Source organism: Luteolibacter rhizosphaerae (genome assembly GCF_025950095.1).
Lineage (GTDB): Bacteria > Verrucomicrobiota > Verrucomicrobiia > Verrucomicrobiales > Akkermansiaceae > Haloferula > Haloferula rhizosphaerae.
Map to the genome: position 1 here is coordinate 172178 of NZ_JAPDDR010000008.1, position 57671 is coordinate 229848.

Below are 57671 nucleotides of genomic sequence, written 5' to 3' on the forward strand. Positions count from 1 at the left end.
CGGGTCCGGAAGACGAGGCGGGAGATCGCCGCGTAGACCAGGAGGATACCGCCGAAGTAGGCGAGGAGCAGAGGGAACTTGTCCCAAGCGATCGCGCCGAGCTTGTAGCGCAGGCGCTCGGTCGGATCCGCAAAGTGGTAATGCGGGGAGGCCGCCCAGATCCACTTCAGCACCGGATTGTCTTCCAAGTTGCCGAGCAGCTTGAGGTAGCCCACGCCGTAAAGGCCGTAGATGGCGAGACCGCCGGAAGTGAGGAAGCCGGTGAGACTGCCGAAGCGGGATGCCACGGCGCTCGCAAGAGCCACCAGCGGTGCCATCACGATCAGGAACAGCATCGCGTATTGGAAATTGGTGGCGATCCACATGCTCCGCTCGTCCGGGGCTGCCGGGCTGGCCGCCAGCATGCAGACCGCAGCGGAGAGCAGGGGTAGCGGGGCAAGGAAGGTGAAGACCGAGAGCCACATCTCGAAGAGCTGGCGGCTGGCCGAAATGCCTGTCGTCAGGAAGTACTCGCCGAGTCCGGAGCGTGCGTTGGATTCGCCCTGTTTCGCCGCCGTGAAGAAACCCCAGAAAATCGCCGAGAGCAGCGCCATGGCCCAGGTCGCTTGGGCGATCGCCGGCTTCTTCAGCACTTCGTTCTCCGTGCCGCTCGAAATCTGCGTGAGCAGGAAGGGCATCACACCGACGGCGAAGACACAGATGATCCAGGAATTCCTCCGGAACAGCGTGGTGGTGGTGAGACGGTAGAGTCGCATGGCTTCAGTTGAGCTGTTGCTTCAGGTGACTCCAGGTCTGCTCCGATCCCGTCGTGTGACGGATCCCTTCGCCTTGGATCACGATCGCGCTGGGCATTCCCATCGAATCGTAGTCCGGGTGGCAGCTCACCAGGCGCAAGACTCCGTCGGAGCTGGTGCGCCAGATGTTCTCGAAAATTTCGCGTGCATACGCGTCCAGCCCGCTGAAGGGCTCGTCCAGCAGCAGGATGTTCCCGCGCTTCGGATCGATCGAATATTCCGCCACGATCAGGTGCGTCTTGCGGCGGTTGCCGGTAGAGAGTTTCCCGTAGGGCTTGCGCACGTCCAATTCCATCGAGGTCGCCAGCTCGATCGCGGCCTTCCGCTTGTCCGCCGGTAGCATCGCGTTGAAAATCCCCGTGACCGTGATCTCCGGGTCGAAGCGCAGGTCTTCGGCCAGGAACTGAATCTTGCCCGTCGCTTCAAAAGCTCCGCCCATCGGCTTAAGGGTTTTCGAAACTGTCCGGAGCAGGGTGGTCTTGCCGCGACCATTGCGGGCGATCAGAAAATGCGTTCCGCCGCCCAGCACGATCTCTTCTGCCGCCGAGGCCAGAGGCTTCCCGTAGCCGATCGTCAGACCGGCCTGAAGCTTTAGCTGTGGAGGCTCAAAATTCATGCTCTTTGCAATCCAATGCTGCGATTTTCTACCCGGCGCAGGGCAGATATTCAAGTTTAATTAAATATCTGGCGTGCCGATGGGTCTAGGCTTTAGGAATTTTTTGTGAATGAAGCAATAAATTTTTGAACATTTTCCAAAGTTCTTGGTCATCAAGCCTTGGGGGTGGCCCTTTCCGACCGAAAATGACCCGATCTAGCAGACTTTTTGCTGCATGACACGGAATCGCGGTATTCCTGATGAGGTTATTGAAGAGTTGGCACGCTGAAATTTCAGCAGGAAGGGTGCCTCAGCGTGGGTTGCACGATTCAACTTTTTTCCGCGTGACGGTGGGGGGTGCGCTGTTACAACCCGCGCACCGAGCGAACGCATGGGATCAACAAAGCTGACTTACCAGCAGGCCGGGGTGGACACGCGCAGAGCGGCCGCCTTGGTGGGTGACATCAAGAGCCACGTGGCCCGCACGCAGCAGAACCGTAAGCTCCTCGGAGCATTCGGTCTCTTCGCTGCCTGCTACGATCTGAGTTCCTACAAGGAACCGGTGATCGTCACCGGCTGCGATGGCGTAGGCACCAAGCTGGAGCTGCTCCTTGAGCACGATCTGCTTGAGACCGCTGGCAAGGACCTCGTCGCGATGAGCGTGAACGACATCCTCACTACCGGTGGCGATCCGCTGCTCTTCCTCGATTACATCGGCATTGCCGCCCTTAATGAGGAGAAAATCACCCGCCTGATCGCAGGCATGGCCGATTATCTGGCCTCCTGCGATTGCATCCTCGCCGGCGGGGAAACCGCCGAAATGCCCGGAATCGTCCCTGCGGACGTGATCGAGCTCTCCGGTTTCTGCATCGGTTGCGCTGAAAAGCCGGACCTCGTCGATCCCTCCGCCCTCAAGGTCGGGGACGTTTTGGTCGGCTACAAGTCGGACAGCATCCACGCGAATGGCTGGAGCCTCGTCCGCCGCGTCCTGCGTGAGCATCCCGGCTGCGTGAGCGAGGAAGAACTTCTCGGTTTCTTGGAGCCGACCCGCCTCTATCACGACGTCGTCCGCGACATTCGCGCCGCCGGCGTGAAGCCCAAGGCCTACTCCCACATCACCGGTGGTGGCCTGCCGGAGAATCTCGAACGTCTCTTCCGCGGCTTCGGTGCGGATCTGGAAATCCCCGCATGGGAGCTTCCCGGCATCTCGAAGCTCCTCGAACACGTCGATTCGGAGGACCGCTTCCATACTTTCAACATGGGCATTGGCTGGGTTGCGATCGTCGCCGCGGAAGATGCGGAGAAGATCCTTTCCGCCGGCCCCGGCGGCACGATTCTGGGTACCTTGGTTGACACCGAGGGCGTTCGGGTGAAAGTCCGCGGCGAGTGAGCCCTAGCACCACCCGATGAGCGACTTCCTGAAGCACGAATGCGGAATCGCTGCGGTGCGGCTCCGCAAACCGCTGGCGTATTACTACGACCGTTACGGCACCGCGCTGTGGGGCTTCCAGAAGCTCTTCCTCCTGATGGAGAAGCAGCACAACCGCGGCCAAGACGGCGTCGGCATCGGCTGCGCCAAGCTGAACATGCCGCTCGGCCAGCCCTACATTTTCCGCCGCCGCGATAGCGAGCGGGATGGTCTGGCCAACATCTTCCGCAAGGAGATGAAGTCCTACCACAAGATGGCGCGGAAGGGCATCCTGGATACCTCCAAGCCGGACAGCGTGAAGGCGCACTACGATTTCGGCGGAGAGGTCCTCGTCGGTCACCTTCGCTACGGCACCTCCGGCGAGTTCGACGAAGGCTCCTGCCATCCCTACCTGCGCCGCAGTAACTGGCCCACCCGCACGCTCATGGTCATGGGCAATTTCAACATGACCAATGCCGCGGAGCTGAACCAAGTGCTCGTCGAGCGCGGCCAGCACCCGGTCTTCGGCACGGATACGCAGACGGTGCTCGAGGAAATCGGCTTCCATCTCGATGAGGCCCACACCGACCTCTACCGCAAGCTGCGGGACGAAGGCGTGGATGGCCGCGACATGCCGGACCGCATCTCCTCGCAGCTCGATCTCGCCCGTATCGTCGGCGAATCCGCCCAGCCATGGGACGGCGGCTACTCGATCTGTGGCGTCGTCGGAAACGGCGACATGTTCGTGATGCGCGATCCGCGCGGCATCCGTCCCTGCCACATGCTGGTCACGGATGAAGTGATTGCTTTCGCCTCCGAGCGCGTGCCGCTCATGACGGTGTTCGAAGCGGATGCCTCCCAGGTGAAAGCCGTCGATCCCGGCAGCATCATCACCATCAAGTCGGACGGCACTTTCACCGATCAGCCCTTCTCTCCGCCGCAGAAATACACGCCCTGCTCCTTCGAGAAGATCTACTTCTCCCGCGGCAACGACCCGCTGATCTACCGCGAGCGCAAGGCCATGGGGGCTTCGCTCGTCCCGCAGATCATGGAGGCCATTGGCGGTTCCTTCGACAAGGCCGTCTTCTCCTTCATCCCGAACACCGCGGAAACCGCCTACTACGGCCTCATGGACGGCCTGCGTCTCTTCCGTCGTCAGGAGGTGCGCTCCGCCATCCTCGAAGCGCAGTCCAAGGGCGAGCTCACGCCGGAAGCGCTCGACGACTTGATCCTCCGCAATTGGCCGCGTGGCGAAAAGATCGCCCACAAGGACATCAAGATGCGGACCTTCATCGCACAGGAGAAGGGTCGCGATCAACTCGTCTCCCACGTCTACGACATCACCTACGGCGTCGTCCGTCCGGAGGACGCGCTCGTGGCCTTGGATGACTCGATTGTCCGCGGCACCACCCTCAAGAAGTCGATCCTCAAGATCCTAGCACGCACCTCGCCGCGGAAGATTGTCGTCTGCTCCACCGCCCCGCAGATCCGCTATCCGGACTGCTACGGCATCGACATGTCGGAGCTCGGCAAGTTCATCGCCTTCCAAGCCGCCGTGGCTCTCCATCGCCGCGCCGGTCGCCAAGCTCTGCTCGACCAGATCTACGAGGAATGTCGCGATGAACTGCGGAAGCCGCACGGCCAGATGGTCAACCGGGTGAAGCGTGTCTACGAAGCCTTCACGCCGGAAGAAATCTCCGCAGAGATCAGCCGCATGGTTTCGCCGGAGGATATCGATTGGGATGGCGAGGTGCAGGTCATCTTCCAAACCATCGAGGACCTCCACGCCTCGATCAAGGGCCCCTGCGGCGACTGGTATTTCACCGGCGACTATCCCACCGCGGGAGGCTATTCGATGGTCAATGCCGCCTATGTCCGTTGGTACGACGGAGTTGGCGGCCGCAGCTACGGCCTGCAACTCTGATCCCTTCGACGCGGCGCAACCGCCCTTTGGCATCTTTGTTCCTGCTCTTTCGGAGTCGTCGGGGAGCCGTGCCCGCAACAACGGCTCTCAAAGCGCGCCGCGATTCCTCTTGAGGAAGAAATTTTCGTGGATATTTCGCATTTCTAAATCACTGAAAACTAAGGGATCAGGCTCTCCCAATCATCGCCTTTCAAAAAATTTCCATAAAATTTGGAAATCCACCTGAGTCGATTGCGATTGGTCCAGTAATGACGAGCTTCCTCTCCAACGCAAACCTGACCGGCACGGACGTTCCGGGGGGTGCGCTCCGGGCTGAAAGGTTGCACGCTGGGTTGAATCTCGTCTTGGCACCGCTTGGGAGCGAAAGCTCCCCGGTGCCGACCATTTTCCAAATGCTGGCCCTGATGGGGGGAACGGTTGCCACACGCGAAGGTCGTGAAGCGAAAGAAGGCCGGGGGGCCTCCTTCGTGGATAGCCCGAGCAGGCACTGTCTGTCATGGACCAGTCGAACGGGATCGGCCCACCAACGGCCGGGGGGCCTGTCAGGTGGACCGATCCCGATGATTTCCTGGTTGTCGGCTAATTAGTATTCAGGTGCTGCCAGGGTCCGGGGGGACCCTGGCGCGCTGAGGCCACACTGGAGAAAGTTCTCACACGCACACACACCTGCTCATGATGGGCCGGGACCGTTTAATCCGGGGGGATTAGCAGCGGTCCCGGCCCGCTTGCGTCTGCACCACCGCTTTTTCCAAAGTCTCGACATCGGAACCTCGGCAGGAGATTGGTTTCACGCGATTCTCCTCCCCCTTCGCACGATGGATCTCCTCCTCCGCATCAAATGGCGTCCCGGCATCGGGGATGATAGCGCCTTGGGGTGGTTCACGGTCCTTGCCTACGCCGTCGCCGCCTGCCTCGCCCTTCTGGTGTGGAAGAAGGCCGCCATCGGCAGGAAGATCTGGTTCTGGGTGGGCCTGCTCATGGCGCTCCTTTGCCTGAACAAGCAGCTCGATCTCCAGTCCCTCTTCACCGATCTCGGTCGGGAGGTCGCGAATGCCGGCGGCTGGTACGGCCAACGCCGCGGGGTGCAGAAGTGGTTCGTGATCGGCGTGATCCTCGGAGCTGCTGTCTTCGGGGCTTGGTTCGCCTGGCGCTTCCGGAATTTCCTCGTGCATCACAAGCTGCTCTCCCTCGGCCTGCTCTTCCTGCTCACCTTCATCGTCGTCCGAGCCATCTCCTTCCATCACGTCGATGTTTTCCTGAAGACGGAGTTCGCCGGGATCCGCATAAACGGCATCTTGGAGCTCGGCGGCATCTTCCTGATCGCCGCGGCCGCCATCCGTGAGCGGCTTTCGCAGATGAAATCCGCGCCGTCCTTGCGGCGATGAGGACACAGGTTTCCGCCTCCGCATGAAAGGCCATGCCGCGTCTCATCCGTTGAGCGCGATGCCACCTTTCCCATGACCCGCCTTCTCCTGCTGCTCGCCACCCTCAGCGCCTCCGCCCAAGAAAAGGACTGGGGCACCTACCTCGGCGACAAGGCTTCGAGCCACTACTCGCAGCTCCAGCAGATCACGCCTGCGAACGTGGCCACCCTCGAACCGGCCTGGACCTATCATTCCGGCGGGGCCGATCCCCAGAATCGCTCCCAGATCCAGTGCAACCCGCTGGTCAAGGATGGCATCCTCTACGGCACCTCGCCGGACTTCCGGCTCTTCGCCATTCACGCCGCCACTGGCGAAAAGAAGTGGAACTTCGATCCCGCTGCGGAAGGCATGCCGAAGGGCGGCGTGAACCGCGGTATCGTCTACTGGTGCGGGGCAGGGGAGCCGCGCATTCTTTACGCGAATGATCGCTTCCTCCACGCCATCGATGCGAAGACCGGCAAGCGCGTCACTTCCTTCGGCAAGGGCGGCAGCATCGACCTGCGCGAGAACCTCGGCGCCCACTCGGGAGACCTCTACCTCTCCGCGAATACCCCCGGCGTGATCTTCCGTGACCTCCTCATCATAGGCATGCGTCTCGGGGAGGGCCCGGCACCCGCCGCTCCCGGCCCGATCCGCGCCTTCAATCTCCACACCGGCGAGCTCGTCTGGCGCTTCAATACCATCCCGCTGCCCGGCGAGCCCGGGCACGAGACTTGGCCGCCGAATGCTTACAAGACCATCGGCGGCGCGAATGTCTGGACCGGCTTCGCCCTCGATGAAGCCCGCGGCCTCGTCTTCTGCCCCACCGGTTCCGCCGCCTTCGATTTCTGGGGCGGCGACCGCATCGGCAAGAACCTCTTCGCGAATTGCCTGATCGCGATCGATGCCGCCACCGGCAAGTACCGCTGGCACTTCCAGTTCGTGCATCACGATCTATGGGACCGCGATCTGCCCGCGCCACCGAATCTTCTCACCGTCACCCACGCCGGCCGCCGTATCGATGCCGTCGCACAGGTCACGAAGTCCGGCCACGTCTTCCTCTTCGAGCGCGACACCTGGACCCCGCTCTTTCCCATCGAGGAGAAGCCCGTGCCACCCTCCGATCTGCAGGGAGAGTCCGCATGGCCCACCCAGCCTTTCCCGCAAAGGCCTGCACCCTTTGCCCGTCAGATCTTCAATGAATCCGAGGCCACCGACCTTGCTCCCGATTCCCGCAAAACTGTCCTCGCTCAACTCGCGAAGGTCCGTTCCCATGTCCCCTTCGCGCCGCCCAGCCAGCAGGGCACCGTGATCTTCCCGGGCTTCGATGGCGGGGCGGAGTGGGGTGGCGCCGCCGCGGATCCGGATGGCATCCTCTACGTGAACGCGAACGAGATGCCGTGGATCCTCACCATGGTGCCCGCCAAGTCCGGCGAAGGCTCGCCCGCCACCGGCGAAGCGATCTTCGCCCAGATCTGCGCCGCCTGTCATGGGGCCGACCGCAAGGGGAATGCTGCCCAGAATGTCCCGGATCTCACCACCCTTGCCACCCGGCTGAAGAAGCCCGATGTCGAGACTCTGCTCAAAACCGGCAAGGGTGTGATGCCCTCCTTCGCCTTTCTAACAGATAGCCAGCGCTCCAAGCTCGTCGACTTCCTCTACGGGGAATTGCCTGCCAACGATCCCGGCCGGAAAGAGGAGCCCGGTGGTCACGCCCTCGGCTCCATGCCCTACTCGACCACCGGCTACAACCGCTGGCTCGATCCCCAAGGTTACCCCGCCGTGAAGCCGCCCTGGGGCACCCTCCATGCCATCGACCTGAATGACGGCAGCTACAAATGGAGCGTCCCCCTCGGCGAATATCCCGAGCTCAGCGCGAAGGGTATCCCGAAGACCGGCACCGAGAACTACGGCGGTCCGGTCGTCACCGCCGGCGGCCTCGTCTTTATCGCTGCCAGCCGGGACGAGCACATCCGCGCTTTCGACCGCAAGACCGGTGCCGAACTCTGGAAGGCCAAGCTCCCCGCCGGCGGCTACGCCACCCCCGCCACCTACGAGGTGAATGGCCGGCAGTTCCTCGTCATCGCCTGCGGTGGCGGAAAGATGGGCACCAAGAGCGGCGATGCCTACGTCGCCTTCGCACTCCCCCACTAATACTCTCCCGCCTCGCAGGGTACGTAGTCCCGCCTTCAGGCGGTGGGGGTGCGTGATTCTTCAGCCTATCGTCCCCTTGAAGCCCATGGATCGATCTCCGAGCCCGACACTCTCCCGCGTTGCGAACCCTCAATCCCCCCGCCATGCTCCCGCCATGCGGTGGATGCTCCTGCTCACGATTCCGACTCTCGCGCTGGCTCAGGAAAAGAAAGTCGTGCCACCGGATCCGGATGAGGCCGCTTACCCCGCCATCGAGCGCTTCGTGAAAGTGCTGGAGCAAGTCCGCCAGCGGCACCCGGATGCGGACAAGGTCGCCTACGACCGCCTCGTGAACCATGCCCTCGAAGGCATGCTCTCCAGCCTCGATCCTTTCTCCAGTTTCATCCATCCGGAGATGGCCCGCGCCCTTGAAGCGGACCCGAAGCTCGATCCCTACATTCCCTCGCTCGGCCTCACCCTCGGCCTGCGGGATGACGGCGTCTTCGTCGCGAACGTGGCACCCGCATCGCCCGCTTCCCGTGCCGGCCTCCTTGCCGGATCTTCGATCCTGGAAGTCGATGGTGCCGCGCCGCCGCCGCTGTCGCCCCTGCTTTCCACGCTGAAGAAGGTCCCGGGCATGAAGACCACGCTCAAGCTGAAGTCTTTGACCGAGCCCCAGCCCATCACCGTGGATCTCGTCCACGTCGCCGTCGAAGAGCGCGCCGTTACCGATGCCCGCCTCCTGGATGACCAGAGCACCGGTTACATCCGCCTCACGTCCTTCATGGGCACCTGCGCCCGCGAGATCGAAGCCGCCCTCGATGAACTCGAGGACAAGGGCATGAAGACCCTCATCCTCGACCTCCGCGGCAACCCCGGCGGTGACCTTCACCAGACCGTCCAGATCCTTGGCTACTTCCTCCCGCCGAATACGGCCGTCGTCACCACTCAGGGCCGGGGTGGGGAGGCGCAAGGAGACCCGCTCAAAACGCCCGATCGCCAGCGTCGCAAACGCGAATATCCGATCCGGGTGCTCATCGACCACATGTCTGCCTCCGCTTCCGAACTCACGGCCGGTGCCCTGCAGGATCTCAAGCGTGCCACCATCGTTGGCGAGACCAGCTATGGAAAAGGCTCGGTGCAGAACATCGTCCCCATGGGTGGCGGCACCGCCTTGCGGATCACCATCGCCACCTATCACACGCCCTCCGGTAATACCCCGCACCGCAAGGGCATCACCCCCGACATCAAGGTGGAGATGAGCGATGCCGACCGCACCAAGCTCCAGCTTTCCTATCGCAAGGACTCCCTTACTCCCGAGGAGGCCAAGCAGCTCGAAGGCTGGGAAGACCCCGGCCTGAAAGCGGCCAAGGAAGCGAAGTAATCAACCCACTCGCACGATGAGATCCATCGTCTCGGCAATCCTCATCCTCTCCGCCAGCTTGGCCTGCTCGGAAGAAGAGGCAGCAACCAAGATCACCGTCCACCTCTGCGGCGAGGCGAGAAAGCCGGGCAAGCATGAGATCCCGCCCGCCTGTAGCTACGAGGAGCTGGAAAAGGCCACGGGCGGGTGGACCGAGTGGGGCTCGGGCAAACGCTTCTTTTTTCTCCGTTTTCCACGATGGAAGGGCTTTTCATGCAGAATGGTCTGCAACAACGCATACAGGAGGTCCTGCAATCCGGGCAATTGGAGAAGAAGGATGGCCGCTTCGTCTTTCTTCCGGGAGACGTGATCTACATCCCTATGAAAAGCGTCGCAGCCCGATAGTTCGCATCTTCTTCCTTGGCACTTGGAACTTCTTCCTTGGAACTTCCCGCCGTGCTCCTGCTCGCCCTCGAATCTTCCTGCGATGAAACCGCGGTCGCCATCCTCTCCGGCGAGCCCGGGCAGCCTGCACGCATCCTTGCCTCGGAGATCGCCTCGCAGATCGAGCTGCATCGCCAATACGGCGGTGTCGTTCCGGAGGTCGCCTCGCGCAATCACTCGCTGCACCTCAGACCCCTCGTCGAGCAAGCCCTCGCACACGCCGGGGTGAACATGCGTCAGATCGATGCCTTCGCTGCCACCTCCGGTCCCGGCCTCGCCTCTTCGCTCCTCATCGGTGCCACCGCGGCCAAAGCCATGGCTGCTGCCGCGGGCAAGCCCTTCATCGCCGCCAATCACTTGGAGGGCCACCTGCTCTCGCCCTTCGTCGATACCGGCATCGTGCCTCCTCACCTGGGCCTCATCGTTTCCGGTGGCCACACGCTTTTGTTAGATGTCGAAGCTCCGGGGGCTTATCGCAAGCTCGGCAGCACCCGTGATGATGCCGCGGGCGAAGCCTTCGACAAGGTCGCGAAGATGCTCGGCTTGCCTTATCCCGGCGGTCCCGAGATCGAGAGAACGGCGCACGATGGCAGATGCGATGCCTTCTCCTTCCCGCGCTCCATGATGAAGGAGCCCGGCTTCGACTTTTCCTTCTCCGGTCTCAAGACCGCCGTTCTCTACACCCTCTCCGAGCGCAACCCCGAAACCGGCACCCCGCTCCCAGACGATCTCGCCGATCTCTGTGCCTCTTTCCAAGAAGCCGTCATCGAAGTCCTCGTCGTCAAAACCATCCGCGCCGCGAAGCACTCCGGCCGCCGCCTCATCGCCCTCTCCGGCGGCGTCAGCCTGAACAAAACCCTGCGCGCCGCCTTTGAGAAAGCCTGCCATCGCGAGGGCATCACCCTCGCCCTCGCTACCCCCGGCCTCTGCACCGACAATGCTGCCATGATCGGCTTCGCCGGCCTGCTCCGCGCCTTCGCCGGCGAGAGTTCCCCCCTCGATGGCGACATCGATCCGAATCTCACCCTCGCCGCGCGCTGAGACCTTCCCTCCGAGCATCCTTGCCTCGACTGCCATTCCCGTCTTTCCTTGATCGCGATGGCTTACCGCACCGTGATTTTCGATTTCGATGGCACTCTGGCAGACACGCTGGAAGAGAGCCGCCGGATCTACAATCACCTCGCCCCGGACTACGGCCTGCGCGAAGTCGATGCGGAGGAACTCCCGAAGCTCCGCCACTTCTCCCTGCTGGAACTCCTCGGGCATCTCGACATCCCGAAGCGCCGCGTGCCCTCGCTGCTCTCCCGCGGCACCGCCCTCATGCGCGGGAATATCACCCGTCTCCAGCTCATCCCCGGCATCGCGGAGATCCTCCCGGAGATGCGCGATCGCGCGGAGTCCTTCGGCATCCTGACCTCGAACGCCACGGCCAACGTGGACCTCTTCCTCCGCGCCCACGGCCTGCGCGAGCACTTCGACTTCATCTCCTCCACCTCCAAGCTCACCGGAAAATCCAAGCACCTCCGCGCCATCCGCAAGACCTTCTCGGTCCGCGAGGATGAGATGCTCTACGTGGGCGACGAGATCCGCGATATCCGCGCCTCCAAGAAGGCGGGAATCGCGGTTGCCGCGGTGACTTGGGGCTTCAATTCCCCCGAATCCCTTCGGGCGGAGGATCCCGAGCACCTCGTCCACGCCCCGGCCGAGCTCCTCGCACTGGTGCAACCGCGCTGAAATGGAAGGAAATTTCCGGGTTCGACAATCGCGGGCGGCTTGTCAAACCTGCCCGCCATGAATCCCGAGCCCGCCACCCCCGAGCCGCAAGCCCCGGCACCGGAGACCCCCACCACCAAGACCATCGCCGCCGTGCCGCCTTCGGTGCTGGCCCTCGGCTTCATCGCCATCGTCTTGCTCGGCGTGCTCGTCGCCGTGAGCCTGAAGGACAAGTCCGGTAAGGATACCTCCACCGAGGATCCCGCCCTCAAGGAGATGAAGGGCCGTCTTCAGGCGCTCCAAGACAACGTCAACCAAGACCGTGCCAAGCTCGGCCTGTCGCCGCTCTACAATGCCGGCAACACCGAGTCCGCCGAAGCCGTGGCCAAGCGCATCACCGACGATGCCGCCACCCTCGTGGCCCTCTCGAAGGGCGTGAGCGACCTGATCACCACCAAGGACGCCGAGCGCTCGAAGACCGCCAACGAACTCACCGAGGCTCTCAAGCGCCAGACCGCTCTGCTCGAGGAACTCACCAAGACCAAGCGCGAGCGTGACGAAGCCGTCATCGAAGCCTCCACCGCCGGCACCGCCCGCCTCCAGCTCGAAAAGGCCAGCAGCACCATCACCACGCTGACGAAGGAAATCGAAAGCCTGAAAAAAGGCCCGCTCGATCTCCAAGCCCGCCTTGCCACCGTCACCGCCGAGCGCGACGCACTCCTCGCCCGCCTCACCGAGCTCGAAGCCCGCGTCTCGAAGAACTCGCTCTTCGCTGGCACCGAAGCCGAACTCTTCACCGAAGCCGTCGAACTCTTCCGCGAGCTCCGCGGGCTCGAAGGCAAGCCGGATTCCGATATCGCCCAGGCCTACAGCCAGTTCGGTGTAAAACTGGGTGCCAGCGTCTATGGCAAGCTTGAGTTCCCCACCGGCTCGGCCGATCTCGCGCCAGCCGATATCGCAAGGGTGGAAGCCTTCCCGGTCGAAGCCGCCGACAACGCCGTCATCATGGTCGTCGGTTACGCTTCCGAAACCGGCAATGTCGATGCCAACCGCGCCCTCTCCTCCGATCGCGCCACCGCCGTCGCCCGCCTCTTGGATGCCACCAAGAAGCCCGGCCAGCGCGTCCAGGCCTCCTACCTCGGCCAGACCGATCGCTTCGGGTCCCAAGTTCCCGAGCGCAACCAGATCTGCGAGGTCTGGCAGATCGTCCCGAAGGCCGAATAAGCCTGCCGCTTTCCCCGAAACCAAAAGACCCGCCATCCTCTCGGATCGCGGGTCTTCTCTTTGGATCTCCTCAGCCGCGCTCAGAGGCTGCTCACCTTGATCCCGCTGAAGCTCGCCGGATTCTTCTCCGGAGTCGTCGTGTAGCGACGCACGCCGATTGCTCCTTCGCTGAAGCTCGCATCCTCCAGTTCGATCACCGGCGCATCCAGATCGTTCACATACACCCGGATCATCAGTCCTTCCGCCTCGATCCGCAGCGAGTGCTCTTCCCCTGCCTTGATCGCCATCTTGGCGGACTTGAGCTGGGTCCACTTGTTGTCCGCCTTGCCCAGCACCACCTCGCCTTTCTCGCTACTAATCCCGGCGTAGTAGCCGTGGTAGTTGTCCGCGCCGATCGAAGCATCGCTCACCCGGAAGATCAGCCCGGCATCACCCGAGTCATTCAGCTTCACTTTCGCGTCGTAGACGAAGTCCTTGAAGACCGCTTCCGGTGCCACCGCCTTCACTCCATTCAGACCGTAGCTGAATGACATGGCATTCGAGGCCGTGTGCAGCGCGCCATTGCGCACATACCAACCACCGCCATAGAGCAGCCAACCGTCGAGCCGTTCCTCGGCGAACTTGTCCGTGAAGCTCTCCGGCTTCACCGCCGGCGTCCCGATCACCGGGAAGCTCGTCACCCGCAGCATCCCAGCACCATAGGGCACCAGCGTGAGCTTCTCCTCCGGGGCCTCGGAAGCCACCGGCGATACCGGCGGGTCCAACGCCACCAGACCGTTCGATGCCGTCTTCCAGGAAGCCACCTTCTTCGCCTTCGCCTGGATCGTCACCGGCGTCGTTCCCCGCGCGAAGGGATTCGCCGTGTTCGCCACCGCCCGCACCGCAAACGACGAACCGGGGTCCTTCTCATCGATCACCAGCCCGTAGTTCCACTCGGAGTCCGGGAACAACTCGTAGGAATCAAAACCCTTCTTCTCCCAGCGTACCACGTTTTCGTCCGGTTTCTCGCGCTTCGTCATGCTCTCCTTGCGCTCCTTCACCGGCAGCACATAGACCAGCGGCCCGCGCGTTACCGAGATGGAGCCGTTCACCCCTTCGTGGGTCTTCACCTTCATCGGCAGCTTCAGGATCACTTCATCGCCGTCCCTCCAGGTCCGGGTGATCTTCGCGAAGCTACCCGCCTTCGCTTCCGGTCCGGCCTCGCCGTTTACCGTGATCGCCGCCGCATCGCACCAGCCCGGGATCCGCAGCGAGAGCGGGAAGGCCACATCTCCCTCCGCCTTCAGCTTGATCCTCACCGTCTCCGCGAAGGGATAGTAGGTGTCTGCCGTCAGCGTCACCTTCTTCCCATCCGCCACCGGCGCACTCACCACCGTTGGCGCGATCGCCAGCATCGCCAGACCCTTGTCCGGGGTCGCCGCCCACGAGTTCTGCACCAGCTTCGGCCAGCCCATGTGAAAGTTATAGCAGCAGCAGGGGAAGCCCGAGATGGGGGAGGGGGTCGATCCGTTGCCGTAGTCTTGGTTGAAGCCCTTCGGCCCCAGCTTCGCCGCCACGTTGTTAGGGATCGTGTAGTAGACGTGCTGGTGAATGTCTGGCGACAGCGACCCCGGTAGCGCGTTGTAGGCCATCATCTCCAGGCTGTCTCCCGCCTTCGCATCGCCGAGGCTTCGCATGGCGCAGGCATCGCTCAGCATCCGCTCCACCACCGAGCACAGCTCGATGCCTTGCGTGGTGGACGCTCCTGCCAGGAACTCGCTCCCGGAGTTGATCCCCACCGCCAGCCCGTGATCGCGCATCAGGTTCGCCACGCCCGCGGAATACGCCTTCTTGTCCGCCTCGCTGTTCGAGCGCAGCGAGTAGACCGCCGGCATCTTCAGCGCCTGCGGCACGTTCACCCCGTGCTTCGGCTGGAAGTCATCACCATACTCCAGGAACTTGTTGTTCGTGAAAATGTCCGTCCAAGGGTAGGCCTGCTTCGCCAGCTTGTCGGAGAGCGTCAGCAGCGTGGTCTCGCCCGTCTGGCGGTAGAGCCAGAACACCGTCTCGATCTCATCGCCGGCACGAGCCTTCCCCCAGTCCCGCAATGGTCGCGAGTCCAGCGTGGAATTCAGGTGCGCATAGTACTTGCTCAGGAAGGGGATCACCCGTTCGTCGCCAGTGGCCTCCTGATAGTCGCGCAGCAGGTGGTTCACCACCATCCGCGGCCACCAGTCCGGGTTGTTCGCCGGGCCATAGAATCCATCCTCGCGCTGGCTCTTCAGAATGCCATCGATCCATTTCTTCGCCTCGGCTTGCAGCTTCTCGTCGCCTAGGCCCCATGCCAGAGGGATCAGCCCCTTCAAATAGTAGGGCCCCTTCTCCCAATTCTCCCCGTCGCCTCCGCGCCAAGCATTGTTCGCACCGGCCGCTTCTAGCAGTTCCGGCGCATGCCCGGTCAATCCATCGCGCTGCAGCTCCAGTTGCTGCTTCAGCCAGCCCTGCGGTTTCACGCTGCCCAGAGGCAGCGCGCTGAAGGCCTCCGGCTGCAAACCCTCACCCGCCTTCTTGGGCGTGGTATCGGCGAAACAGACGATGCCCAAGAGGGTCAGGGGAACGGAGATCGAGAGCAGGACCGATGTCTTCATGGGTGGGAAAAGGTTACGGGGCGAAGCTGGGTTCCATTCGTCCATCCTTCAAACCTGTTTGTTATGCGGATGCTGTTTTCCGCGGCCAGTTGACTCCCTCGGTTCGAGTGAACCGTTTCCTAAGGTCAGCTCACTGGCCCGGATCCGTAGCATGCCGCCGATATTCCATCTTCCGACCCCACACAAGCGGCACCGCAGCCCTCCATTCCCAACTTCCGCGTTTTCCGTGTCTTCCGCGCTTCCCCCTCTCGATTTACCCTTGCGCCCCGCGTCCGGGGAATCGCTTCATCCCCGCCGTGATCCCGAACGTCCTCGCCGAGCGCTACGCCTCTCCCGCCCTCCAAGCCATCTGGTCCGCGGAGGGCCGCATCGTCCTCGAGCGCGAGTTCTGGATCGCCGTCATGAAGGCCCAGCGCGATCTCGGCTTGGATATCCCGGAGGAAGCCATCGCCGCCTACGAGAAGGCGAAGGACAGTGTGGATCCCGGCTCCATCATGGCCCGCGAGCGCGTCACCCGCCACGACGTGAAGGCCCGCATCGAGGAGTTCAACGACCTTTCCGGCCACGAGCACATCCACAAGGGCCTCACCTCCCGCGATCTCACCGAGAACGTCGAGCAGCTCCAAGTCTACCGCTCCCTCCTCGCCATCCGCGATAAGTCGGTTGCCGTCCTTCACCGCCTCCGCTGCCGCGCCGAGCAATGGGGGGACGTCGTCATCACCGCCCGCACCCACAATGTCGCCGCCCAGCCGACCACCCTCGGCAAGCGCATCGCCATGTTCGGTGAGGAAATGCTCTCCGCCTTCCACGCGCTGGAGGACATCATCGCTCGCTACCCCGTCCGCGGCCTGAAGGGCGCCGTAGGCACTCAGATGGACCAGCTCTCGCTCTTCAATGGCGATGCCTCGCAAGTCGCGGAGCTGGAGAAGCGCGTCGTCGGCCACCTCGGCATGCCCGCTGTATGGACAAATGTCGGCCAAGTCTACCCGCGCTCGCTCGATTTCCGCGTCGTCTCCGCCCTCTCCGATCTCGCCAGCGGACCTTCCTCCTTCTGCCGTACCCTCCGCCTCATGGCCGGTCACGAGACCGCCAGCGAAGGCTTCGCGCCCGGCCAGACCGGCTCCAGCGCCATGCCGCACAAGATGAATTCCCGCTCCTGCGAGCGCGTGAATGGCTTCCACGTCATCCTGAAGGGCTACCTCGCCATGGCCGCCGGCCTCGCCGGTGACCAGTGGAATGAGGGCGATGTCTCCTGCTCCGTCGTCCGCCGCGTCATGCTGCCGGATGCCTTCTTCACCATCGACGGCCTCTTCGAAACCTACCTCACGATCCTCGATCAGATGGACGCCTACCCGGCCGTCATCGCGAAGGAGAACGCCCACTATCTGCCCTTCCTCATGACCACCACCATCATGATGGAAGCGGTGAAGGCCGGCGTTGGCCGCGAGACCGCTCACAAGGCGATCAAGGAACACGCCGTGGCCACCGTGAACGACCTCCGTGCTGGTAAAACGACGGTGAACGACCTCGTCGCCCGCCTCGCGAATGACGAGCGCATCCCGCTCGACCAAGTCGCGCTCACCGCCATCGTCGCGGAAGGCGAGAGAAACGCGGGCGCTGCCCGTGCCCAGATCGAATCCTTCGAGCGCCAGATCCACGCCATCGAGAAGCGCTATCCCGCCGGTGCCGCGTACGCCCCGGGCTCGATTCTCTGAGCGCTCATCCGCTTATCGAAAGAGCAGCGCGATGCCCTGCACCGCGCTGCTTCTGAAATTCGGATTTCAGCTCTTGGCTTACCGGTAGAGCACCGCGTTGAAGCTCATCTGTGCCCGTTCGATCTCCGACCCGAACATTGCCGTCCGAACGTCGATGATCTTGGCGTGAATCGAGGGCGCCATCGCCGTCATCTCCTGCTCAACAGGCGATGACGTCGCAATCACGGAAGCTGTGCAGGACAAGAAGCAGCTCACTGCCATCACCAGCGGCGGCCGGCGGCGTCTCCGGTTGCAGCGGGCTGGCGGGATCGCCAGACTCGCACGCAGCGCGTCGGGATCGGTGCTTTGGAACGGGACGAAAGGAAGCGCGGGGGCGTCCTCGAACGATCTCGTCAGAGTCGTCATGGGGGATTTTGGGGGTAGGGGGTTGCAGCAGGGGAGTGACCCGGGTCCACGGGGGGACGTTTTCCTAGGTCATCGGGAGTATTCGCAAATCCCGACAGTCAGGCATCACGTGATCGCGTAGGTTGGGGGATTCAGCGGGTATTGCCGATCCCCCGTGATCCGGGGGGGAGAATCCGCAGAAAAAGCCGCCGAATTCCCCCCGCCTTGCCCGTTGCACTCCGCACCGGGCAGTGGCAGAGTTTCCTCCGTGATCCCGATCCGTCCCATGATGGCGGCCATCTTGGCTGCGTCCTTCCTTGCCGCACCCCTCCACGCTCAGGAGGGAGAAGGGAAGGCCACCATCCCCGCCGACCTGATCGATGATGCCCACGTGCGCGAGGAGCTTGCAGTCAACGAGTTCACCGCTCCCTCGATCGCCAAGATTTTCGAGTCCCTCGAAGCGCTCGCACCCCTGCCGATTCTCAAGTTCCAGCGTGATCCCAGCGCGAAGATGCCGCTGAATCGCGCCGATCTCGCTGTTGAGCTAGGCTTCCTTATCGCGGATGGCTTCCTCATCGTCCAAGCGGGTGAGCTCGGGAAGGTCGAAGCCATGGCCGCCGATCTCACCCGTTACGGCAAGGCCCTTGGCGCGGGTGAGAAGGTCAACCGTCACGCCGCCAGCCTCTTGGAAAGCGCCCGGAAGCAGGATGTCCCGCAGTTGAAGAAGGAGCTGGCCGCCACTCAGAAGGACGTTGAGCTGGAACTCGTCTCCCTCCGCGATCCCGATCTCGCGCATTTGATTTCCCTCGGTGGCTGGGCACGTGCCCTGCAGGTTTCTTCCAGCGCCGTGGCCACGCAATTCAGCCCGGAGCGGGCGAAGCACGTGATGCGCGAGGACATCGCGGACTACTACTCCGCCATTCTCAGTGGCCTTGAACCCCGCATCTCCGAGCGCCCGAACTTCGTCGCCATGCAGGAGATTCTCTCGAATCTTCGCACCGAGATGATCGTGGATGAGAATCCTGCCACGCAGGAGCGCATGAGCTCCATCCACGCGGAAGCGACAAAGCTTGTCGATCTGGCTCTCCAGCGTCAGCAAGGGCCATGACCTCATGGAACATCGCGGTGCTCGGCTTGGGCATCATCGGCTCCCGCGCATCCAAGAATCTCCAGCAGGCGCAGGCCGTGGGTGATAGCGGAATCGCTTCGGTGACGTGTTGGAACCGTACCCCGAAGAGCCAGCCCGGGGAGCTCCCCACCCTCGAGGAAGCCGTGGCCTCCGCCAACTTGGTTCTCCTTTACCTCAAGGACAGCGTCGCGGTGTGGGAAGTCGCCGCCAAGGTGCTCGCTTGCCCGCTCGAAGGCCGTGTTCTCGTCAATCATTCGACCATCGATCTCGCCACCACCAAGTGGCTTGCCGGGGAATGTGCCGCGCAGGGCATCGTCTTCCTCGATTGCCCCTTCACCGGTAGCCGGGAAGCCGCCGCCGCCGGTGGGCTCGTCTACTACGCCGGTGGCCCCGCCGACTGGATCGATAAGGTCGAGCCGGTCCTGCTCAAGAGCGGCAAGTCCGTCCTCCGCTGCGGTGAGGTGGGCACCGCCACCATCATGAAGTTGGTCACCAATCTCATCTCCGCTTGCACCGTCCAAGCTTTGGCCGAGGCCCTCGCGACCGCCACCAGTCACGGCATCTCGCCCGCCGCCCTCACCGAGGCCGTCGACCTGAATGCCTCAGGCTCCGTCCTTGCGGCCATGAAGCTGCCCACCATGGCCACCGGGGATTTTGATACCCACTTCTCGCTGGCGAACATGCTCAAGGACAGCCGCTACGTCCTCGACCTCGCCGCCGAAGCCGGTCTCGATACGCCGTCCATCCGCACCGTCTCCGCCCGCATGGCCGAGCTCTGCGACCAAGGTCTCGCCGAGAAAGATTACTCCGCCCTCGCCGCCCCTTACCTCAAGGCCTAACCCAAGCGTCCCCTGGAGCGCGGACTTCAGTTCGCCCCCACCGGTCCCGCCGTAGCCGCTCATGACCCGCTCTCTTTCCCTCGGTCGCCGCGCCCTCTTCGCCTTCTCCGGCCCGGACGCCGTCCGCTACCTGAACGGCCAGCTCACCCAAGACGTCCGCAATCTCGGCGACACCGCGCTTCCCGCTTGCGTCACCGATGCCAAGGGCCGCCTTCAAGCCTACGTTCATGTCTTCCGCTGTCCGGACGACACGGTCTGGGTCGAAGCCCCTGCCGAGCTCGAGGAAGAACTGGAAGTCCGCCTCGGCCGCTACCTGATCGCCGACGATGCGGAGATGGAGAACATCTCCGCCGACTGGCATCTCCAGCATCTCATCGGCGCCACGGAGCCTGCCTCGGGTCTTGCCCTTCGATCTAACCGCCTCGGCCAACCGGGCTACGATCTCTGGCTCCCCGCCACCGAGACCTGTGCTCTTCCTCTCCTTCAAGAAAACGAAGCCGAGGCCCTCCGCATCGCCGCCGGAGTTCCTGCCTGGGGTAGGGAACTCACCCCCGGCATACTCCCGCCTGAAGCCCTGCTAGACCGCAGCGCTATCTCTTATCACAAGGGCTGCTACATCGGCCAAGAGGTCCTCTCCCGCATCAAGACCGCCGAGAAAGTAAACCGCCGCCTCACCAGCTTCCTTGTCGAGGAAGGCAGCAAACCGGGTATCATCCTCCTCACCCCCGAAGGCAAGGAAGCCGGCACCCTCACCAGCGTCTCTCCGAGCCCGGACCCCGCCACCCGCCGCTTCCCGGCCCTCGGCTACCTCGAAAAATCCGCCTTCGGCTCCACCGAGTTCTCCGCCTCCGGCAAACAGGTCACCGCCATCTAACGGCTTGGGCACCTAGCGGCTGCCACGCCCCCATTCCCGGTGGCCACTCGCCTGTCCGGGCCACTCGCCTGTCCGATGGCCACTCCCTCGTCTTCGCCCCTCTCATGTCCCAACGGGACTACACAACAAAGCCCGGGGTTGCCGCCCCGCGGCTACCCCGGGTCTACCCCATCGCCAACCCTTACCTCGAAGAGGTTGCGCACGTGTGCGTGTCCCTCCTTCCCTAACGGCCCGACCAATTCGATCTTCTCCCTCCCGCGATCCCTTTGCGACCTCCGCGCCTATCTATCCTACCCATCCCCTATCCCCCAAAACGAAAAAAGGCCGCGGTCACCCGCGGCCTTCTTAAATTCATCCAAGGTCTCTCAACCTCAGTACTGGTAGTTCAGGTAAAAGTTGAACTGACCACCCTTGTCCGCCACCGGATCCGGGCTGTCGATCGGCAGCGCGTAGTCCAGCGCGATCGGCACCGGGCTGATCGGCAGCTTCAGGCGCACACCGAAACCGAAGTCGTGGTAGAGGTCGCTCGGGCTCGGATCCCACGAACCATCGTTCACGAAGCCGAGGTCGTAAAAGACCGCCGCACGGATGTTGTCGATTACCGGCACCGTGTATTCCGCGGAGAGGAAGCCCAGCGATTGGCCACCCACCACTTCACCCGTCACCGGGTCACGCGGGCCCACGTCGCGGAATTCGAAACCGCGCAGGGTCCGGCCACCACCGAGGAAGAGGCGGTCGAAGATCGGCACCTCGCCGCTCGTGGCATCCACGAAGGCAAGTTCGCCGTTCAGCGAGAGGATCGAGTCCCAAGGCAGGTTCCAATATTTCTGACCCTGCAGCGAGAGGCCCAGGATGTCGACGTCGCCGCCGATTGCCGTGCCGGCCAGCGTCAGGCCGATGTCGATCTTCTCACCGGAGCGGGTTTCGATCACCGCGTCGCGGCTGTCGTAGACGAAGTTCGCGGCCAGCGCGCTGCGCAGGTAGTCGCCACCTTCGTTCAGGAACAGCGAGGGCGGCTTGCCGGCGGCCACGGCCTTGGCGGACAGCGTGCGCACCGAATTATCCAGCTCGATGTCCACCTGCTCCAAGCGGTAGCCGAGGCGGATCGAGGACTTCTCGCTGAGCGGCTTGCGGATGAAGACTTCGGCACCCACGTTCTTCTGCTCGTAGAAGTCGGAGTAGTATTGCGAGTTCTTGTAGAACAGCTCGCCACCGAGGGCGAGTTGCTGGTCCATGAACCACGGCTCGACCAGCGACACGCTGAAGTCGGAGCGCTCGCTACCCAGGCGCAGGTTCGCCGAGAAGCGCTGGCCGCCACCGGTGAAGGCCCAGGGGTTCATGATGTCGAAGTTCGTCTGCTCCAGGTTCACGAAGCCCACGATGCTATCGATCGAGCTGAAGCCGATACCGGCGCTGATCGATCCCGTGCGCTTCTCTTCGACCAGCACGTTGATATCGCGGTAGCCACCGCGGCCCGGCGCTGCATCCACCTGGATGTTGTCTTCGAAATACTGCAGGTTCTTCAGGCGCGCCTGAGCCGTTTCCAGTTCCACCGAGTTGAACCAGTCGCCCGGCTTCAGCGGCATTTCACGACGGATGACCTTGTCCTTGGTCTTCGTGTTGCCCTCGATGTTCACGCGGCCCACGCGGTAGCGGGAACCTTCGGTGATCCGGTAAACGATGTTCACCTTGTTCGGGCCCGCATCGCGGATGTCCGGGGTCACTTCGGCGTCCGCATAGCCGCGGGAGCCGTAGTAGCTGCGGATCATCTTGATGTCGTCCCGCATCTTCTTGGACGAGTAGCCTTGGCCTCCGACCAAGGTCAGGCCGGGATAGAGTTCCTCGGACTTGAAGACGGTCATACGGCCGAAGCCCACACCTTCCACGGTGTATTTCTCGCCTTCGTGGATCGGAATCACCAAGTCGATGCGGCCGTCGCCGACCGGATCGCGGCGCGGGCCCGGGCTGCTCGCACGCAGGTAGCCACGGGTGCGGTAATAATCGAGCACCGCCTCGACGTCTTGGTCGAGCTGGTCGACTTCGAAGCGGCCGGACTTGGTGATCCAGGAGAACCAGCCCTTTTCCTTGACCTTCATCTGCTTCCGCAGGGTCCGGCTGTCGTAAATGCTGTTGCCCTCGAACTTGATGTCGCGGATCTCGTTCTTGCCGCCTTCCTCGATGATGAAAATCAGGTCGAAGCCTTGGCCGGATTCGCTCGGCTGGGTGCGATGCGTGATCTGCACGTCCGGGTAGCCGTAGCCCCGGTAGAAAGTCTCCAGATTCCGGCGGGCGGTCAGGATCGCCTCGTCGGACAGCGCGCCGCCCACCTTCAGCTTGGTTTCTTTCGCCAGCTTCTCGTCGCTGAAGTTGCGGGCCGAGTTACCGGTAAAGCCCACCGCCACAATCGTGCCGCGGGTCGTCACCTCGTAGATCACCTTCACGCCGTCGCCCACCGGCTCGGCCAGCACGCGGACGTCGTCCACGAAGCCGGACTCGAACAGCGACTTGATGTCGTTGTCCACTTTCTCGCTGCGATACTCCTGCCCGGACTGGGTGGAGATATTGCTGCGGAGGCGGGCCTCATCCACGGTTGGGGCGGTGGCATAGCGGATTTCCACCGCCGTAACCTTCTTGCCTTCGATGTCCTGCGCCATCGCCGGGGAGCCGACAAAGGCGAGGGAGACTAGCGCCGCCAGGGAAACCCGGCGAGCGACGGAGGCAAGGCCCCGGTTGTTAAGGAGGGGTAAAATATCCATGTGTTGCGGCAACGGAGCTGATAGAACCGTTTTGGGGCCGGGGGCGTCAAGGGGATTGGGTGATTTCAGAGGGCGGGGGATACGTCATCTTCCGGCTCCCGATCCCCACCCCCGCAGGATTCGGGGGGTGAAATCAGGCCCCTAACCGCCTCTACTTCGCTTTGACAAGGCCCGGGCCGCCCTCTTAGCTTCTCGCCCCCGGCGCGCCCTAGGCCTTTCCCGCGCCGAATTTTCCGCCATGAACATCACCGTTGAAAAGCAGCCGAACTGCCTCGCCACGCTGCGCGTCGAAGTCCCGTCCGACACCGTGAAGAGCGAGCGCGCCAAGATCGTGTCCGGCTACACCGCCCAGGCAAAGATCCCCGGCTTCCGTCCCGGTAAGGCCCCGAAGAACGTGATCGAGAAGCGTTTCCAGACCGCGATCACCGAGGAACTCGACGACCGCCTCGTCCGCCAGGCCTACGATGAGGCCCTCCGCAAGGAGGCGCTCAAGGTGCTCAATTTCGGCATCCCGCAGAATCTCAACCACAACGAGGACGGCTCACTGACCTTCCAAGCCACCCTCACCTTGGCTCCGGAAGTGGCCCTGCCGCAATATAAGGGCATCACCGTGAAGTCGCCCTCCACCGAGGCCACCGACGCGGACGTGGAAGCCCAGCTCGACGGTCTCCGCGAGCGCTTCGCCGATTACCAGGATATCGAAGGCCGCGCCGCCGAAGCCGGTGACCTCGCCGTGATCGACTTCACCTCCTCGCTGGAAGGCAAGCCGCTCGAAGAAGCCCTCGGCAAACCTGCCGGCTACCTCAGCGGTCGCGAAGGCTTCTGGCTCAAGCTCGACGAGAATAGCTTCCTGCCCGGCTTCTCCGCCCAGGCCGCCGGTCTCAACATCGGGGACAGCAAGGACATCGCCCTCACCATCCCGGAAGACTTCCCGCTCTCCGACCTCCGCTCGAAGGAAGTCGTCTTCCACGTCACCCTCAAGGGTCTCAAGCAGGCCGTCCTGCCCGAGCTGAACGACGAGTTCGCCGCCAAGGTCACCGGGGGCAAGACCCTTGATGAGCTGAAGGAGCTCGCCAAGCAGCAGATCGAGATGGAGAAGCGCCGCCGCACCGACGACTTCAAGGTCAACCAGATCGTCGAGCACTTCAACTCGCTGGTCGACTTCGAGCTGCCGGAAGACCTCGTCCGCCACGAGACCCAAGGTCAGGCCGACGCCCTCGTAGAGCGCGGTGTGAAGTCAGGCATGACCCAAGAGGAGCTCATCGCCCAGCAAGGCGAGATCTTCGCCACCGCTGGCGATCAGGCCCGCACCAATCTCAAGACCAACTTCATCCTTCAGGAGATCGCCCGCACCGAGGGTATCTCCGTGAGCGATCAGGAACTGGTGAATCACCTCGCGATGATCGCCCAGTCCCGCAAACAGAATCCGAAGAAGTTCATCAAGGAGCTTCAGCGCGGGGGACGCATCCCGGGCATCCGCAATTCCATGCTGGTGGGCAAGGCCATTGACTTCGTGCTGGAGCACGCCACCGTCGAGGAAATCGCAGATGAACCAACCTCAGATGAGTAATTTCCCGAACATGATCCAGGCCGGGGGAGACCCCCGGAATAGCTATTACGTCCCCGTGGTCATCGAACAGGATGGCCGCGGCGAGCGCTCCTTCGATATCTATTCCCGCCTTCTCAAGGACCGGATCATCTTCATCGGGACCCCGATCGACGACTTCGTCGCCAACTCCGTCATTGCCCAGCTTCTGTTCCTGCAAATGCAGGACCCGAAAAAGGACATTCACATCTACATCAACAGCCCCGGCGGTTCCGTTACCGCCGGCCTCGCGATGTATGACACGATGCAGTTCATGACCTGCGACGTGAATACCTACTGCATCGGCATCGCCGCCTCCATGGGCTCGGTGCTGCTGACGGCGGGCACGAAGGGCAAGCGCTTCTGCCTGCCCAACTCGCACGTTATGATCCACCAGGTCTCCGGTGGCGCCCAAGGCACCGCGCTCGATGTCGAGCGGACCTTCGGCTTCATGATCAACCTGAACAACCGCCTGCACGGCATCCTCGCCAAGCACAGCGGCAAAACGCTGGAGCAACTCAAGAAGGACTCCGAGCGCGACAACTACATGACCGGCGAAGAGGCAGTGGCTTACGGCCTCGTCGACAAGGTCCTGGAGAATCGCAAGCAACTCCCCGACGCCGTCGCCGCCCTCGCGGACGCGAATGACGGAAAAAAGGACGACGCCTGAATTCTTTTACGCTATTGTCAGGCGTCGGGCTTCCTCGGCCCGGCGCCTGCTTTTTTATTCCCGGCACCCCATGGCACGCGCTTCCAATCTCACCATGTGTTCCTTCTGTGGCAAAAGCCACTCGGAGGTGAAAAAGCTTATCGCAGGCCCAGGCGTCTACATCTGCAACGAGTGCGTCGAGGTCTGCTCCAACATCCTCGACAAGGAGCTCAACGAGGCCGCTCCCAAGCCCGCGAAGAACCGTCGAAGCCAGAACGTCAAGCGCCTGCCATCCCCGGCGGAACTGCGCGGCAAGCTCGACGAGTTCGTCATCGGCCAGGAGCACGCCAAGAAGGTTCTCTCTGTCGCCGTCTACAATCACTACCAGCGCCTGCGCCAGGATCAAGTCACCCTGGGCGAGGAGTTCGCGGAGGTCGATATCGAGAAGTCGAATGTCCTCCTCCTCGGCCCCACCGGCTCCGGCAAGACCCTGCTCGCCCGCACCCTCGCGCGCCTGCTGGACGTTCCTTTCTGCATCGTCGATGCCACCACGCTCACGGAAGCCGGCTACGTCGGTGAAGACGTGGAGAACATCATCCTGCGCCTGCTCCAAGCCTCCGACTTCGACGTCGAGCGCGCCGAGCGCGGCATCATCTACGTCGACGAAATCGACAAGATCGGCCGCAAGACCGACAACGTCTCCATCACCCGCGATGTCTCCGGCGAGGGTGTCCAACAGGCCCTGCTCAAGATCCTCGAAGGCACCGTCTGCAACGTGCCGCCCCAAGGCGGCCGCAAGCACCCGCAGCAGGAGTACATCCAAGTGAATACGGAGAAGATCCTCTTCATCTGCGGCGGCGCCTTCGTCGGCTTGGAGGACATGATCCAGCGCCGCATGGGTCGCAGCACTCTTGGCTTCCACGGCTCCGCCGCGGAGGTAAAGTCCAACACCGGCAATATCCTCGATCTCACCGAGCCGGAGGACCTCCTGCACTTCGGCCTCATCCCGGAGTTCATCGGCCGCCTGCCCGTCATCTCCGCCCTGCGCAAGCTCACCGAGGACGAGCTCATCTCCATCCTCACCGAGCCGAAGAACGCATTGGTGAAGCAGTACGGCAAGCAGCTCGCCCTGAACGGCGTGAAGCTCCGCGTGACCCGCGATGCCCTCCGCGCCCTCGCGGAGGAAGCGGTCCGCCGCGGCACCGGCGCCCGCGCCCTTCGCTCCATCTTCGAGCGCCTCATGCTGGATGTCATGTACGATGTCCCCTCGCAGGGGAACATCGAGGCCATCACCATCAATCGCCCCGTCGTTCTCGGCGAGCGCCCGCCCCTCGTCCGCCGCAAGCGCGCCGACAAGGACGCGGCGTGAGCCACGGTCACTTCCCAAGCGCCACACCCGGTCTCCGGGTGTGGCGTTTCTCGTTTCCGTTTTGGATCGTTCCATCGTCCTCTTCATCGGTGTGAATCGGTCAGGGGGTATAATCGGACGCTTGCGATTTTTCTGTGTCACACGCAGATCCGGGTGATTCCCTATCTATCGGGCTTTGATGTGAATTTTATGCAATTTGCATGATGCTCGTAAGGGTCGATAGACAAACTTTCCTTGGTCCTGAAGTGGCGGATGATATGTCTTAGGTCTTCCCATAGGTGCCGATTCACCTGCGGGGAGATCAACCCATAAAGACCCAAGGAAAAATGCACTTGAATGCAACACGGAAGAGCTACGTACACGCGGCGGCCCCTGTCTCCTTGAAAGGCTTGGCGATCGCCCTGTCGCTGGCCACCGCAGTCCCCGCATCCGCCTTCTGGCCGGCCGATGCCGATACCGCCTTCAACGCCTATAACAACGCCTTCTACGTGGCGAACGGCGGCAATGCCTACTACAAGCTCGATACCGGCAGCAGCGGCCCCGGCTGGTGGACCCTCGCCGAGCAGATCGAAATGGCGGAGGATGCCCACGACCGCAATCCCACGGCGGGCAACAAGGCCATCGTCAGCGCCCTCTGCAATGGCTTCGTGAACCAGTACGGCAACCTCTGGACGAACAACAGCTTCAACGACGATATCGCCTGGGCCGTCATCGCGTTCGCCCGCGCCTATCAGATTACCGGCAACACCTTCTACCGCGACCGCGCGAAGGCGAACTTCGATGCGATGTATGCGCGAGCCTGGGACAGTGCGCTCGGCGGCGGCCTGTGGTGGACGACCGGCAAGGGCTCGAAGAACGCCTGCATCAATTGCCCCGCCTCCATCGGCGCCTACCTCCTCTATCAGATCTACAACGACAGCAGCTACCTGACCAAGGCGCAGGCCACCTACAACTGGACCCGGAACACCCTCTTCAATGCCTCCACCGGCCAGGTCTACGACAACATCAGCTCCGGCGGCACGATCACGAACTGGGTCTTCACCTACAACCAGGGTACCTTCATCGGCGCGGCCAACTTCCTCGGCAATGTCAGCGATGCCACTCTCGCCGCGAACTGCACCAAGAACACCCTCTGCACGAATGGCATCCTGCCGGACTCGGTGGAGAACAGCGATGGCGGCGGCTTCAATGGCATCTTCATCCGCTGGATGGCGAAGTTCATGAAGGACCGCAATCTCCAGAGTTCCTTCCAACCCTGGCTCCAGCTCAATGCGAATGCGGCATGGAACGTCCGCCGCACTTCGGACAATCTCGGCTGGAACAACTGGCGCACGAACACGCCCACCGGAACGCGCTACTCTTGGGGCTGCTCCAGCATGCCGCTGATCCTCCAAGTCATCCCGCACGATGGCGAGGGCATCATGCTCTGCCAGGACATCGATTACCAGGGCGCGCCCAGCCAGCTCATCGGCCCGGGGAACTACAGCACCGCCCAACTCGGCGCGCTCAATGTGGGGGACAACTCCGTCACCTCCCTGCGCGTCCCGAATGGCTGGCGTGTCACGCTCTATGCGGACAACAACCAGACAGGCAGCAGTTGGTCCTACACCGGCGATACGAATTGGGTCGGCGCGGCGAACGATGTCGTCTCCTCCATCAAGGTCGAGAACACCGGGGTCATCTTCTATCAGGACCTGAACTACCTCGGCTCGCGCAAGACCTCGCTCGCCAAGGGCAACTACACCCTTGCGCAGTTGCAGGCGCAGGGGATCCCGAATGACTGGACCTCCTCGCTGCGCATCCCCGCCGGCTGGACCGTCATCGTCTACGAGCATGACAACTTCACCGGCGCCACCTGGACCTTCAATGCCAGCACCGGCTGGGTCGGTACCGCCGCGAACGACAAGATGACTTCGGTCCGCATCCAGTGATTCCCATGTCATGGGCTTGATCCCGGGGCGCGGGCGGCGCTGCTGTCGCCCGCGCTCCTTCTTCCTTTGCTTGGTCCCGTCATGAGTTCGACTCCACAGCGCTATTGTCCCCCGGTCCGAATGGGCTTGGCGGGGCTTGCCGTGCTCGTGTTGTTGCTCGCGGGTGGGGTCGCGGTCTGGAGGAGTGATGAGCGAGTTGAGGGCAGGGCGACTGAAGCGGGCAGGGGACGGGTGGCGGAGCGGGATGCCGTGCGGCGTTCGTCTGCACCGGAACGCTACCGGCAGCTTCTGGCCCGGCTGGAGGCGGCAGCCGCGGATGCCGGGGCATCGGAGGTGGATGGGCAGGGGTTGAGTGCCTTCCATCGCATCACCGGCTCGCTGGAGTCGGAGGACTTCGCCGCGCTGCTGGAGTCGGGTCAGGGTTCGGCTGAGCTGCGCTTGAAGGTGCTGTTGGCTTGGGCGGAGCGGGATCCCCGCGCTGCGGCGGAGGCCTTGGCCCGGTTGGGTGAGATGCCTCCGGAGGCTTCCGCGCTGCTGGCGGGGACGTGGGCGCGGCAGGATCTGGAGGCGGCATTGGGATGGGGCAGGGGATTGCCTTCCGGGGCGGAGCGGGATGGGGTCTTGCAGGCCTTGGCCGGGGAGGCGGCGCTGAAGGAGCCGAGGGTGGCGATCGAGTTGCTGGAGGAGTTGGAGTCCTCCGAGGAGTCGAGGGCGACCTTGAGCCAAGCGGCGGGGGCTTGGGCAGGAAGCGATCCTGAGGCTGCGGCGGCTTGGGCGCTTGGTCTTGAGGAGCCCGTCCAACGCGAAGCCGCGCTTGCGGCGATCGCCACCGCCTGGGCCGACCGCGATCCGCAGGCGGCGGCGGCGCTGGTGTTGGAGTCGGTGGGAGATGGATCGATCGAAGAGAACTCCATCGTCGGCATCGTCCAACGCTTCGCCTTCCGGGATCCGCAGGCAGCCCGCGAATGGGTCGATCAATTCCCTGCCGGCCGCACCCGCGAACGCGCCGAAGCCGAACTCCAGCGCATCGCGAGCAGGGCGGGACGGTAGGACGGAACCGTGATCAGGCGACGCGGGTGTTCGGGATGATGGGGTCGTCTTCCCAGACTTTCTTGAGGATGATGGTGACCTCGCGCTCGGAGAGGCGGTCGGGCTTCTCGACGCGGAGCCAGCCGAGCATGGCGCAGAGGAGCTTGGCGGCGCCGAGCTTGCAGACGCCCTTCACGCGGCGGCGTGAGGCGGCCTTGGTATCGAACTCGATGAGCTCCTGGGTGGCGGGGTGGTCGGGATGGAGTTCGCTGACGGGGGTCTGGAGGATGGTGAGGAGGTAGCGGATCATCTCCTCGCGTTCCATGATGGAGGCGTCCTCGGAGCTTTGTTGGAGACGCTCGACCTCGGCGATGACGTCGGGGTGGGCGGCGAGCTTGGAAGCGCGGGCGGAGCCTTCGCGACCGTAGGCCTTGAGATAGGCTTCATTCTGGGTAGTGCCGTTGGCGAGGAGACGGGCGAGTTTGCGTTGGCGCGGATTGAGCGAATGTCTGGAAATGTCTGCCATTTCCAATTATTGCACGGGAGGGTGGGGGAGCGGCTACTGCGGCGATCCTTGCCGGCCGCAGATCGGAAAAAAGCGGATCCGGATCTAACAGGTTCCGGGGTGGGGTTTTTGCCGCGAAGAGGCGCAAAAGGCGCGAAGTTCAAAGGCGGGAAGCACGGAATCCGTGGAAGGGAGGGAGGAGGGTTGTTCGGGGAGGGTGGCTTGGCTGGTGGTGTCTTGCCGACACCTTGAGGGGATTTTGTGATTTGGCGCGTGGATGCTGCGGAAATTTGACCGCGGATCACGTGGATGAGATGGGAGAGGTTGTTGTGTCGACCTGAGCGATTCCCATTCCTCGTTGCGGAGTGGATCGGATCTTAGCCGGTATGCAAGCACAGCGCAGCCACCGGTCCAGCCCGACCGATCAACCGCGTCCCGGAGGGCCGCCGGAAGTCCGCGCGCTCTCTGTTGGCCCGCGCAATCCGAGGCCAATCAAGCCCTGATCTCGAAACCGTAGTCTTGGAGGATCTTGACCCCATCCTCCCGGCCATCACTCGCGTATCCGATCACCCTACCGTCCGGCACCACCGAGACATAGGCTGGATGTGAGTCCAGATTGATGGCGAAAGCCCCTTCAAGCTCGCGCTGTGCTGAGATAAGGGCCGCGATCACCCCCGGCGAATGAAGGTTGGAGATCACATTGATCGCTCCCCGCGGCTCGAAGTAGCGGTTCAGGGTAAAGTCGGCGCTTCCGTATTCTCCGGGATCCTCGGTCGCCTTTCCCACGCCATTCAAGTGTTTGGCGATCACATCGTGTGCCGAATGAAACTCTGCTTCCGTTGGACGGCTTAGGGCGGAGGGTGGCGAGTAGTCGCCGTCCAGATAGGGCGTGATCCCGGCGTAATCCTTGGCCACCTCCTTGCGGTAAACTTTGGGCTTAGGGTCCATCATAGAATCGGTTCTCTCCCTCTCCATCAGAGTCTCCTCTCTCCTTCATCGCCCCGATCCAGGCACTGGCTTCGCGTGCCATGTCCATAGCGTATCGTAGGCAAAGGAGGAATCCAATTGCCCGACATTGAACTTAGTCAGATCACATTTCCGGATCGAGCGACGAAGGCCATCCTTCTCCTGCTCCAACGGTCCGGGCATCTTCAAGCTGAAGGACTTGATGTGCCTTATTGAGGTAGGCGTCAGCAAGGCACGACACCAACGCCTCCAACACTCCTGCGTGAACGGTGCCTTGAGGTGTGCCCAAATACCTCTTCAAATCATCGACTGCAGCATCAAACGCCGTGCGGTCGTGTAGTGTTCGGCTTCGGTCATTCTTCTCTCTTCTCCCTCGGTTCCAACAGCAGAGCGTCAAACGACGGAAAGGTCTCCTTGATCGTGTAGCTCTCCATGTAGTGCACCTTTCCGAAACCTTCTTGGGACAGATCCAAGTAGAGGTAGCCACCAAATAAGTTGCCGCCGATGTGTAACAACGACTTCTCCAGGATGCCGATGCGTCCCGCATCGTCGTTCTGCAGAAGATCTCTCGCGGTAAGAATCTCGTCGACGACTCCAGATCGCGGAAACTGGAAATCGATGGCATCCTCAAGAAATTTGTCCGTGGCGCTGACGAGATACTCACGGTAGCTGGTTGGAAGTGCAGCCCCGATCCGTCCTTCAAGATCCCGAACTTGGCTCTCACTCATAGTCTTTGCATCTTCAGCGTCTTGTTAGGCATGTCTTCATTGTGTCGCCCGGTCTGGTTCCGGATACCTCTGCGGAACTTTCGCCTTCGATGGTGTCGGTGGTCGAGTCACAGGCCGAACCCCTGTGTGAAGCCCCATGACCATCTGCGGGCACGGCAATCGGGGCAACGCCGTAAACAGAAACACAGCCACTCAACTCCAGCTAGTAAGCCATGAAGCAGCCATGCTCCAACAAAAGAGGCTACAAGGAAGAGAGGGGCGGCTAAGAGCCACCACCAGCCAAGTGATGCAGTGTATGACCGTAGCAGTGCAGTCAAAAGACCTCCAGCGACCCCAGCCAGCGTGACAATCATGAGCCCACAAGAAATACCGGGCAGGAATCCTCGTCCTTCTGTGTGCTGGCAGGATCTGCACTTGTAGATCACGGCGAGGCGCTCTCGGAGTTAGGCGAACGCAGAATCCTCCTACGCCCGACCGGGGGCGAGGCTTCGACTGCGGGTTGGGGTTGTAGCGGTCATGACGCTGGAGATGGCGGCGGGTCAGGGGTTAGGAAGGACGGTTCGGCAGGCCTTGCGTTCGTCTCTCAAATCGGACGGCGGAACAATAAGCCGCGAAACCACCCGTCTCGTAGTCATAGGCTCGCCAGCGGAGCTCATCCAACCCGTGATCTCGAATGTCCTCGAATTCAAGACCAAGAATCTGCCATGAATCAGGGAAAGAGATCTGTGCAGGTCCCTCCATGATGACAGCCACTCGATCGGCCACGGGGTCATCCAAGTCACCCACAAGTTCCATTACCAATCGCCTCCCAAGGCCTTCGATATCGTTGCGGTAAAATTCGAGGCTTAGACGCCAGATGTCCGTGCACCGCATGAACGTGCCTCCCGGAATCAGATCACGAACATCTTCGTATCCCGGGAGTGTGGAAATGGTGCGTGGTAATTCCATTTTGAACCGAACGTCAAAGTGTAGGCGACCAGCGGGCTGAGGTGGAGCCTGAATTTATCAGTGAAGCAGACTACCCCGCGGGGTTGCCTACCATGGCGTGTTCTCCCGGTTTTTCATTCGGTGAGGAAGACGCGAATCGAGGTGTCGACCGGAACCAGGAACTCCTCCCAATCCTGATCCTTCTCAAATTCGTAGCTCTCGTGCTCGAAAATGAAGATCCCGGGCAATAGCGTGCCGGTCTCCGAGAAAACGTATCCGCTGGCGTCAGCGTTGCCCCAATCGACAAACGGCACGAAGCGCTTGGCGATCTCGGGGTGCGTCTCTTGGAACCAATCTCTGACGTCGGACGTGTGTTCCGGCAGCTTCGAAATCGGCAGGAAAAACCAAAGGGTCTCGCCGCCGCGTGATGTTCCGAAACCGTCGTATTCCGCATAAAGCTGCTTGAACTCATCGGGCATCGCGTAACCGATCGCCTTCTCGAACTCGGCGATGGAAGCTGCCGTGGCGGGAGAACCCAGAATGAGGGAATCCGGATCGTCGGGGTTGTCGACTTTGTGAAACTCAACGATGCACTTGTGCCATTCGGACATTGAGGTGGCTTCTTGTTGGGTGTATTCCTTCGGCTTGTCTCAGCCACAAAGCGTCAACAGAACTATCGTGAGCAGGCTTAACCTCGAGGACATTCTCTGGAGAACGGCAAAGATGAGCCACGACGCTACCTAGCGCGGGCCATGCGGCGCTTGGTACCGGATCAAAGGGACAAGGTGACTCTTTGAAGGGGTTTCCAGGTGTGGATGGGGACGAGGTCGTGGCGGCTCCTGAAAGATCTGTTTCCGCTTTCGCGTTTCCTCCTCCCGCCTCGGCTGCCGGGTTCCGGAATCCATGTGTTGAACGAAACGGCAATTGCTGGAATCCAAGAGGTAATGCCAATCCTGCTCCACTCGGGGAGGGTGGAAATCAGCGGTTGCAATTCCATGAAACCGGTCACCGGTTTCGCGGCTTGACTTGGCGGGTCGAACCTGTTGGCCTCCGGCCCGCCGGGAATCCATACCTGCCGCATCCCGAGTAAGCGGCACGGGGATTCCCGCCAACAACCACGAGCCACATGGACCTTTCCTCTCCTCTCTGGTACTTTTCCTACATTGTCGTTCTGGCTGGCTTGGCAGGCTTCGGCTTCCACCGCCTGTGCATCGTTTACCTGTACCTGCGCCACGCGAAGAAGTCGCCGCAGCCGAAGGAGATCTTCACGGATCTGCCGTTGGTGACGATCCAGCTGCCGGTCTTCAACGAGATGCACGTGGTCGACCGTCTTTTGGATTCGGTGGCCAAGCTGGATTACCCGCAGGACAAGATGCAGATCCAGGTGCTGGACGACTCAACCGACGAGACGACGGCGATCTGCGCGGCCGGGGTGGAGCGCCTGCGTGCGCAAGGCTTTGACGCCGAGATGATTCACCGCGACGACCGGACGGGCTTCAAGGCCGGGGCGCTGGAGCACGGCACCCAATTCGCCAAGGGCGAGCTGCTCTTCATCCTGGATGCGGACTTCGTGCCGAATCCGGACGTGCTGCAGAAGACGGTGCACTACTTCTCCGACGAGAAGATCGGCATGATCCAGACCCGCTGGGGTCACCTGAACCGCACCTTCAACGTGCTGACCCGGATCCAGGCGATGTTCCTGGACGGTCACCTGGAGCTGGAGCAGACGGCGCGCAACCGCAGCGGCCGCTTCTTCACCTTTAACGGCACCGCGGGGATCTGGCGGAAGAGCTGCATCGCCGATGCGGGCGGCTGGGAGCACGACACGCTGACGGAGGACATGGACCTGTCCTACCGCGCGCAGCTGAAGGGCTGGCGCTTCATCTTCCTGAACGAAGTCGAGACCCCGGCCGAGCTGCCGGTGGACATGGACGGCTTCAAGAGCCAGCAGCACCGCTGGACCAAGGGCTCGATCCAGGTCTGCAAGAAGGTGCTGCCCGCGATCTGGAAGGCGAAGGTGCCGCTCTACATCAAGATGGAGGCGACGGCGCACCTGACCTCGAACTTCGCCTACCTGATGCTGATCTGCCTGTGCTTCCTGATCTACCCGAACCAGCAGGCGGCGCCGGACTTCGGCCAGTGGACGACGTACATCATCAATATCCCGATCTTCTTCTTCGCCTCCGTGTCGGTGGTGGTGTTCTACATCACGGCGCAGCGCGCGCTGCGCCCGGGTGCCTGGTGGAAGGAACTGCCGTACCTGCCGCTGCTGCTGGCGCTGGGAATCGGGATGTCCATCAATAATGCGAAGGCGGTGCTCGAGGCCCTCTTCAACCACCAGACCGCCTTCGTGCGGACGCCGAAGTACGGGATCGGCCAGAAGGCCAAGACCGATTGGAAGAAAAGCAGTTACAAGGCGATGAAGACGCTGACGCCGGTGGTGGAACTGCTGTTCGGCTTCTTCTTCCTGTTCGTGGTGGTGGAGGCGGCGCTGAACAACCGCATCTCTTCTGCAATTCTTCTGCTTCCCTTCCCGGTCGGTTTCTTCTATACATCGCTTTCGTCGATGGCCCGCTTGCTGCCCTCCGGTCGCGTTGCCTCGGACTCCACTGCTGAAAACACCACGGAATCCTAGAAGCACCCCACCACATGATCCAACGAATCCTGCGCTACGCTGTCGCAGCTTCCTTGCTTTTGCCCGCATCCCTGTCGCTTACAAGCTGCGGCAGCTCCAAAGACACTCGCAGCCAGATGGTAGTGAGTGTCAACGACCAGCGCATGCTGCTGGTCCGCGATGGCAAGCCCGTAAAACAGTACGTTGTCTCCACTTCGAAGTTCGGAATCGGCTCGAAGAACGGGAGCAACTATACGCCGCTCGGCCAGATGGAAGTCGCCCGCAAGATCGGCGGCGGCTATCCGGCGGGCGCGGTCTTCAAGAGCCGCCGCCCCACCGGGGAGGTGATCCAGCCGAATGCACCCGGGCGCGACCCGATCGTGGGCCGCATCATGTGGCTGCATGGCAAGGAGGCCCAGAATTCCAATACCTTCAAGCGCTGCGTCTACATCCACGGGACCCCCGAGGAGTGGCGCCTCGGCACGCCGGCCTCCTACGGCTGCGTGCGGATGAGCATGAAGGATGTCGTCGATCTCTACGACCGGATCGGTGAAGGCGCCGAAGTCCGCATCATGCGGGGCTCGCTGCTGGAGACCTGGGCCGGTCAAGAGTATGCCCGCAAGCACTCGCCGCAGTTGCTCGAGGGCTATGCCCAACTGTAATTCCTCGCTCCCGAGCGAGAGACTTGCTTGACAGGGGCGGCTCTGTCCCTACATTGCCGCCCCCGCGCGACCCCGCTCGCGCGAACCGTCCGTTTCCGTCCCTATTTTTTTCGTTACCATGGCCAATCACAAGTCCGCCCTGAAGCGCGTCCGCCAGACCAAGGTCCGCACCGAGCGCAACCGCACCCGCAAGACCGCGATCAAGGTCCTGCGCAAGAAGACCGCTGCTGCCGTCGTCGCCGCCGACAAGAAGGCCGCCGACCAGTCGCTGCCTGAGTATTTCGCCGTCGTTGACAAGGCCGCCAAGAAGGGCCTCATTCACAAGAACAAGGCTTCCAACCTGAAGCGGAAGGCCGCCAAGGCCGTGGCTTCGATTGCCTGAGCCGCTTCACGGACGGTTATTGGATTTCCCTGAAGCGGCCCCGGATTCCGGTGCCGCTTCTTCCTTTTTGATAGCCCATGAGTTCCGCGCCCCAAGAGCCTGAATCCCGCCAAGCCAAGGCGGCCAAGATCGCCGCGAGCCCCGCGAACTACAAGGTTTGCGAGGGATGTGATTCGATCGTGGGGGCAGGCGCGGTGCTGTGCCCGAATTGCCATAGCTACCGCTTCGATGCCTCGGCGGAGCGGGTGATCCAGCAGGCGAATGCACTGGGATCGAGGGAGCAGACCTCGGTGACGGCGGGGGATTTGAGCTGAGGCGCTTTTGGCGAATCACTAATCGCCAATCTTCCGATCATCAATCGGACTGCGCTTCGCGGGGATTGATGGGGAGTGGTTGGGAGGGGGCTATTTGAGGTGGGGAGGCTTTAGGTTCTCCATCATGGTGGGGAGAAGGGGATACGCCCCCAGCCGGACCGCGCGGAGCGACGGTCCCTGCCTAGGCCCGGTTGAGGGGGCCGTGGTGCAGGCGGGCCTCAGCGGCGGGCGACGGGGAGGGCGGCGAGGAGGGCGGTGACGACGGTGGTGTGGGCGGCGTCGATTTCCTCGGCCTTCAGGGTGCGGTCGGAGGCGCGGTAGTGGATGCGGTAGGCGATGGACTTCTTGTCCGCGGCGAGCTTTTCGCCGGAGGGATCGCTGAAGACATCGAAGCACTCGAAGCCGGTGAGGAGGGGCTCCTTGATCTTGGCGAAGGCTTTCTCGATCTCGGCATTTGCGAGGGAGGCCGGGGCTTCCATGGCGAGGTCGCGGGAGGAACCGGGGAAGAGCGGGAGATCGGTGATGTCGGTCTTGCCCGCGACGAGCTTGCGGAGCTTCGGCAGGTCGAGCTCGGCGACGAAGATTGCGGAAGGGGCGTCCAGCTCGCGTTGGCGCGAGGGCAGGATCATGGCGAAGGTGCCGATATTCTGGGCATCCGCCTGGATGTCGCAGGCGAGCGCGAAGCCATCGCGGTTCCGGGGGAGGAACTGGAGCGAGGCGACGGGGACGAGGGCGGCGATGGCGGCCTTCAGGTCGTAGAGGTCGGCGGTGGAGTCGCCGCGGGACCAGCCAGAGGGAAGCGCGGGGCCGGAGAGGAGGATGGCGAGCGAGTCGCTTTCGAGGTCCTTGGCCTTGCCGCCGCCGGCATTGCGGAAGACGCGGCCGATTTCGAAGAGGCGAAGGGCCTTGGTGCCTTGGCGGATATTGCGCGCGGCGGAGGCGACGAGGCCGGGGACGATGCTCGGGCGCATGACGGCGTGGTCCTCGCTGAGAGGGAGGCTGACGCGGATGGTATCGCCGGGGAGCAGGGGCTTGAGCGGCAGGGCGTCGGTGAGCTGGGCGTCCGCGATGAGCTTGATGGTCTGGCACTCGTGGAAGCCGAGGCCGGCGAGGCGTTCGCGGAGGCGCATGTCGGCATCGTAGGCGGTATCGACGGCGCTGGAGGGGACGAAGGTGCCGCTGAAGCGGGAGGGCACGGCATCGAGGCCTTTTACGCGGACGATTTCCTCGACGAGATCGATGTGGCGCTGGAGGTCGGCGCGGAAGGAGGGGACGGACCAGGTGCCGTCGGTGGTCTTCGAGAGGCCGAGTCGGGTGAGGATGGTGGCGGCTTCGTCGTGAGCGATGCTGGCGCCGGTGAGCTGGTCGAGCTTGGCGAGATCGAGGGCGACGGGCTGCGTGAGGACGGGCGGCTGGCCGGCGCTCATGGTGGCCGGGGCGGCGGTGCCACCGGCGATTTCGAGGATGAGCTTCACCGCGAGGGCGGAGGCGGGCAGGACGCCATCGGGATTCACGCCGCGCTCGAAGCGGTAGGAGGAATCCGAGGAGAGGGCGGTGCGGCGCGAGGTGCGGCGGATGAGGGAGGGGGTGAAGTAGGCCGACTCCAGCAGGATATCGGTGGTGGACTCGGTGACGCCGCTTTCGGAGCCGCCCATGACGCCGCCGAGGGCGAGGGCGCTGCCGGCTTCATCGGAGATCACGCAGTCCTCGGCTTGGAGCGTGTAGGTCGCGCCATCGAGGGCGAGGAACTCTTCGGCTTCCTTCGCGGTGCGGATGACGAGGGCGCCGGAGACCTTGGCGGCATCGAAGGCGTGGAGGGGCTGGCCGAGCTCGTGGAGGACGAAGTTCGTGATATCGACGATGTTGTTGATCGGGCGCAGGCCGATGGATTCGAGGCGCTGGGCGAGCCATGCGGGGCTTTCGGCGACTTTCACGCCGGAGATCCTCACAGCGCTGTAGAAGGGGCAGGAGCCGGGGGCCTCGATGCGGACGCCGGAATCGGTGGCGGGTGCGGGAGCCGGGATCTTGAGCGGTGCGAGCGGGACTTCCAGCAGGGTGGCCATTTCGCGGGCCATGCCGTAGTGGCTGAGGAGGTCCGGGCGGTTCGGGGTGACCTCGACTTCGAGGAGGACGTCGCTCTCGAAGAGCTCCTTGACCGGCTTGCCGATGGGCGAGTCGGGCGGGAGGATGAGGAGGCCATCGACGGCGTCGACAAGGCCGATCTCGCTGGCGGAGCAGAGCATGCCCTTGGACTCGACGCCGCGCATTTTGGCTTCGCCGATGGTGAAGCCGCCGGGGAGGGCAGCGCCGGGAAGGGCGCAGGGGACGCGGTCGCCGACCTTGTAGTTCTGGGCGCCGCAGACGATTTGGCGGAGCTGGCCTTCACCGGCATCGACCTGGGTGACCTTGAGCTTGTCGGCGTTCGGGTGTTGAACGGCCTCCATGATCTGGGCGACTACGATCTTGTCGGAGGAGATGCCTTTTACCTCGATGCCTTCGACCTCGACACCTGCAAAGGTGAGGAGCTTGTCGAGTTCTTCGGGCGATTTGCCCTTGAGATCCACATGCGTCGCAAGCCAGTTCAGCGAAACGTTCATAGCCAAAAATCTTCCGTGTTATCCGTGTAAAACCGTGGGTGCTTCTCAGGCGAATTGCTTGAGGAAGCGGGCGTCGTTTTCGATCAGGAGGCGGATGTCCTTGATGCCCCAGCGGATCATGGCGAGGCGGTCGAGGCCCATGCCGAAGGCGAAGCCGGTGACCTTCTCCGGGTTATAGGCGTCGTCCTTGCGGCCCTTGTTGATCTGCTCGAAGACGGCGGGATCGACCATGCCGCAGCCGGCGACTTCGATCCAGCGCGGGTCCTGGCCCTTCACGTGGAGCTTCACGTCGATCTCGAAGCTGGGCTCGGTGAAGGGGAAGAAGTGGGGGCGGAAGCGGACTTCCGTGGCGGAGCCGAAGAGCTCGCGGAGGAAGTATTCGAGGGTGCCCTTGAGATCGCCGAGGGAGACGTCCTTGTCCACGTAGAGGCCTTCGAGCTGGTTGAAGACGGAGAGGTGGGTGGCATCGATCTCATCGCGGCGGTAGGCCGAACCGGGGGCGATGATGCGAACCGGGGCGACCTGGGTCTCCATGGTGCGGACTTGGACCGAGGAGGTGTGGGTGCGCAGGAGCTTGCCGGAATCGAAGTAGAAGGTGTCCTTTTCGTTCCGTGCCGGGTGATCGGCGGGGGTGTTGAGGGCGTCGAAGCAGTGGAACTCGTCCTCGATCTCCGGGCCTTCGGCGAGGGCAAAGCCCATGCGGCGGAGAATGGAGATGGCCTGGTGGCGGAGAATGGTCAGAGGGTGGAGCGAGCCGTGATGGAGGGCGCGGGCGGGGAGGGTGAGGTCGATGCCTTCGAGCGCCTTCTTGTCGGCGGCGTCCTGCAGGGCGAGCTGCTTCTCCTCAAGGGCGGCGGTGATGGCGCCGCGGGCGGTATTGAGCAGGGCGCCGACGGCGGCTTTCTCCTCCTTCGGGACGTCGCGCATGCCGGCGGAGACTTCGGTGAGGGTGCCCTTCTTGCCGAGCACGGCCACGCGGGCGTCTTCGAGCGCACGGGCTTCGGTGGCGGCGGCGATGCGGGCCAATGCCTCGGTCTGAATGGCTTCGATCTGGTCCTTCATGGGAAAGCGGGGCGCAGGGATTAGCCGCTGGCGGGCCGAGAGTCAAAGGCTTGTCTTCACCGTATGGGCGGGGGAGCGTCCCGGGATGAAGAGGCAATATTTCCTGCTGTGCGGATTGGTCCCGGCTCTGGCGGCGGTGACACCGGCGAGTGGGGAGGACGGGGCGTGGGTGATGGCGTATTTCCGCCAGCGGTATGAGGGGCGGGTGGAGATTGATGCGCAGGGGAAGGAGCATCAGGTGCCGCTGCCGGACCCGATGGCGGTGGAGCGCTTGCACCTGGCGATCTCGGAGGACGGAAGTACTTGGAAGCCGCTGAACGAGAACAAGCCGGTGTGGGAGCAGCGACTGCGAGATCCGTTCGTGAAAAAGGGGAAGGACGGGCTGTGGCACCTGATGGGCACGGGTGGCGGTCGTCAGCGGAAGGCGGAGGACGGTCCGGTGTGCTTGCACGCGGTGTCGAAGGATCTACTGAAATGGGATCTGGTGGAGGCGCTGCCGCTGATGAAGGGTGTGAAGGACGAGCAGGGGCGGCCGGCGCGGAACATCTGGGCGCCGGAGTGGTTCGCGGACGAGCGGAGCGGGGAGACGGTGCTGATCTGGTCCTCCTCGTTCGAGGATGCGGGCTGGAAGAAGAGCCGGCTGTGGTATTCGCGGACGAAGGATTGGAAGGAGTTCAGCCCGGCGAAGGTGCTATTCACGCCGCCTTACTCGGTGATCGACGGCAACCTGCTGGAGAAGGACGGGAAGTACTATCTCTTCCATAAGGAAGAGGAGTTCAGCCGCGAAACGGGAGAGCGGCGGGCGATCCGGGTGGCGGTGGCAGATGCCTTGGAAGGGCCCTACACGATCCATGAGGGACCGCTGAACAAGGGGCAGATCGTGCCGGTGATCACGGAGGGGCCGAGCATCATGCCGGATCCGAAAGGGAAGGGGTGGTTGCTACTTTATGATTACTGCATGACCAACCGATTCGGGCTGTCGGCATCGGACAACCTGTTCGATTGGAAGGTGGAGGAGTCGGCGAGTTTTCCGGCGGACGCGAGGCATGGGAGTGCGCTCCGGGTTACGGCGGAAGAGCAGGAGGGCTTGAAGAAGGCGTTTCCGGAGGGATCGGTTTCCGGGGATTAGCGGCTGTTGGAGTCGCGCAGCCGGAAGCACGAGAGTGCTTCCGCTACGATGGATTCATATCTCACTCGTCATCGAGGAAGTCGTGGCCGCCTTCTTGGGCGGCGGAGAGGCCTTGGATGAGCTTGAGGGTCGCCTCGGTTTCCTTAATGAGAAGATCGAGATCGGTGGGGTCAAAGGTGGCGAAAGTCGAGTCATCCGGATTGCGGGCCCGGGCTTCTTCGAAGGTCTTAAGGTCTTCATTGAAGGCGGTCAGTTGCTCGGGAGTGAGAAGCGCGCGGAACTGCGAGATGAAAGCGGCATCGGTCTGGGGCGCGCTGCTGACTCCCATGCTGAAGGAACGGCCGCTTTTATCGATGGGGTCGCCGATCACCCTGACTTTGTCGGCGAGGCGTGCCCGGATGGCGATGTAGTCATTCTCAGGAAGAGCGCCGCGGGAGCAGGCGTCGCTTGCCAGCAGTAGTTCAACCAAGGGCAGAGGTTTGCGGGTGATCTCCTCCAGCCCTTGTTTCTCGGCTGCCAGTTGGCGCTGAAGGAAGTCGCGCACGACCTGGTCGGCTGCCGTCGTTTGCTCAGCGGAAAGTTCGAAAGATCTCCGCAGTGGTACGGAGCTCAATCCGATCTTGCTATCGTAGGCTTGATAGAAGCGGGTGAAGAGTTGGTGCGCCACATCGGCCCGGTTAATCACCAGTCCGGCGAGATCCCGGGAGCGTTTGGTACGATCTTCGCCGTAAGTGGCGACGAGACGATCCAAAGTCTTTTGAGTCTCGGAGCCGATGGAGGAGGAAGTAGTTTGGAAATTGCCGGTGGTTGGGGATGGTCCGGCAGTTTGGCTCGTAAGCAGAGCGGGATGCCGGGTCTGTAGGAAGAAGGATGAGGTAGCGATGAGCAGAGCCAAGGTGGCAAGAATGATGGCTGGCTTTTTCGACATAAGGAGAGCGGGTAAAGTGAAAGTGGATGATGCCGGTGTGGCTCGCAGCGCGGTAGTGATGGAGGCGGAAAGGGAGTTGGCGGTGGCGAGACTCGCTTCGGCGTTCGAGGCGAGGCCGTGGGTGAGGCCTGCCGCTAGTCCGGCAGCCGGAGCGCAGCCGCGGCGCGTGAGTTGGAGGCGGAGCCGTTCAATGGCGCGGTCCAGGCGCTTCTGGGCGGCATCGACGCTGATGGATAGTGCGGTGGCGATCTCGCGGATGCTCAGGGAGCGATAATGACGCAGGAGGATGGTATGGCGGTCCGCATGAGAAAGCGCGGCGAGCGCTTCATCGAGAACCGGCTCCAAGGGTTTCCAGATTGTCTGCGGGTTGTCCTCGGAGTTCACGGCATCAAGATGCTGGCCCAGTTCGTCGCGCTTGCGGTTCTCGCGCTTCGCGAGTTGAAGAAGATTGCGGGCCTGCATGGCTCCGGTGACGTGAAGCCAGCCGGCGAGAGAGTCGCGGCAGGCAAGGGTGCCGGCCTTGCGGGCGAGGGTGATGAAAGTGAGTTGGGAGGCCTCGGTGGCGAGATTGGCATCGCGGCCGACGCGGAGCGCTGCGTGATAAACCAGTCCGGCGTACCTCCTGACGAGCAGGGCAAAGGCTTGCTCGGAGCGCTGCTCCAGCCACTTCACCAGCAGTTCGGCATCGGAAAGATCGTCCATTTTCTGAGATGGACTGTTGTGTCGGCGATGAAAGCGGACACGAAATTTTTCAGTCCCTCGGAAAGACGGCTCCGATCCAGCAGGAAAGGCGGCAGCACTTACCAAGCCGGCGCCTGTTCGATGAAGGCGGGCTCGGGGCGCGAGTCGCTATAGTAGCGATGGAAGACCGGGCAGGCGGAGCCGGACATGGGCGGGACCAACCACGACCAATCACCAGGCACATCCCGCCCGCAGGCTTCCTCGTTCCGGAGGTGCTGCATGAACTGGAGGGAGGCGGTGTGGTGATCGACGATCGCGACTCCCGCCTCGCGGAACGAATGGATGACCGCGGTGTTCAGCTCGACCAAGGCGCGATCCTTCCAAAGCATCCGTCTCGCCTCGCGATCGAGATTCATCTTCTCCGCGATGAGTGGCAGGAGATTGTAGCGGGTTTCATCGCCAAAATTACGGGAGGCGATTTCCGTGCCCATGTAGTAGCCGCTGAAGGGTGCGGCAGTGAAGTGATGGCCGTGTCCGACCAGAGCCATGTCCGAGATGACCGGGACGGCATGCCACTTCAGGCCGAGGTCTGCGAACCATGGTAAGTCCGGATGGCTGATTAAAACCTCGAGAACGGCATTTGCAGGCAGAGAATAAAGGACAGGATCTTTCCCCGGGAGCTGGACGACGAGGGGAAGGAGATCGAAGCGACCGGGGACGGAAGGCGGTTTCCAACCGAGGGCGATAACGCGTTCCGTAAAGGCGGCTTGCTCCGGGTCTCCGAGGATCGAGCCATCGGCCAGGCGGTATCCGGCGTAGCGGATCAACTGACGATTCCAGATGCGGGGGCCGCTGCCGTCCGCTTCAGCCGGGGAGAAAAGGGTAACGGCGGAGCGGATCTTACCGTGGTTGGTGGAGAAGCGGAGGTGCTCCACGCAGGCTTCGAAGATCTCGTCCGAAGTCGTGGCGGAGCGGGCGTCGAGGAACTCCAATGTATTCCAGAAGAGACGCCCGATGCAGCGGGCATTATTCCGCCACGCGACCTTGGCAAGGGTGAGGAGCTCATCGGCAGAGGCGGCGGGTGCGGGTCCGGTCACGTGCTGAGAGAATGGGCAGCGGAGTAACGCACACCACTGGAAAGAGGAGAAAAGGCGGAAACCGCTGGGCCGGAGGGCAGGCTCCCGCCTTGCCATGAGGCCGGTCGGGCGTCTGAATCCGCGGCGCATGGCCCGTCCCGGATTGATCCTGAAGCTGAGCTGCCCCGACCAAGCCGGGATCGTCGCGAAGATCGCGAGCTATGTGGCGGGGCACCGGGGGAACCTGATCGAGTTCGCGCAGTTCACGGACAAGCTCTCGCTGCGCTTCTTCGCGAGGCTGGAGATCGAGACCGGTGAGCTGGATGTGGACCCGGAGGATTTCATCGAGGGCTTCGGGACTCTCGGGCGGTCCATGAAGGCGGTGTGGCACTTCCGCCGCCTGCCCTACAAGATGCGCACGGCGGTGCTGGTGACGAAGACCGACCACTGCCTGAACGAAATCCTGTGGCGCGCGGAGATCGGCGAGATGCCGGTGGAGATCACTTCGATCATCGGGAACCGCGATACCTGCCGCTCAATCGCGGAGCGGGCGGGGATTCCTTTCCATCTGGTGGAGATGGATGGAGACCGGAAGGCAGAAGGCTTCGCTGAGATCCGGAAGATCCTGGCGGACGAGGATGTGGAGCTGGCGGTACTTGCACGCTTCATGCAGATCCTGCCGGATGACTTCTGCCGGGATTTTGCGGGGCGCTTGATCAATATCCATCACAGCTTCCTGCCTGCCTTCATCGGGGCCAACCCCTACAAGCAGGCATACGAGCGCGGGGTGAAGCTGATCGGGGCGACCTGTCACTATGTCACTGCGGATCTGGATGCGGGTCCGATCATCGAGCAGGAGGTGGAGCGGGTGCAGCACTTCCACGCACCGAACGACTTGGTGCGACTGGGCCGGAATTGCGAGCGTATCGCGCTGGCGCGGGGGATCCGCTACCACGTCCATGACCGGACGATCATCGACGGGCACCGGGCGATCGTGTTTCCGGATTGAGACTCAGGCTTCAATGCCGGCGCCCAAGAGCGATTGTTGAGGGCGGCTGCGCATTTTTGAAATGAGATGAGAAAATCTGACAGCTTCTAGGCTCAGGCTGCGTAATCAACGGGTTAGGGTTGTGGCGTTGCCTGCGGAGTTGTGTGGGCGCGGTGTAAATGCGGGAATTTATTGATCCGTTAGAGCAACGAATCCTTGATTCTTTCGTCCAAGTTTCCAAGGTCTACCGCTGGATATGCGAGGGCTCCAAGGCTCCCGCTTCCTGACCAAAACAGACCAACCCAAGCTTGGGTGAGTAATGTCGGAGGCCCCGTCTCCGGGTATCTCGCGCCCAAGTAGACATACCCCTAACTCAAGAACCCATGATATACTCCCGATTCCGGGCAGTGCCGCAGACCCGTGCCTGCATGGTAGCACTCGCCGCCCTCGTGGTCCCCGTCCATGCCGGCACGTATACCAACGACTTCAGCGCGGATCCCTTTGCGACGTCCGTGCCTGTGAACCAAAGGCTAACCGCGTTCTCGAACCAAGCGGTGGGCAACGTCAACCGTCCCGGTTGGATCGCGACCGGTGGCGTAAGCAACTCCGGCTATCTGAAGTTGACCGATGCCGTAGGAAGCATCCGATCGACCATTGTCTTCCCGGATTTCGAACCGGGATTCAAGGTGGCGGGCTTCAACTTCGGGATCGATTGCCGGATCGGTGGCGGTGGCACGAATCCGGCGGACGGGTTCAGCATCAATTTCGCGCGCAAGGACGAGATCTACAATGACACGGTGATCACCACCGGAACCCCCTATGCGGGAACGAACAACGTGGGTCACACGGAAGCGGACCGGCATGAGGAAGGAACCCGCACCGGATTGGGCATCGGCTTCGACGCGTACTTCAGCGGTGGTGAAGACGTGATCGGCATCAGCGTGCGTGTGGATGACCAGCTGCTGCTGCAGGTCCCTCTGCCCAATCTCAATCGGGCGTCCACGGATCCCGGCTACGCGAACTCGCTCCAGACCGGACCCTTGATTGCCGGCACCGCGGCAGAGCGTGTGGCAGCCCTCGGATGGGGCCGCTTTGAAGTGGCCCTGAATCCCTCGAACGGGCGTCTCGATATCTGGTGGAAGGGGGTCAAGGTGGTTGATCAGCTCGAAACCAGCTTTGTTCCAAGCGCGGGACGTCTGGTGTTTGGCGCGCGCACCGGTGGCCAGAACCAGGTGCACCACTTCGACAACGTGACGCTGGAGACCTTCCCGGTGGAGGTGGCCGCGCTGACCACTGCGAAGGTGAATCACGATGGATTCGTCTTCCAGATCAGTGACTACGGCACGAACTCGGTGGTCACGCCTGCCCGTGTCACCTATCTGGAAATCGATGGAGCCCAAGTTACTCCCAACTCGGTGACGAAGTCCGGGGGTGTCACGACGATCACCTACGTGCCGCCGACGCCGTTTCCGCCGAACTATACGGTGCCGTTCCTGATCAATGCGACCGACCAGCTCAACCGCGAGGTCGGCTCATCGGCCGTGCTGACGACGCCGCTGCTGCCGGAGGAGTTCTACCTGACGAACGAGCCCTATCTCAACCAATGGGATATCCGCGAGATCCGGGGTGGAACCGTCACCGGTACGCCACCCTACAATTCGGCATTGTCGATCGCCGCGACTCCTCCGGGAACGCCGAACGATTACATCGCCCCGTACTTCAACATGTCCGATGACGTGGACTACGGCGGCCGCGGTTTCTTCAAGCGCGACCGGGCCTATGCCACGGGCGTAGCCGGGAACGATGACAATATGGTGGGGCTCGGCCGGACCAAGATCTCGATCACGGAAGCAGGCGACTACACCTTCCGCGTGCATAGCGATGATGGCTTCGCGCTGCGGGTCAACGGCGGGAGCTTCTCAAAGGTAGCAGGGCTGGGCCTGATCGATGGCTCGGACTCGTCGACCATCGCCTTCCTGAACGGCACCGGAGATTCGAACACGCGTGGCACGATCAATCTGCCGGTGGGTGAATACGACATCGACTTCCTGTGGTTCGAGGGCACCGGCGGTTCCTACGCCGAAGTCTCGTGGGCCAAGGGCGATCACACGGATGATCCGACGGGTGGCAAGTGGACGCTGGTGGGTGGCGAAAGCGACACGCCCTTCTTCCCGGCGGCTCCGCTCGATCTGCCGGCTCCGACGGGTGGCAACTGGAGCGTGCGGAACTATCACGGTGGTGCCAACGTGCCGGACCTGCGCTCGGCCTTCAACATGATCGCCAATCCCGGTGCCGCGACGATCACCAACGCCGCTGCGCCGGTGGTGAACTTCCGCGATCCGCAGAACGCCGGCTACGACGGTATCTTCCGCAACAACACGCCGTTCCCGATGGAGACGGTGGTGGCCGGGGCCGATGACAACCAGTTTGTCACGGTGGGTCGCTACGAGTTCGTGGCGCCGGCTGCGGGCGACTATAGCTTCGGTGTATCCGCTGACGATGGCTTCGCCTTCCGGATCCTGGGAGGTGCCTACCTGATTAATCATGCGGGTCCGATGAACAACGGCAGCGGTATCGATCCGCTCGATCCCTCGGCCTTCCTCAACTCCGCGTCCTCGAGCGATGTGACCTACGGTGTCTATCGGGTGCCCGCCGCGGGGACCTATACGGTGGAGGTGGTGCAGGTGGAGCAGGCCGGCGGGGCCTCGCTGGAAGTCGCATGGGCTCCCGGGAACTTCACCACGCGCAACGCGACCTCCGCGTGGCGACTGCTGGGGAACGATACGGCTCCCGGAATCCCGGTGGCGGCTCCGATCCTGCCGAACAATCTGTTCGACGATCTCCCGCCCGCTCCGGCGACGTATTGGTCGACGCGCTTCTACTATCCGGGAACGGGCATTGGTAACCTTGAAGCGGCTTACCCCGTGATCCTGAATCCGGCCACGCCGAAGAATACCGGGGTCTATCAGTTCCTGAACTTCCGGAACTTCGTGCCGGACGGTCAGATCGAAGGCACCTGGGTGAGCGGTCTCTTCCATGCGACGAATGCCACTGCGGCCTATCAGGTGCCAGCGGAACGCCAGTATCTGGGTGCTACCGGACTGGTGGACAACGTGGCGGCGATCGCGACCTCGCGGATCGTGATCCCGACTGCGGGCAACTACACCTTCGGCATCTCCTCGGACGACGGCTTCGCGCTGCGCGTGGTGGGAGCACCGAACGGCTTCCAGCGCGTTTCGGGAGCGGCGACAATCGACTCGGCGCAGACGAACACGGTGTATCGCCTGACGGGCAGCAACAATGCCCGTGCGGTGATCAACCTGCCGGCTGGCGAGTATGATCTGGAATTCGCCTACTACGAAGGTGGCGGCGAAGCTCACTTCGAGGTGTATGCCGTGGCTGGCGACTTCACGAATGATGCGGACAGCACGGGCTGGCGGATTATCGGGCATACGGCATCGGGCGGGCTTGGCCTGGCCGCACAGCCGGTGGTGCCGACCCTGCCGTCCTCGCTGGGTGGCTTCACGATCGGTGCGGGTGGAGCATTCAGCTTCAGCTGGGCCTCGCAGGATGGCGCGAACTACCACATCCAGTACTCGGCCGACCTGACGACCTGGCACGATCTGAACGAGAACTTCGCGGCGCAGCCGGGAGGCACGACGACCTTCACGGGCAACGTGGCGGATCTGACGCAGATCCCGCAGACTTCGAAGGTGTTCTTCCGTCTGGTGGATTGATCCGGCAGCTGATTATCGAGTCCCCGATCCGGCGTTTGTCGGGTCGGGGATTTTTTTGAGGGGGGAGGGACTTGTCGATCGAGAGCTTGTCTATGCCCTGGCGATGACGCGGCGCATGACGAGGACGTGGGCGAGATTCGCCACGAGGATGGTGCCCATGCCGAGGTAGAAGAAGGGTGTGACCTGCTTATGCTCGTGGAAGAGGAGGGCCGCGGCGAGGATGCCGTAAACGGGCTCGAAGTTCAGCGCGAGGTTCATGGTGTAGGCGCTGATGTGCCGGAGGAGATGGATGTGGAAGGCGTGGGCGAAGACGGTGCAGACCCATGCGAGGAGGAGGATCCAGAGCCAGTCGAGGCCTTGCCAAGCGAGGATCGGTTGGTCGTCGCTGAAGAGGGGCAACAGGGCGAGTGCGGCGGTGCAGGCGCCGACCATCTCCCATGCGACCATGGTGAGGGGATCGCCGCCGGTCATGACGAGCTTGCGATTGAGGACCGGGAAGATCGCGGCGAGGAGGGCGCTGAGCATGGCGACCGCGAGGCCGAGCAAGCGGCCGCGCTCGAAGCCGGCGACGAGGGCAATGCCGACAAGGACCAGGAGGCCAAGGAGAACCTCGAAGGGGCGGACCCGGCGCTTCTCGATGAGGGGTTCAGTGAAGGCGGTGAAGAGCGAGACCGTGGCAAGGCCGGCAAGGCAGATCGAGATATTCGCCAGCTTGATGGCGGCGAAGAAGGAGACCCAGTGCACGCCGACGATGAGGCCGATGCCAACGAGGGTGGCGGCCATGCGCTTGCCGGGCCAGACGGACTTGCGGCGGATCAGGGCGACCCAGAGCGCGGCACCGATCGCGGCGAGAGCGGTGCGCCACATGACCAAGCCTGCCGCCGGCAGGGTGATCAGCTTGCCTAGAATCGCGGTGGTGGCGATCAGCAGGACAAGCAGGTGAAGTTGGACGTAGTGGCGCAAGCTGGCGAGAGGCTGCTCGCGGGAATGAGGTGCGCCAAGCGCGGAAAAGACGGGGCTTTGGCGGGTGTGCCGTATCGCCAGTGCGGGGTAAAGAATAAGGCCATCCGGCGGAGATCGCCGGATGGCCCATGAAATGCGGTTCCGCTCCGGTGCGGATCAGACTTCGCCCGCGATCAGGTCCTCGAGGGTCTGGCGCTTGCGCACCACCTTCGCGGCGCTTCCATCGACGAGGATCTCGGCGGGGAGCGGGCGGGAGTTGTAGTTCGAGGCCATGGTGAAGCCGTAGGCACCGGTGCTCATGAGGGCGACCAGTTCTCCGGGCTGGAAGTCGGCGAGCTCGCGGTCCTGGCAGAAGAAGTCGCCGCTTTCGCAGATGGGGCCGACGACATCGACCTTGCGGCGGGCTTCGCCGGGTTGCTTGAGCGGCTCGATCTCGTGGTGGCCTTCGTAAAGGGCCGGGCGGATGAGGTCGTTCATGCCGGCATCGACGACCTTGAAGGTCTTGGCCTTGCCGTGCTTCTCGTAGAGGCAGCGGGTGAGGAGGACGCCGGCATTTCCGACGATGTAGCGGCCGGGCTCGAGCAGGATCTTGAGGCCGATGTTCTCAAGGCGCGGGACGAGGGCCTCACCGTATTCGGCGATGGTGAGGGGGCGCTTGTCCTCATCCTTGGAAGACCACCAAGAGGCGGCTCCGGAAGCTAGGGAATCGTGATAGACGATGCCGATGCCGCCGCCGATGGACCAGAACTCGATGCCGTGGGTATTCTTGAGATGGGTGGCGAGCGGGGCGACCTTCTCGACCGCCTCGATGAAGGGGGCGATGGAGGTGAGCTGCGAGCCGATGTGCATCTGGAGGCCGCGGAGCTTCACGTGAGCGAGCTCGCGGGCGGCGCGGGCGTAGAGATCGGTGATCAGGTCGAAGTCGACGCCGAACTTGTTCTCCGACTTGCCGGTGGAGATGTACTTGTGGGTCTTCGCGTCGACATTCGGATTCACGCGGACGGCGGCGGGGGCGATCACGCCGAGGTCGCTGGCGACTTCATTGAGGTAGCGGAGTTCCTCCTCGCTCTCGACGTTGAAGGAGTAGATGCCCTGCTTCAGGGCGTATTCGATTTCGGCACGGGTCTTGCCGACCCCGGCGAAGGTGCACTTGCCGGGATCGCCGCCGGCTTGGATCACGCGGAAGAGCTCGCCACCGGAGACGATGTCGAAGCCGGCATTCTCGGCGACGAGGAGCTTGAGGACGGAGAGGTTCGAATTCGCCTTCACCGCGTAGGCCACCTCATGGTCGATTTTGCCGAGGGCGGCATCGAGACGGCGGTAGTGATCGCGGATGGTGTTCGCGGAGTAGACGTAGAGAGGGGTGCCGTGCTCCCCGGCGAGGGTCTGGAGATCGACATCCTCGCAGTGCAGCGAGCCGTTGCGGTAGGCAAATCCGTGCATGCGGGGCGTGTAAACGCTCGCGGGCCGGGCGGCAAGGGTGATGCCACGTCTTTCGCAATCAATCACCCGTGGGGGTCTGGGTGGCCGCGAAGGCCCAAGCGCGGGCGGCGAAGAAGGTGATTGCTGCTTGGACGAGGAGCACGACTGCGAGGCTGAGGCGGTAGTCTGCCCGGGAATGAGCTATCAGGATCAGGTAGGCGGTCTGATTGAAAGCGAAGCTGGCGCAGGCGAGGAGGAGCATGCGGGCGTAGCTGCGCGGTGAGCCCTCCCGGCGGAAGGTCCAGATACGGTGGCCGAAGTAGCTGGCCTGGAAGGCGAGGAGGAAGGCGGCGATATTTGCCCGAGCGGGCGGGAGTCCGGCGGGGACGAGGACGGCGACAGTCCCGAGATGCACGAGAGTCGCCGCCACCCCGACACAAGCGAAGCGCATGGATTGAAGAAGCAGGCTCACGACTTGTCCTTCTCGCCGGAGAAGCCGTGGCGCTCAGCAATCACGTAGTTCGGGCGGCCTTTCACCTCCGTGAAGATGCGGCCGACATATTCCCCGAGGATGCCTATGGAGAGGAGTTGCACGCCACCGAGGAAGGTCACGGCGACCGCCAACGAGGCCCAGCCGGGGACGCTGCTGCCGTGCCGCATGGTGCGGATAATGATGAACCCGGCGTAGCCGAGGGAGCCGCTGGAGACGAGGGCTCCTGCTCCCAGCCAAAGGCGCAGCGGGTAGGCGGAGAAGGAAGTGAGACCGGTCATGGCCAGGTCAAAGAGGCGGGAAAAGTTGAACTTGGACTTCCCGGCATGGCGTTCGCCGTAAACGAAAGGAACGGCGACGGAGCGGAAGCCGACCCAGTTGTAGAGCCCCTTCATGAAGCGGCTGCGCTCGGGTAGATCTTTGAGTGCGGTGACCACGCGGCGGTCGAGTAGGCGGAAGTCACCGGCATCCGCGGGGATATCCACGGAGGACCAGCGGCTGAGCAGGCGATAGAAATTGCGGCTGAGGAAGCGGCGGATCGGAGGGTCGGTATCGCGATTGGTGCGGAGGCCGTAGACCATGTCGTAGCCCTGTTGCCACTGCCTGATGAATTCGTCGATGGTGGCGAAGGGTTGCTGGAAATCGGCATCGATAATGACGACGACCTCGCCCCCCGCCTGGTCGAGGCCGGCGCTGATGGCGGCTTCCTTGCCGAAGTTGCGGGACAGGGAAAGCAGTCGGACAGGTAGACCGCCGGAAGCGGCGATGACTTCCAGGCCGGTGCTGTCGGAGCTGCCGTCGTCCACAACGATCACGTCGTAGTGTTCGGTGATTCCGGCGAGGTGGGCGCAAAGCCCGTTGAGGAAGCTTGCGATGCCGTCCGCCTCGTTGAAGGCGGGAACGACGCAGGTGATCGAGGGCCGGACGGTGCCGGTGATCGTGGTGGTGGCGGATTCAGTCGAGGTCTGCATCTCAGTTGCCGATGGGTAGAGTTTTGGACAGATCGATGCGGCCGAGCTCCGGGGCATCCATGCGTTTCACGTAGAGCGAAGGGCCGTCCGGCCGGGTGAGCACGGGTTGGAGTCGGCGCTGGATGCGGGGCGGCACCATGGGCATCCAGTAGGAGGGCAAGGCGACGAAGCAGCGGCCCGGGGCCTCGAGCAGGTTCTCCAGTTCCGTGGCTGAGGCGGTGTGGCGCACGCCGCCCGCGGTGTAGAACTCGGCGGAGTATTTACGAGGTCCGTAGTAGACTAGGATTTCACCGGGAACGTGCTCCTTCTCGAAGCGGCGCACGAGCTCGCGTTCGGATTGTTTCGGCGAGAGGTTTGGAAGAAAGAGTCCGATGATCAAGGCCCAGGATACGAGTGACATCGAACCGATCGCGATGGCGGGATGAATGGGTCGGGAGGGGTTCCTGGCGCAGGCAAGGTCCGTGAGCAGCAAGGCGAGTGCGGGAAGAGCCGGGAGCGGATAAGTGGCGATGATGTTGCGAGCCGGAGTGAAGAAGAGGACCGGCCAGGTGGCCCAGAGGATCCAGTAAATACCGCGGGCATCGTGCTCCAGCGACCAGCGCTTGAAGGTCTGCCAAGATGCGGGGACGGTGCGGAAAAGAGGGAGGCACCAAGGGAATGAGCCGAGGACAAGGTAGACCCAGATCATACCGGGATAGACCGGGTGGGCATTGCCGTAGAGATCACCCTGCCAGCCGCGGACGGTGAAGCGCTTCCAATGCTCCCCGATCAGGAAGTATTCGAGGAAGCCGGGAGTCTTCTGCTCCGCGGCGAGATACCACGGAAGCGAAAGGGCGAGCATCAGCAAGGTGCCGCTGAACCAAGGGAGACGGTGCCATGCTTGACGCCAGCGCCCGGTGAGGACCGTCCAGCCGAGCATGGGGGGAATCGAGATGACCAGCGCAAGCGGACCTTTGGCTAGCAGGCCGATGGCAAAGCCGACAAAGATGCCGAGACCCTTGGCGCGCGAGCCGCCGAGCATGGCATCCCGGAAGCATAGCATCGAGAGCGTGGTGCCCAAAAGCAGTGCGGCATCGGTCATCACTGCTGCCGAGCAGAAGAAGAACAGGGGCATGCCGGTGAGGATCAAAGCTGCGGTCCAGCCGGACTTGCCTCCGAACTCGCGGCGGGCCCTGTCCGCCACCATCGCAAGGACAACGAGCGAGCCAAGGAAGATGAAGATGCGGGAGCCGAATTCGTTTGCCCCGAAGAGCTCGATGCCGGCGGCGGACATCCAGATCGAGAGGGGAGGCTTGGCCCAGAAGGGAATGCCGTAGTCGAACTGAGGGGTAATCCAATCACCGGTCTCCGCCATCTTTCGCGCGATCTCCGCGTAGCGGGATTCGGAGGGATCGGTATGTGGGGCGAGAATTAGGAGTGCGAAGCGGCTGGCGAGGAGGAAGCCGAGCAGGAGGGGAATCCATGGGCGTTTCGCGGACGGTGAACTCATTCGGCCGCGATCGTGCACGAGCGATCATGAGAATCCGGTGAGTGAGTAGAAATAGTCGGAGTCAGTTCCGGGGCCAAGCGATCACGATGGCACCGGCGACGATGAGTGTTCCTCCCACCGCGTGCTGCCAAGTGAGTTTCTCTTTTAGAAACAGCGCGGCGAAGAGGATGGCGAAGACCACGCCTAGCTTGTCCACCGGAGCGACCTTGGATGCTTCACCAAGTTGGAGGGCCCGGAAGTAACAAAGCCATGACGCGCCCGTGGCGATTCCGGAGAGGATGAGGAAGAGCCAGGTTTGCTTTGAAAAGCCGGTGATCTCGGCTAGACGGGAGAACCCACATGCTACCGCCCAAGCGAAGAGCAAGACCACGACCGTCCGGACCGCGGTGGCGAGATTGGAATCGACGCCGGCGATCCCTGCCTTCGCCAAGACGGCGGTAAGTCCGGCGAAGCAAGCGGAGAGGATGGCCCAGAAGATCCAGTTCATGAGGAGCTACGGTTTCGACCCGGTCCTTCCTGAAGAGTGAGGGTGAAACAGATCTCACCGTCCAATTGGGTGGCTCTGATCGTGGTGCCCATGGCGCGCGCGGCTTCGAGGCTTAAAGTCAGGCCGATTCCGAGATGGGAGGTGGCATCATGTCGCGAACTCTCGCGGCGGAAGAGAGGCTCGAAGAGGCGATCCAGATCGTCAGGAGGATCATCGACGCTATTGGTGACCGAGATCATGACGGTGCCATTCTCGCGTAGAGAGCGGATCATGATTCGGCCACGATCGCTGGTGTAGGAAACCGCGTTGTCGAAGAGATTGTTTAAGATGATCCGGAGCAATGCGGGATCTGCCATGACCGGGAGCGGCTGCGATGTTGGTTCCGTTGTCGGGATTCCCAGAGTCTCGGCGCGCGTGGCGAAAGGTTGCCAACATTCCCTGAGCAGAGGTGTGGTATCGAATGCTTCCAGCACCGCGGGACTGGCTGGCTGACCGATGCGGGCGAGGGCGGAGAGCCGCTTCACGAGTTCGCCGAGCTCCATGGCAGACTTCTGGCATGCTGCGAGGTGTGCGGCGTAGGCATCGGCATCGCGCTTCTGGGAAAGTGCGAGATCGGTGGTCGCACGTAAGCCGGCGATCGGGGTTCGCAGTTCGTGGGCGGCATGCCGGATGAAATCCTTCTCGCGCTGGCGGATAATGGCCACTCGCGAGAGCAAGAGGTTGAAATTGCTGGCGAGGCCGGTGAGTTCGGCAGGCAGATCCTCGGGAATGGCGAGTGTCTGATCGAGCTGGTGCTCCGCTCGGTCTTGCACCTGATCCGAGAGCTGGTGGATCGGCTTGAGCGAGGCCTTGATGGCACGCTCGATGAGCAGATAGCCGAGGCCGAGGGTGAGGATGCTGCCGCCAATCAGGATCCAGCGAAGCCGTTCGAGAGCGCGGTGCGAAGGTTCGACATCGCGGGCAACCACCAAGGTCTGCGGGAGGGACTTGGGGTCGACCAAAGTGCCTCGCTTCCTCATCGCTTCGGCTTCGTCCTCGAGCAGGAAAGGGTAAACGCGCAGTCCGACGGCGCGAGCGTGGTGTCCGTCGGAAAGCACGATGTTCCTGAGCAGCGGGGCTCCATCCACGCCGGAGAACTTCGGTAGATCCCGCCACTTCAACGCGGGGGAACGGGTGGTCGAGCCATTGCCGTCATTCCAGAATTGGAAGAGTGCTCCCTCCACGAGGGATTGGTTCGTGCCGAGTCCTTCCTGCCATTCGTAGGTGATCGAGTCGTTTTCCAACTCGACCTGATTCGAGAGTATCGCGGCGGTCTGCTGGATCGAGTCATCGAGTTCCCCGTAGAGACTTTTTTCCACCAGCAGGTAGATGCTAGCGGAGAGAAGGCAGAGCAGAAGGCTGATCCCGAGGCCGCAGCGGATCAGAAGCGAGCGACGGATCGAGGGGGCACTCATGATTTGTCGGCTTGCAGAATGTAGCCTTGGCCGCGGCGAGTGTGGATCAACTCTCGGGCGCCTTCGTAGTTCAGCTTCTTGCGCAGATAGCTCACGTAGACGTCCACGGCATTGCTGCTGCCGCCGCTGCCGTCTTCGAAGACATGCTCCCAGATTTCGGTTCGCGAGACCACCTCTCCGGTGCGGTAGGCGAGATACTCCAGCAGACGATACTCTAGCGCAGTGAGTTCGATGGGTCTGCCGGCTCGCGACACGGAGCGCCGCATCGGATCGACTTCAAGATCGCCCTCCCGGATCACGGGGCTCTTCTTGCCGAAGCTTCTCCGTAGCATGGCCCGGACCCGGGCGAGTGCTTCCGAGAGCGGAAAGGGTTTCACGAGGTAATCATCTGCTCCGGCGTCGAGTGCTTCGAGCCGGTCATCCAAGCCATCGCGGGCGCTGATGACGAGTATGTGGATCGGATTTCCCTGCGCCCTCAGCCGTCGCAGGATCGACAGGCCATCGATTCCCGGAAGCATCAGGTCGAGGAGCACGAGATCGTACTCACTGCCTTGTGCGGCCCAGAGCCCTTCGTCACCGCCGGACTCGCTATCCACGAGATAGCCGGCCTCGCGGAGAAACTGGCAAAGTCCCTCGCGCAGAGCCTCATGATCCTCGATCACCAGCAGCCGCATAAAGGATCAGGGAAGCAGGTTTCTTTCCTCCCGCGCAACCGTTCTCTTTCTCATGATTCTCTAATGAAGGCTATGGCATGGGGTGGCGGTCATGAGTGGCTCCTAGAGCGAACAGACAAGGCGCCCCCTGGCCCAGGGGTGGGACGGGGGGCGCCACCCGGATCTCAGAGCGGACTTTGATTCCGTCGGTAAGGATGTATGGGTGAAAGGGTGAACCGTGCGGTCCTGCTTCTCGCGTGTCTCTTCCCTGTCGTCGCTTCGGCCCTGCCGAATTCGATTGTCGGGCCGCTGGATAATTTCAACAGCCCGCTGAACGGGCAGGATCTGACGGAGCAAGTGCTCGGCGCGGGAATATGGGATGGGTCCGTGTCCTTGCCGGGAGAGTGGAACGAGGAGGGCGGGGTGGCTTCGTCCACGATTTCGCATCTGCGGGCCCGGCCGAAGCTGTTCGGGCAGGATCTGATCCTGCTGCGGGCGATCAAGCGGGAGGGGAAGCTGGATGCGCTGGAAGCGACTTTTGTCGATGCGGGCTCCTAC

At 62.7% G+C, this 57671-nt stretch carries 47 protein-coding genes (2 of these 47 running past the window's edge); 26 read left to right on the plus strand and 21 right to left on the minus strand.

The features are described from left to right. Together OJ996_RS16200 and OJ996_RS16205 are read right to left on the minus strand one after the other, a co-directional pair. A protein-coding gene (locus OJ996_RS16200) for a hypothetical protein (RefSeq protein ID WP_264514669.1) crosses the window boundary here: on the minus strand, positions 1 to 755 show its 5' portion. 13 nt of this gene lie to the left of the window's left edge; the window shows 755 of its 768 coding nt (coding positions 1–755); the start codon lies at positions 753 to 755; the stop codon falls past the left edge of the window. 4 nt (positions 756 to 759) lie between these two features. After that, on the minus strand, positions 760 to 1410 hold the full coding sequence (locus OJ996_RS16205) for an ATP-binding cassette domain-containing protein (RefSeq protein WP_264514670.1): 651 nt from the start codon (positions 1408 to 1410) through the stop codon (positions 760 to 762). A gap of 370 nt (positions 1411 to 1780) precedes the next feature. Here OJ996_RS16205 and purM point away from each other — a divergent pair, with 370 nt between their 5' ends. The 9 genes from purM (at position 1781) to OJ996_RS16250 (ending at position 13001) form a co-directional block, all read left to right on the plus strand. Continuing rightward, entirely contained in the window at positions 1781 to 2779 is a 999-nt protein-coding gene (gene purM / locus OJ996_RS16210) for a phosphoribosylformylglycinamidine cyclo-ligase (RefSeq protein ID WP_264514671.1), read from the plus strand. A 16-nt stretch (positions 2780 to 2795) separates the two neighbouring features. Next, the gene (locus OJ996_RS16215; RefSeq protein ID WP_264514672.1) at positions 2796 to 4721 is read left to right on the plus strand and encodes an amidophosphoribosyltransferase; all 1926 of its coding nucleotides are present in this window, start codon (positions 2796 to 2798) and stop codon (positions 4719 to 4721) included. Positions 4722 to 5536: 815 nt separating this feature from the next. Beyond that, on the plus strand, positions 5537 to 6106 hold the full coding sequence (locus tag OJ996_RS16220; protein WP_264514673.1) for a hypothetical protein: 570 nt from the start codon (positions 5537 to 5539) through the stop codon (positions 6104 to 6106). Between the two features lie 72 nt (positions 6107 to 6178). Then, positions 6179 to 8278 carry an outer membrane protein assembly factor BamB family protein gene (locus tag OJ996_RS16225; RefSeq protein ID WP_264514674.1) on the plus strand — a complete coding sequence of 700 codons (2100 nt, stop codon included), beginning with the start codon at positions 6179 to 6181 and terminating at the stop codon, positions 8276 to 8278. A gap of 154 nt (positions 8279 to 8432) precedes the next feature. After that, complete coding sequence (locus OJ996_RS16230; protein WP_264514675.1) at positions 8433 to 9641, plus strand: S41 family peptidase; 1209 nt, start codon at positions 8433 to 8435, stop codon at positions 9639 to 9641. Positions 9642 to 9657: 16 nt separating this feature from the next. Further along, on the plus strand, positions 9658 to 9990 hold the full coding sequence (locus OJ996_RS16235; RefSeq protein WP_264514676.1) for a hypothetical protein: 333 nt from the start codon (positions 9658 to 9660) through the stop codon (positions 9988 to 9990). Positions 9991 to 10076: 86 nt separating this feature from the next. Beyond that, on the plus strand, positions 10077 to 11105 hold the full coding sequence (tsaD, locus tag OJ996_RS16240) for a tRNA (adenosine(37)-N6)-threonylcarbamoyltransferase complex transferase subunit TsaD (protein ID WP_264514677.1): 1029 nt from the start codon (positions 10077 to 10079) through the stop codon (positions 11103 to 11105). Positions 11106 to 11162: 57 nt separating this feature from the next. Continuing rightward, positions 11163 to 11798: an HAD hydrolase-like protein gene (locus OJ996_RS16245; protein ID WP_264514678.1), complete on the plus strand. Its 636-nt coding sequence runs from the start codon at positions 11163 to 11165 to the stop codon at positions 11796 to 11798. Between the two features lie 57 nt (positions 11799 to 11855). Beyond that, on the plus strand, positions 11856 to 13001 hold the full coding sequence (locus tag OJ996_RS16250) for an OmpA family protein (protein ID WP_264514679.1): 1146 nt from the start codon (positions 11856 to 11858) through the stop codon (positions 12999 to 13001). Positions 13002 to 13081: 80 nt separating this feature from the next. Here OJ996_RS16250 and OJ996_RS16255 read toward each other — a convergent pair whose 3' ends face one another. Beyond that, the gene (locus OJ996_RS16255) at positions 13082 to 15628 is read right to left on the minus strand and encodes a beta-L-arabinofuranosidase domain-containing protein (RefSeq protein WP_264514680.1); all 2547 of its coding nucleotides are present in this window, start codon (positions 15626 to 15628) and stop codon (positions 13082 to 13084) included. Positions 15629 to 15924: 296 nt separating this feature from the next. Between OJ996_RS16255 and purB the strand changes: the two genes are divergently transcribed. Continuing rightward, positions 15925 to 17343 carry an adenylosuccinate lyase gene (gene purB / locus OJ996_RS16260; protein ID WP_264514681.1) on the plus strand — a complete coding sequence of 473 codons (1419 nt, stop codon included), beginning with the start codon at positions 15925 to 15927 and terminating at the stop codon, positions 17341 to 17343. Between the two features lie 78 nt (positions 17344 to 17421). Here the strand turns inward: purB and OJ996_RS16265 are convergent, their stop codons facing one another. Continuing rightward, positions 17422 to 17748 carry a hypothetical protein gene (locus OJ996_RS16265; RefSeq protein ID WP_264514682.1) on the minus strand — a complete coding sequence of 109 codons (327 nt, stop codon included), beginning with the start codon at positions 17746 to 17748 and terminating at the stop codon, positions 17422 to 17424. 247 nt (positions 17749 to 17995) lie between these two features. Between OJ996_RS16265 and OJ996_RS16270 the strand changes: the two genes are divergently transcribed. The 3 genes from OJ996_RS16270 to ygfZ all read left to right on the plus strand — a co-directional run bounded on the left by OJ996_RS16270 (position 17996) and on the right by ygfZ (position 20569). Further along, positions 17996 to 18835 (plus strand): hypothetical protein, encoded by an 840-nt coding sequence (locus OJ996_RS16270; RefSeq protein WP_264514683.1) that lies wholly within the window; start codon positions 17996 to 17998, stop codon positions 18833 to 18835. Next, positions 18832 to 19695, plus strand: a complete 864-nt coding sequence (locus OJ996_RS16275; protein ID WP_264514684.1) for an NAD(P)-dependent oxidoreductase — start codon at positions 18832 to 18834, stop codon at positions 19693 to 19695. Before OJ996_RS16270 ends, OJ996_RS16275 begins: the two co-directional genes overlap by 4 nt. 61 nt (positions 19696 to 19756) lie before the next feature. Beyond that, entirely contained in the window at positions 19757 to 20569 is an 813-nt protein-coding gene (ygfZ, locus tag OJ996_RS16280) for a CAF17-like 4Fe-4S cluster assembly/insertion protein YgfZ (protein ID WP_264514686.1), read from the plus strand. A gap of 371 nt (positions 20570 to 20940) precedes the next feature. On the opposite strand, the gene bamA is transcribed toward ygfZ, so the two are convergent. Beyond that, positions 20941 to 23325 carry an outer membrane protein assembly factor BamA gene (gene bamA, locus OJ996_RS16285; RefSeq protein ID WP_264514687.1) on the minus strand — a complete coding sequence of 795 codons (2385 nt, stop codon included), beginning with the start codon at positions 23323 to 23325 and terminating at the stop codon, positions 20941 to 20943. A gap of 238 nt (positions 23326 to 23563) precedes the next feature. Between bamA and tig the strand changes: the two genes are divergently transcribed. The 5 genes from tig (at position 23564) to OJ996_RS16310 (ending at position 29909) form a co-directional block, all read left to right on the plus strand. Beyond that, positions 23564 to 24895 (plus strand): trigger factor, encoded by a 1332-nt coding sequence (gene tig / locus OJ996_RS16290; RefSeq protein WP_264514688.1) that lies wholly within the window; start codon positions 23564 to 23566, stop codon positions 24893 to 24895. 10 nt (positions 24896 to 24905) lie between these two features. Next, entirely contained in the window at positions 24906 to 25580 is a 675-nt protein-coding gene (locus OJ996_RS16295; protein ID WP_264514854.1) for an ATP-dependent Clp protease proteolytic subunit, read from the plus strand. Between the two features lie 70 nt (positions 25581 to 25650). Then, positions 25651 to 26928, plus strand: a complete 1278-nt coding sequence (gene clpX / locus OJ996_RS16300; RefSeq protein ID WP_264514689.1) for an ATP-dependent Clp protease ATP-binding subunit ClpX — start codon at positions 25651 to 25653, stop codon at positions 26926 to 26928. Positions 26929 to 27317: 389 nt separating this feature from the next. Next, the gene (locus tag OJ996_RS16305; protein WP_264514690.1) at positions 27318 to 28859 is read left to right on the plus strand and encodes a glycoside hydrolase family 76 protein; all 1542 of its coding nucleotides are present in this window, start codon (positions 27318 to 27320) and stop codon (positions 28857 to 28859) included. A gap of 81 nt (positions 28860 to 28940) precedes the next feature. Further along, the gene (locus OJ996_RS16310) at positions 28941 to 29909 is read left to right on the plus strand and encodes a hypothetical protein (RefSeq protein WP_264514691.1); all 969 of its coding nucleotides are present in this window, start codon (positions 28941 to 28943) and stop codon (positions 29907 to 29909) included. Positions 29910 to 29922: 13 nt separating this feature from the next. Here the strand turns inward: OJ996_RS16310 and OJ996_RS16315 are convergent, their stop codons facing one another. From OJ996_RS16315 to OJ996_RS16330, 4 genes are all read right to left on the minus strand, one after another. Then, a complete protein-coding gene (locus OJ996_RS16315; protein WP_264514692.1) occupies positions 29923 to 30414 on the minus strand; it encodes a terminase small subunit in 492 nt (163 codons plus the stop codon). Between the two features lie 471 nt (positions 30415 to 30885). Next, positions 30886 to 31341 carry a hypothetical protein gene (locus OJ996_RS16320; RefSeq protein ID WP_264514693.1) on the minus strand — a complete coding sequence of 152 codons (456 nt, stop codon included), beginning with the start codon at positions 31339 to 31341 and terminating at the stop codon, positions 30886 to 30888. A 371-nt stretch (positions 31342 to 31712) separates the two neighbouring features. Continuing rightward, positions 31713 to 32087 (minus strand): SMI1/KNR4 family protein, encoded by a 375-nt coding sequence (locus OJ996_RS16325; protein WP_264514694.1) that lies wholly within the window; start codon positions 32085 to 32087, stop codon positions 31713 to 31715. Positions 32088 to 33148: 1061 nt separating this feature from the next. After that, a complete protein-coding gene (locus OJ996_RS16330; RefSeq protein ID WP_264514695.1) occupies positions 33149 to 33625 on the minus strand; it encodes an SMI1/KNR4 family protein in 477 nt (158 codons plus the stop codon). 515 nt (positions 33626 to 34140) lie between these two features. Between OJ996_RS16330 and OJ996_RS16335 the strand changes: the two genes are divergently transcribed. The 4 genes from OJ996_RS16335 (at position 34141) to OJ996_RS16350 (ending at position 36986) form a co-directional block, all read left to right on the plus strand. Then, positions 34141 to 35649, plus strand: a complete 1509-nt coding sequence (locus OJ996_RS16335; protein WP_264514696.1) for a cellulose synthase family protein — start codon at positions 34141 to 34143, stop codon at positions 35647 to 35649. A 14-nt stretch (positions 35650 to 35663) separates the two neighbouring features. Further along, positions 35664 to 36290 carry a L,D-transpeptidase gene (locus OJ996_RS16340; RefSeq protein ID WP_264514697.1) on the plus strand — a complete coding sequence of 209 codons (627 nt, stop codon included), beginning with the start codon at positions 35664 to 35666 and terminating at the stop codon, positions 36288 to 36290. 118 nt (positions 36291 to 36408) lie between these two features. Then, positions 36409 to 36672, plus strand: coding sequence for a 30S ribosomal protein S20 (rpsT, locus tag OJ996_RS16345; RefSeq protein ID WP_264514698.1), 264 nt, complete (start codon positions 36409 to 36411; stop codon positions 36670 to 36672). 77 nt (positions 36673 to 36749) lie between these two features. Continuing rightward, on the plus strand, positions 36750 to 36986 hold the full coding sequence (locus OJ996_RS16350) for a hypothetical protein (protein ID WP_264514699.1): 237 nt from the start codon (positions 36750 to 36752) through the stop codon (positions 36984 to 36986). 218 nt (positions 36987 to 37204) lie between these two features. On the opposite strand, the gene pheT is transcribed toward OJ996_RS16350, so the two are convergent. Next, positions 37205 to 39583 (minus strand): phenylalanine--tRNA ligase subunit beta, encoded by a 2379-nt coding sequence (pheT, locus tag OJ996_RS16355; protein WP_264514700.1) that lies wholly within the window; start codon positions 39581 to 39583, stop codon positions 37205 to 37207. A 45-nt stretch (positions 39584 to 39628) separates the two neighbouring features. Continuing rightward, a complete protein-coding gene (pheS, locus tag OJ996_RS16360) occupies positions 39629 to 40645 on the minus strand; it encodes a phenylalanine--tRNA ligase subunit alpha (RefSeq protein WP_264514701.1) in 1017 nt (338 codons plus the stop codon). A gap of 85 nt (positions 40646 to 40730) precedes the next feature. On the opposite strand from pheS, the gene OJ996_RS16365 reads away from it, so the two are divergent. Beyond that, positions 40731 to 41774 (plus strand): glycoside hydrolase family 43 protein, encoded by a 1044-nt coding sequence (locus OJ996_RS16365; protein WP_264514702.1) that lies wholly within the window; start codon positions 40731 to 40733, stop codon positions 41772 to 41774. A 61-nt stretch (positions 41775 to 41835) separates the two neighbouring features. Here OJ996_RS16365 and OJ996_RS16370 read toward each other — a convergent pair whose 3' ends face one another. Beyond that, on the minus strand, positions 41836 to 43404 hold the full coding sequence (locus tag OJ996_RS16370) for an RNA polymerase sigma factor (RefSeq protein WP_264514703.1): 1569 nt from the start codon (positions 43402 to 43404) through the stop codon (positions 41836 to 41838). A gap of 98 nt (positions 43405 to 43502) precedes the next feature. Continuing rightward, entirely contained in the window at positions 43503 to 44480 is a 978-nt protein-coding gene (locus OJ996_RS16375) for a nitric oxide synthase oxygenase (protein ID WP_264514704.1), read from the minus strand. A 127-nt stretch (positions 44481 to 44607) separates the two neighbouring features. Here OJ996_RS16375 and purU point away from each other — a divergent pair, with 127 nt between their 5' ends. After that, positions 44608 to 45468 (plus strand): formyltetrahydrofolate deformylase, encoded by an 861-nt coding sequence (gene purU, locus OJ996_RS16380; RefSeq protein WP_264514705.1) that lies wholly within the window; start codon positions 44608 to 44610, stop codon positions 45466 to 45468. A gap of 362 nt (positions 45469 to 45830) precedes the next feature. Beyond that, the gene (locus tag OJ996_RS16385) at positions 45831 to 49184 is read left to right on the plus strand and encodes a hypothetical protein (RefSeq protein WP_264514706.1); all 3354 of its coding nucleotides are present in this window, start codon (positions 45831 to 45833) and stop codon (positions 49182 to 49184) included. A 90-nt stretch (positions 49185 to 49274) separates the two neighbouring features. On the opposite strand, the gene OJ996_RS16390 is transcribed toward OJ996_RS16385, so the two are convergent. From OJ996_RS16390 to OJ996_RS16425, 8 genes are all read right to left on the minus strand, one after another. After that, the gene (locus OJ996_RS16390) at positions 49275 to 50147 is read right to left on the minus strand and encodes a DMT family transporter (RefSeq protein ID WP_264514707.1); all 873 of its coding nucleotides are present in this window, start codon (positions 50145 to 50147) and stop codon (positions 49275 to 49277) included. A gap of 156 nt (positions 50148 to 50303) precedes the next feature. After that, positions 50304 to 51590, minus strand: a complete 1287-nt coding sequence (gene lysA / locus OJ996_RS16395) for a diaminopimelate decarboxylase (RefSeq protein ID WP_264514708.1) — start codon at positions 51588 to 51590, stop codon at positions 50304 to 50306. Between the two features lie 58 nt (positions 51591 to 51648). After that, complete coding sequence (locus OJ996_RS16400) at positions 51649 to 52041, minus strand: GtrA family protein (RefSeq protein ID WP_264514709.1); 393 nt, start codon at positions 52039 to 52041, stop codon at positions 51649 to 51651. Then, on the minus strand, positions 52038 to 53030 hold the full coding sequence (locus OJ996_RS16405; RefSeq protein WP_264514710.1) for a glycosyltransferase family 2 protein: 993 nt from the start codon (positions 53028 to 53030) through the stop codon (positions 52038 to 52040). Before OJ996_RS16405 ends, OJ996_RS16400 begins: the two co-directional genes overlap by 4 nt. A gap of 1 nt (position 53031) precedes the next feature. After that, entirely contained in the window at positions 53032 to 54519 is a 1488-nt protein-coding gene (locus tag OJ996_RS16410; protein WP_264514711.1) for an ArnT family glycosyltransferase, read from the minus strand. A 61-nt stretch (positions 54520 to 54580) separates the two neighbouring features. Further along, positions 54581 to 55006: an EamA family transporter gene (locus OJ996_RS16415; protein WP_264514712.1), complete on the minus strand. Its 426-nt coding sequence runs from the start codon at positions 55004 to 55006 to the stop codon at positions 54581 to 54583. Further along, positions 55003 to 56460: an ATP-binding protein gene (locus tag OJ996_RS16420; RefSeq protein ID WP_264514713.1), complete on the minus strand. Its 1458-nt coding sequence runs from the start codon at positions 56458 to 56460 to the stop codon at positions 55003 to 55005. The genes OJ996_RS16415 and OJ996_RS16420 overlap by 4 nt, the downstream gene beginning before the upstream one ends. Further along, positions 56457 to 57134, minus strand: a complete 678-nt coding sequence (locus OJ996_RS16425; RefSeq protein WP_264514714.1) for a response regulator transcription factor — start codon at positions 57132 to 57134, stop codon at positions 56457 to 56459. Before OJ996_RS16425 ends, OJ996_RS16420 begins: the two co-directional genes overlap by 4 nt. Positions 57135 to 57344: 210 nt before the next feature. Between OJ996_RS16425 and OJ996_RS16430 the strand changes: the two genes are divergently transcribed. Then, a protein-coding gene (locus OJ996_RS16430; RefSeq protein ID WP_264514715.1) for a C39 family peptidase crosses the window boundary here: on the plus strand, positions 57345 to 57671 show its start. The gene runs 960 nt beyond the window's last position; 327 of the gene's 1287 nt are visible here — the first part of the coding sequence; its start codon is at positions 57345 to 57347; the stop codon falls past the right edge of the window.

Excerpts from the sequence above, each read along its gene's own strand:
- OJ996_RS16205 (WP_264514670.1), bottom strand. The coding sequence starts at position 1,410 with ATGAATTTTGAGCCTCCACAGCTAAAGCTTCAGGCCGGTCTGACGATC.
- purM (WP_264514671.1), top strand. The coding sequence starts at position 1,781 with ATGGGATCAACAAAGCTGACTTACCAGCAGGCCGGGGTGGACACGCGC.
- OJ996_RS16215 (WP_264514672.1), top strand. The coding sequence starts at position 2,796 with ATGAGCGACTTCCTGAAGCACGAATGCGGAATCGCTGCGGTGCGGCTC.
- OJ996_RS16220 (WP_264514673.1), top strand. The coding sequence starts at position 5,537 with ATGGATCTCCTCCTCCGCATCAAATGGCGTCCCGGCATCGGGGATGAT.
- OJ996_RS16225 (WP_264514674.1), top strand. The coding sequence starts at position 6,179 with ATGACCCGCCTTCTCCTGCTGCTCGCCACCCTCAGCGCCTCCGCCCAA.
- OJ996_RS16230 (WP_264514675.1), top strand. The coding sequence starts at position 8,433 with ATGCGGTGGATGCTCCTGCTCACGATTCCGACTCTCGCGCTGGCTCAG.
- OJ996_RS16235 (WP_264514676.1), top strand. The coding sequence starts at position 9,658 with ATGAGATCCATCGTCTCGGCAATCCTCATCCTCTCCGCCAGCTTGGCC.
- OJ996_RS16245 (WP_264514678.1), top strand. The coding sequence starts at position 11,163 with ATGGCTTACCGCACCGTGATTTTCGATTTCGATGGCACTCTGGCAGAC.
- OJ996_RS16250 (WP_264514679.1), top strand. The coding sequence starts at position 11,856 with ATGAATCCCGAGCCCGCCACCCCCGAGCCGCAAGCCCCGGCACCGGAG.
- OJ996_RS16255 (WP_264514680.1), bottom strand. The coding sequence starts at position 15,628 with ATGAAGACATCGGTCCTGCTCTCGATCTCCGTTCCCCTGACCCTCTTG.
- OJ996_RS16265 (WP_264514682.1), bottom strand. The coding sequence starts at position 17,748 with ATGACGACTCTGACGAGATCGTTCGAGGACGCCCCCGCGCTTCCTTTC.
- OJ996_RS16275 (WP_264514684.1), top strand. The coding sequence starts at position 18,832 with ATGACCTCATGGAACATCGCGGTGCTCGGCTTGGGCATCATCGGCTCC.
- ygfZ (WP_264514686.1), top strand. The coding sequence starts at position 19,757 with ATGACCCGCTCTCTTTCCCTCGGTCGCCGCGCCCTCTTCGCCTTCTCC.
- bamA (WP_264514687.1), bottom strand. The coding sequence starts at position 23,325 with ATGGATATTTTACCCCTCCTTAACAACCGGGGCCTTGCCTCCGTCGCT.
- tig (WP_264514688.1), top strand. The coding sequence starts at position 23,564 with ATGAACATCACCGTTGAAAAGCAGCCGAACTGCCTCGCCACGCTGCGC.
- OJ996_RS16295 (WP_264514854.1), top strand. The coding sequence starts at position 24,906 with ATGATCCAGGCCGGGGGAGACCCCCGGAATAGCTATTACGTCCCCGTG.
- clpX (WP_264514689.1), top strand. The coding sequence starts at position 25,651 with ATGGCACGCGCTTCCAATCTCACCATGTGTTCCTTCTGTGGCAAAAGC.
- OJ996_RS16310 (WP_264514691.1), top strand. The coding sequence starts at position 28,941 with ATGAGTTCGACTCCACAGCGCTATTGTCCCCCGGTCCGAATGGGCTTG.
- OJ996_RS16315 (WP_264514692.1), bottom strand. The coding sequence starts at position 30,414 with ATGGCAGACATTTCCAGACATTCGCTCAATCCGCGCCAACGCAAACTC.
- OJ996_RS16320 (WP_264514693.1), bottom strand. The coding sequence starts at position 31,341 with ATGGACCCTAAGCCCAAAGTTTACCGCAAGGAGGTGGCCAAGGATTAC.
- OJ996_RS16325 (WP_264514694.1), bottom strand. The coding sequence starts at position 32,087 with ATGAGTGAGAGCCAAGTTCGGGATCTTGAAGGACGGATCGGGGCTGCA.
- OJ996_RS16330 (WP_264514695.1), bottom strand. The coding sequence starts at position 33,625 with ATGTCCGAATGGCACAAGTGCATCGTTGAGTTTCACAAAGTCGACAAC.
- OJ996_RS16335 (WP_264514696.1), top strand. The coding sequence starts at position 34,141 with ATGGACCTTTCCTCTCCTCTCTGGTACTTTTCCTACATTGTCGTTCTG.
- OJ996_RS16340 (WP_264514697.1), top strand. The coding sequence starts at position 35,664 with ATGATCCAACGAATCCTGCGCTACGCTGTCGCAGCTTCCTTGCTTTTG.
- rpsT (WP_264514698.1), top strand. The coding sequence starts at position 36,409 with ATGGCCAATCACAAGTCCGCCCTGAAGCGCGTCCGCCAGACCAAGGTC.
- OJ996_RS16350 (WP_264514699.1), top strand. The coding sequence starts at position 36,750 with ATGAGTTCCGCGCCCCAAGAGCCTGAATCCCGCCAAGCCAAGGCGGCC.
- pheT (WP_264514700.1), bottom strand. The coding sequence starts at position 39,583 with ATGAACGTTTCGCTGAACTGGCTTGCGACGCATGTGGATCTCAAGGGC.
- pheS (WP_264514701.1), bottom strand. The coding sequence starts at position 40,645 with ATGAAGGACCAGATCGAAGCCATTCAGACCGAGGCATTGGCCCGCATC.
- OJ996_RS16365 (WP_264514702.1), top strand. The coding sequence starts at position 40,731 with ATGAAGAGGCAATATTTCCTGCTGTGCGGATTGGTCCCGGCTCTGGCG.
- OJ996_RS16370 (WP_264514703.1), bottom strand. The coding sequence starts at position 43,404 with ATGGACGATCTTTCCGATGCCGAACTGCTGGTGAAGTGGCTGGAGCAG.
- purU (WP_264514705.1), top strand. The coding sequence starts at position 44,608 with ATGGCCCGTCCCGGATTGATCCTGAAGCTGAGCTGCCCCGACCAAGCC.
- OJ996_RS16385 (WP_264514706.1), top strand. The coding sequence starts at position 45,831 with ATGATATACTCCCGATTCCGGGCAGTGCCGCAGACCCGTGCCTGCATG.
- lysA (WP_264514708.1), bottom strand. The coding sequence starts at position 51,590 with ATGCACGGATTTGCCTACCGCAACGGCTCGCTGCACTGCGAGGATGTC.
- OJ996_RS16405 (WP_264514710.1), bottom strand. The coding sequence starts at position 53,030 with ATGCAGACCTCGACTGAATCCGCCACCACCACGATCACCGGCACCGTC.
- OJ996_RS16410 (WP_264514711.1), bottom strand. The coding sequence starts at position 54,519 with ATGAGTTCACCGTCCGCGAAACGCCCATGGATTCCCCTCCTGCTCGGC.
- OJ996_RS16415 (WP_264514712.1), bottom strand. The coding sequence starts at position 55,006 with ATGAACTGGATCTTCTGGGCCATCCTCTCCGCTTGCTTCGCCGGACTT.
- OJ996_RS16420 (WP_264514713.1), bottom strand. The coding sequence starts at position 56,460 with ATGAGTGCCCCCTCGATCCGTCGCTCGCTTCTGATCCGCTGCGGCCTC.
- OJ996_RS16425 (WP_264514714.1), bottom strand. The coding sequence starts at position 57,134 with ATGCGGCTGCTGGTGATCGAGGATCATGAGGCTCTGCGCGAGGGACTT.